The 57532-nt window shown below is 62.2% G+C and carries 51 protein-coding genes and 1 pseudogene (1 of these 52 cut by a window edge); 7 read left to right on the plus strand and 45 right to left on the minus strand.

Translation table 11 applies throughout. The annotated features are described in order from the left end of the window. Window positions 1-199: 199 nt before the first annotated feature. From CSE6_RS13240 to CSE6_RS13275, 8 genes and pseudogenes are all read right to left on the minus strand, one after another. A complete protein-coding gene (locus CSE6_RS13240; protein ID WP_152668579.1) occupies window positions 200-682 on the minus strand; it encodes a hypothetical protein in 483 nt (160 codons plus the stop codon). A gap of 26 nt (window positions 683-708) precedes the next feature. Further along, window positions 709-1230, minus strand: a complete 522-nt coding sequence (locus CSE6_RS13245) for a glycoside hydrolase family 108 protein (RefSeq protein WP_059440714.1) — start codon at window positions 1228-1230, stop codon at window positions 709-711. Then, window positions 1217-1567 carry a hypothetical protein gene (locus CSE6_RS13250; RefSeq protein WP_003063433.1) on the minus strand — a complete coding sequence of 117 codons (351 nt, stop codon included), beginning with the start codon at window positions 1565-1567 and terminating at the stop codon, window positions 1217-1219. The genes CSE6_RS13245 and CSE6_RS13250 overlap by 14 nt, the downstream gene beginning before the upstream one ends. Before the next feature lie 53 nt (window positions 1568-1620). Then, window positions 1621-1920, minus strand: coding sequence for a hypothetical protein (locus CSE6_RS13255; protein WP_059440715.1), 300 nt, complete (start codon window positions 1918-1920; stop codon window positions 1621-1623). Further along, window positions 1920-2225, minus strand: a complete 306-nt coding sequence (locus CSE6_RS13260; protein WP_059440716.1) for a hypothetical protein — start codon at window positions 2223-2225, stop codon at window positions 1920-1922. The genes CSE6_RS13255 and CSE6_RS13260 overlap by 1 nt, the downstream gene beginning before the upstream one ends. 53 nt (window positions 2226-2278) lie before the next feature. Further along, a complete protein-coding gene (locus tag CSE6_RS13265) occupies window positions 2279-2473 on the minus strand; it encodes a hypothetical protein (protein WP_059440717.1) in 195 nt (64 codons plus the stop codon). Between the two features lie 5 nt (window positions 2474-2478). Beyond that, window positions 2479-4707, minus strand: coding sequence for a DUF1983 domain-containing protein (locus CSE6_RS26695; protein WP_152668580.1), 2229 nt, complete (start codon window positions 4705-4707; stop codon window positions 2479-2481). A gap of 31 nt (window positions 4708-4738) precedes the next feature. Further along, a pseudogene (locus tag CSE6_RS13275) lies at window positions 4739-5650 on the minus strand (Bug family tripartite tricarboxylate transporter substrate binding protein); the annotation flags it as partial. Window positions 5651-5819: 169 nt separating this feature from the next. Here CSE6_RS13275 and CSE6_RS13280 point away from each other — a divergent pair. After that, window positions 5820-6710, plus strand: a complete 891-nt coding sequence (locus CSE6_RS13280; RefSeq protein ID WP_034396435.1) for a LysR family transcriptional regulator — start codon at window positions 5820-5822, stop codon at window positions 6708-6710. Window positions 6711-6859: 149 nt separating this feature from the next. Here CSE6_RS13280 and CSE6_RS13285 read toward each other — a convergent pair whose 3' ends face one another. The 9 genes from CSE6_RS13285 to arsC all read right to left on the minus strand — a co-directional run bounded on the left by CSE6_RS13285 (window position 6860) and on the right by arsC (window position 16713). Further along, window positions 6860-7165: an MliC family protein gene (locus tag CSE6_RS13285; protein ID WP_034396439.1), complete on the minus strand. Its 306-nt coding sequence runs from the start codon at window positions 7163-7165 to the stop codon at window positions 6860-6862. A gap of 188 nt (window positions 7166-7353) precedes the next feature. After that, window positions 7354-8823, minus strand: coding sequence for a GGDEF domain-containing protein (locus CSE6_RS13290; RefSeq protein WP_059440754.1), 1470 nt, complete (start codon window positions 8821-8823; stop codon window positions 7354-7356). A gap of 120 nt (window positions 8824-8943) precedes the next feature. After that, window positions 8944-9966 (minus strand): sensor domain-containing diguanylate cyclase, encoded by a 1023-nt coding sequence (locus CSE6_RS13295; RefSeq protein WP_059440719.1) that lies wholly within the window; start codon window positions 9964-9966, stop codon window positions 8944-8946. A gap of 156 nt (window positions 9967-10122) precedes the next feature. Next, on the minus strand, window positions 10123-11490 hold the full coding sequence (locus tag CSE6_RS13300; protein WP_003071194.1) for an ATP-binding protein: 1368 nt from the start codon (window positions 11488-11490) through the stop codon (window positions 10123-10125). Next, on the minus strand, window positions 11487-12146 hold the full coding sequence (locus CSE6_RS13305) for a response regulator transcription factor (RefSeq protein WP_059440720.1): 660 nt from the start codon (window positions 12144-12146) through the stop codon (window positions 11487-11489). The genes CSE6_RS13300 and CSE6_RS13305 overlap by 4 nt, the downstream gene beginning before the upstream one ends. Before the next feature lie 146 nt (window positions 12147-12292). Beyond that, the gene (locus tag CSE6_RS13310; protein ID WP_012839717.1) at window positions 12293-12697 is read right to left on the minus strand and encodes a hypothetical protein; all 405 of its coding nucleotides are present in this window, start codon (window positions 12695-12697) and stop codon (window positions 12293-12295) included. A gap of 85 nt (window positions 12698-12782) precedes the next feature. After that, the gene (locus CSE6_RS13315; RefSeq protein ID WP_059440721.1) at window positions 12783-14336 is read right to left on the minus strand and encodes an ATP-binding cassette domain-containing protein; all 1554 of its coding nucleotides are present in this window, start codon (window positions 14334-14336) and stop codon (window positions 12783-12785) included. Between the two features lie 283 nt (window positions 14337-14619). Then, entirely contained in the window at window positions 14620-16161 is a 1542-nt protein-coding gene (locus CSE6_RS13320) for a Do family serine endopeptidase (protein WP_059440755.1), read from the minus strand. A gap of 171 nt (window positions 16162-16332) precedes the next feature. Further along, window positions 16333-16713, minus strand: a complete 381-nt coding sequence (gene arsC / locus CSE6_RS13325) for an arsenate reductase (glutaredoxin) (protein WP_046461788.1) — start codon at window positions 16711-16713, stop codon at window positions 16333-16335. Between the two features lie 133 nt (window positions 16714-16846). Here arsC and CSE6_RS13330 point away from each other — a divergent pair, with 133 nt between their 5' ends. Further along, window positions 16847-17857, plus strand: a complete 1011-nt coding sequence (locus tag CSE6_RS13330) for a tripartite tricarboxylate transporter substrate binding protein (RefSeq protein WP_003071183.1) — start codon at window positions 16847-16849, stop codon at window positions 17855-17857. Window positions 17858-17875: 18 nt separating this feature from the next. Here CSE6_RS13330 and CSE6_RS13335 read toward each other — a convergent pair whose 3' ends face one another. The 9 genes from CSE6_RS13335 to CSE6_RS13380 all read right to left on the minus strand — a co-directional run bounded on the left by CSE6_RS13335 (window position 17876) and on the right by CSE6_RS13380 (window position 27022). Further along, window positions 17876-19231: a uracil-xanthine permease family protein gene (locus CSE6_RS13335; RefSeq protein WP_003071182.1), complete on the minus strand. Its 1356-nt coding sequence runs from the start codon at window positions 19229-19231 to the stop codon at window positions 17876-17878. A 286-nt stretch (window positions 19232-19517) separates the two neighbouring features. Next, the gene (locus CSE6_RS13340) at window positions 19518-20906 is read right to left on the minus strand and encodes an 8-oxoguanine deaminase (RefSeq protein ID WP_003071180.1); all 1389 of its coding nucleotides are present in this window, start codon (window positions 20904-20906) and stop codon (window positions 19518-19520) included. 103 nt (window positions 20907-21009) lie between these two features. Continuing rightward, window positions 21010-21918 (minus strand): LysR family transcriptional regulator, encoded by a 909-nt coding sequence (locus CSE6_RS13345; protein ID WP_034396450.1) that lies wholly within the window; start codon window positions 21916-21918, stop codon window positions 21010-21012. Window positions 21919-21968: 50 nt separating this feature from the next. Next, a complete protein-coding gene (locus tag CSE6_RS13350; RefSeq protein WP_003071175.1) occupies window positions 21969-22730 on the minus strand; it encodes a 1-acyl-sn-glycerol-3-phosphate acyltransferase in 762 nt (253 codons plus the stop codon). A 187-nt stretch (window positions 22731-22917) separates the two neighbouring features. Next, window positions 22918-24210: a dihydroorotase gene (locus CSE6_RS13355; RefSeq protein ID WP_034404864.1), complete on the minus strand. Its 1293-nt coding sequence runs from the start codon at window positions 24208-24210 to the stop codon at window positions 22918-22920. 223 nt (window positions 24211-24433) lie between these two features. Beyond that, entirely contained in the window at window positions 24434-25396 is a 963-nt protein-coding gene (locus CSE6_RS13365) for an aspartate carbamoyltransferase catalytic subunit (RefSeq protein WP_003051536.1), read from the minus strand. Between the two features lie 2 nt (window positions 25397-25398). Next, window positions 25399-25917, minus strand: a complete 519-nt coding sequence (gene pyrR, locus CSE6_RS13370) for a bifunctional pyr operon transcriptional regulator/uracil phosphoribosyltransferase PyrR (RefSeq protein WP_034366447.1) — start codon at window positions 25915-25917, stop codon at window positions 25399-25401. Continuing rightward, the gene (ruvX, locus tag CSE6_RS13375) at window positions 25914-26426 is read right to left on the minus strand and encodes a Holliday junction resolvase RuvX (protein WP_034396455.1); all 513 of its coding nucleotides are present in this window, start codon (window positions 26424-26426) and stop codon (window positions 25914-25916) included. The genes pyrR and ruvX overlap by 4 nt, the downstream gene beginning before the upstream one ends. Further along, window positions 26423-27022 (minus strand): YqgE/AlgH family protein, encoded by a 600-nt coding sequence (locus CSE6_RS13380; RefSeq protein ID WP_003071169.1) that lies wholly within the window; start codon window positions 27020-27022, stop codon window positions 26423-26425. The genes ruvX and CSE6_RS13380 overlap by 4 nt, the downstream gene beginning before the upstream one ends. Before the next feature lie 22 nt (window positions 27023-27044). On the opposite strand from CSE6_RS13380, the gene CSE6_RS13385 reads away from it, so the two are divergent. Beyond that, the gene (locus CSE6_RS13385) at window positions 27045-28535 is read left to right on the plus strand and encodes a deoxyribodipyrimidine photo-lyase (RefSeq protein ID WP_059440756.1); all 1491 of its coding nucleotides are present in this window, start codon (window positions 27045-27047) and stop codon (window positions 28533-28535) included. A gap of 181 nt (window positions 28536-28716) precedes the next feature. On the opposite strand, the gene CSE6_RS13390 is transcribed toward CSE6_RS13385, so the two are convergent. From CSE6_RS13390 to CSE6_RS13415, 6 genes are read right to left on the minus strand one after another with little or no spacing between them, the layout of a single operon-like run. Next, the gene (locus CSE6_RS13390) at window positions 28717-35226 is read right to left on the minus strand and encodes an Hpt domain-containing protein (RefSeq protein ID WP_059440722.1); all 6510 of its coding nucleotides are present in this window, start codon (window positions 35224-35226) and stop codon (window positions 28717-28719) included. A 59-nt stretch (window positions 35227-35285) separates the two neighbouring features. Continuing rightward, window positions 35286-37529, minus strand: a complete 2244-nt coding sequence (locus tag CSE6_RS13395) for a methyl-accepting chemotaxis protein (RefSeq protein WP_059440723.1) — start codon at window positions 37527-37529, stop codon at window positions 35286-35288. 19 nt (window positions 37530-37548) lie between these two features. After that, entirely contained in the window at window positions 37549-38076 is a 528-nt protein-coding gene (locus tag CSE6_RS13400) for a chemotaxis protein CheW (protein ID WP_003071161.1), read from the minus strand. A 15-nt stretch (window positions 38077-38091) separates the two neighbouring features. After that, complete coding sequence (locus CSE6_RS13405) at window positions 38092-38454, minus strand: PleD family two-component system response regulator (RefSeq protein WP_003071159.1); 363 nt, start codon at window positions 38452-38454, stop codon at window positions 38092-38094. After that, window positions 38454-38858: a PleD family two-component system response regulator gene (locus tag CSE6_RS13410; protein WP_003071158.1), complete on the minus strand. Its 405-nt coding sequence runs from the start codon at window positions 38856-38858 to the stop codon at window positions 38454-38456. Before CSE6_RS13410 ends, CSE6_RS13405 begins: the two co-directional genes overlap by 1 nt. Before the next feature lie 50 nt (window positions 38859-38908). Beyond that, complete coding sequence (locus tag CSE6_RS13415) at window positions 38909-39061, minus strand: rubredoxin (RefSeq protein ID WP_034399566.1); 153 nt, start codon at window positions 39059-39061, stop codon at window positions 38909-38911. 115 nt (window positions 39062-39176) lie between these two features. Between CSE6_RS13415 and CSE6_RS13420 the strand changes: the two genes are divergently transcribed. The 3 genes from CSE6_RS13420 to CSE6_RS13430 all read left to right on the plus strand — a co-directional run bounded on the left by CSE6_RS13420 (window position 39177) and on the right by CSE6_RS13430 (window position 43368). Continuing rightward, window positions 39177-40145 carry a bifunctional hydroxymethylpyrimidine kinase/phosphomethylpyrimidine kinase gene (locus tag CSE6_RS13420; protein WP_059440724.1) on the plus strand — a complete coding sequence of 323 codons (969 nt, stop codon included), beginning with the start codon at window positions 39177-39179 and terminating at the stop codon, window positions 40143-40145. Further along, the gene (gene hemL / locus CSE6_RS13425; RefSeq protein ID WP_059440725.1) at window positions 40129-41433 is read left to right on the plus strand and encodes a glutamate-1-semialdehyde 2,1-aminomutase; all 1305 of its coding nucleotides are present in this window, start codon (window positions 40129-40131) and stop codon (window positions 41431-41433) included. The genes CSE6_RS13420 and hemL overlap by 17 nt, the downstream gene beginning before the upstream one ends. 162 nt (window positions 41434-41595) lie before the next feature. Next, a complete protein-coding gene (locus CSE6_RS13430) occupies window positions 41596-43368 on the plus strand; it encodes an alkaline phosphatase (RefSeq protein ID WP_059440757.1) in 1773 nt (590 codons plus the stop codon). 33 nt (window positions 43369-43401) lie between these two features. Here CSE6_RS13430 and CSE6_RS13435 read toward each other — a convergent pair whose 3' ends face one another. From CSE6_RS13435 to CSE6_RS13470, 8 genes are all read right to left on the minus strand, one after another. Continuing rightward, window positions 43402-44037, minus strand: coding sequence for a DNA-3-methyladenine glycosylase I (locus CSE6_RS13435; protein ID WP_059440758.1), 636 nt, complete (start codon window positions 44035-44037; stop codon window positions 43402-43404). Between the two features lie 137 nt (window positions 44038-44174). After that, complete coding sequence (locus CSE6_RS13440) at window positions 44175-45659, minus strand: amino acid permease (RefSeq protein WP_059440726.1); 1485 nt, start codon at window positions 45657-45659, stop codon at window positions 44175-44177. 560 nt (window positions 45660-46219) lie between these two features. Then, window positions 46220-46915 (minus strand): hypothetical protein, encoded by a 696-nt coding sequence (locus CSE6_RS13445; protein WP_229227578.1) that lies wholly within the window; start codon window positions 46913-46915, stop codon window positions 46220-46222. Between the two features lie 113 nt (window positions 46916-47028). Continuing rightward, a complete protein-coding gene (locus CSE6_RS13450) occupies window positions 47029-47481 on the minus strand; it encodes a c-type cytochrome (RefSeq protein WP_041744657.1) in 453 nt (150 codons plus the stop codon). Between the two features lie 183 nt (window positions 47482-47664). Continuing rightward, window positions 47665-49263: a bifunctional phosphoribosylaminoimidazolecarboxamide formyltransferase/IMP cyclohydrolase gene (gene purH / locus CSE6_RS13455; RefSeq protein ID WP_003071138.1), complete on the minus strand. Its 1599-nt coding sequence runs from the start codon at window positions 49261-49263 to the stop codon at window positions 47665-47667. A gap of 87 nt (window positions 49264-49350) precedes the next feature. Beyond that, the gene (locus tag CSE6_RS13460; protein ID WP_003071135.1) at window positions 49351-49584 is read right to left on the minus strand and encodes a Fis family transcriptional regulator; all 234 of its coding nucleotides are present in this window, start codon (window positions 49582-49584) and stop codon (window positions 49351-49353) included. Beyond that, window positions 49581-50645, minus strand: a complete 1065-nt coding sequence (gene dusB / locus CSE6_RS13465; RefSeq protein ID WP_059440728.1) for a tRNA dihydrouridine synthase DusB — start codon at window positions 50643-50645, stop codon at window positions 49581-49583. Before dusB ends, CSE6_RS13460 begins: the two co-directional genes overlap by 4 nt. Before the next feature lie 154 nt (window positions 50646-50799). Beyond that, window positions 50800-51453, minus strand: a complete 654-nt coding sequence (locus CSE6_RS13470) for a M15 family metallopeptidase (RefSeq protein ID WP_003071132.1) — start codon at window positions 51451-51453, stop codon at window positions 50800-50802. 290 nt (window positions 51454-51743) lie between these two features. On the opposite strand from CSE6_RS13470, the gene CSE6_RS13475 reads away from it, so the two are divergent. Next, window positions 51744-52265, plus strand: a complete 522-nt coding sequence (locus CSE6_RS13475; RefSeq protein ID WP_012839739.1) for a YqaA family protein — start codon at window positions 51744-51746, stop codon at window positions 52263-52265. 1 nt (window position 52266) lies between these two features. Here CSE6_RS13475 and CSE6_RS13480 read toward each other — a convergent pair whose 3' ends face one another. The 5 genes from CSE6_RS13480 to CSE6_RS13500 form a co-directional block, all read right to left on the minus strand. Further along, window positions 52267-53634 carry a carbohydrate porin gene (locus CSE6_RS13480; protein ID WP_238585696.1) on the minus strand — a complete coding sequence of 456 codons (1368 nt, stop codon included), beginning with the start codon at window positions 53632-53634 and terminating at the stop codon, window positions 52267-52269. Between the two features lie 243 nt (window positions 53635-53877). After that, complete coding sequence (locus tag CSE6_RS13485; RefSeq protein ID WP_059440730.1) at window positions 53878-54498, minus strand: response regulator transcription factor; 621 nt, start codon at window positions 54496-54498, stop codon at window positions 53878-53880. Then, on the minus strand, window positions 54491-55591 hold the full coding sequence (locus CSE6_RS13490; RefSeq protein WP_059440759.1) for a sensor histidine kinase: 1101 nt from the start codon (window positions 55589-55591) through the stop codon (window positions 54491-54493). The genes CSE6_RS13485 and CSE6_RS13490 overlap by 8 nt, the downstream gene beginning before the upstream one ends. 89 nt (window positions 55592-55680) lie before the next feature. Further along, a complete protein-coding gene (locus CSE6_RS13495; protein ID WP_012839743.1) occupies window positions 55681-57006 on the minus strand; it encodes a TolC family protein in 1326 nt (441 codons plus the stop codon). 38 nt (window positions 57007-57044) lie between these two features. Continuing rightward, window positions 57045-57532 carry the 3' end of an efflux RND transporter permease subunit gene (locus CSE6_RS13500; RefSeq protein WP_012839744.1) on the minus strand. Its footprint extends 2683 nt past the window's final position, so only the last 488 of its 3171 coding nucleotides appear in the window; its start codon lies off the right edge, out of view; the stop codon is at window positions 57045-57047.

Consider the following 57532-nt stretch of genomic DNA (forward strand, 5'->3'; position numbering starts at 1 on the left):
ATATGAGGTAAGCCAGGTGAAAAAAGCTCTCAACGCACCGCGAAAAAGGCAGCGCTCCCGACTTGTTGCGGATCCTAACACAAACTGAAATGGCATACAACAAGCTCTTTAACTTATTGCCGTTGATCGGCCACGACAGAGGCAAAAGTCGCATGCAAACGAGCCTTGGCTGCGCTCAATGAAAACTATGGAGGTTCTTCTAGTTGTCGGGGTTTGGTGGCCAAGCCTCTTGTATCAGTCCAGCATCAGCTGCGTGGCTTTCAGCTTTGCGCGCGAGCTCTCCACCAGCTTCTGCCAGTCGCTGACCTCCTGTTGCCATTGCCTCGAATACGGCTGTGCAGGTTGAGGCGTACTCGGTGAGGGCGGCTCGGTTCGCGCGCGCGATCCGAGTTGGCAGTCCGGAGAAGTCACCGCGCAGCCCGGCAGTAGTGCTGCGCAGATCCAGCAGCAGGCGGCCCAAGTCATGCTGTGCCTGGGCGTTGCTTTGCTGGGTGCGCTGGAAGTTTGCGAGTGCATCATTGAATCCCTTCTGAAATCCGACCATATCGACCACGGCCTGCTGCGTTTTCTGAAGCTCTGCGGAGGCCTGGGCCAGCTCGAGCTTGGCGATCTTCACGTCAGCTCTCCAGCCGTTGACGAACCAGCCGGCGCCAAAAGAAAAGGCCAGCGTGAGGCTGGCCAAGATGGATTTAAGTCTGGGGTCCATCGTCAGTTGTCCTCAGCTGCAAAAATCAGGTTCTCAGCGCCACGATTCGTCCAGCCACGCCCGAATGTGTCGAACTTGGCCAAGCTGGCCCAGAACTTGAATCGATAGCCCAAAAATCGCAGCAGCACATCGTTGTGCCCGCGCAGATCCTGCATGCTGTTCAGCGCCGCCTGAGAGCGCGGCCCCCATGCGCCATCGTCGGCCACCAGAACTGCACGCTGCAGGATGCGGATAGCGTTTCCGCGCCCATGATTGACCGCTGCATCGAACAACTGAAACTTGATGGCAGGGTGTGCTTTGCCGATTACGTCCCAGAAGTCCTCACGGTAGATAGCCTTGGCCTGCTCCACTGTGAGGTTCTTGATGTCCACATGCGGATAGGTATTGGCAGCGATGCCGAACTTGGTGCCCTTGAGCTCGCCACGCCCCTGCTTGCCGCCAGTCCAGTTGCCATCGTCTCGAGGATCTGCAGTGAATTTGCCCTCATGACCGATCAACCGGTCGAATGCTTTATCGAAGTCCATCGCGCACCTCCTGTGCAATTTCATCAATCCCCTTCCCGTCGCGCTTGCGGATTGCATTGAAGGTCCAGCGCACAACTGCCCAGCCAGGCAGGCCGCAGGTAAAGCACAACCCCAGCAAGGCAATCAACCCAAAGTGGCTGTTTGCCCAATGCTGGATGCCCATGTACTGCACAACGGCAGAGCCTCCCGCAACGCTGGCCATCACCGTGCTGATAAGCCCCACGGCCCATTCCTTGGGGTCGCGAGGCGTGGTGATGCACATCACGACAACGGCGGCCAGGCCTGCGCCAATGGCACCCAGCCCCGCCAGCCCGCCGATCAATTTCCAGCCGGCCATGCCAGCAGCTCCAGTGCTTGTTGTTGGCTCCATAAATCCCTCCCGTTCAGAAATTAAAAAACCGCCTTGGAGGCGGTTAGGTAGAAGACGAGGCAGGCAACTGCTGGCGCTGCCGCATCAAGTAGGCTGGGCCAATCCCAGACCTTCCAGTAGAAGCCGCCCCACCATGGCATGCCATCACGATGGCCACCGGTGAATGCGGCGATGTAGCGGTATTCCGCCTGGGTGTGCTCGCGCGCCAGCCACCAGCTGCAGGCCAGCGCGCCACCCAGCCACCAATTGCCCAGCACCAGGCCGACCAGGGCCTGGGTCAGCATGGCGATCAGCGCGTGAATCAGCGGCGTCCAGTCCATCAGACGCTCGCAGTCACAGGCACCGAGCCATAGAGGTCGGTCCCTTCGACCGTGGGCGTCAGCTCATACAACCACTGCACCACATCACCACCGGGCGGCACCAGGGGCACGTCGATCACACGGCTGGTCAGCGGGCGCTTGCCGGCCTGAAACGCCGACTGGCTCACATAGCCCTGCAGCACGGCTTGGCTGCCGGGCGAGTTGAGCGTGCGAATCGTGTACTGGGCAATCACAAAGTGCGTGATGGGCGCGCCCGAGTCGTCGTCGAACAGGGAAGCGTGGAGGCCAATAATGTTTTCAGTCATGTTGTTTATCCTTCGGAATAAATAGAGAAGCGTTTTGAGGGAGCGAGGATGGTTCAGCTGGCTGGTGCGTCCACCTCCGTTTTCAGAACGGGCACGCCATCAACAATCAGGTGAGTGGCGTCTGTGACATCGAGGCCGACAGGCACACAGACCACGCCAGGCGGCGTGATCTCTGCGACGATGGATGCAGGGCATTCCAGCATCTGAAAGATGGCGGTTTCGCCAGAACGGTGCATTGCGTAGCGCATGTGAATTACCTCTTGGAAACGATTACTGAAATGGAACGGGCACTGACCGATGACACAGGTGCCGTGTTGTTGCCGGCCACATAGAGGCGCACATAACGAGCTAACCCGTTACCCGAGAACGTGAAGCCGAAAGACTTCATGCCGCCTTCGCTCAACGAAAACTCGAATTGCGTGAAACCATCCACCTGTATTTGCAAAACCCCTCTGGAGCCGGCCCCCACGGCTGCGTGAAAACTGACGATGTACGTCGCACTCCAGTCAGCAGCTGGCGCCGTCACGCCGAGAATTTCTCCATTGATAGGCGAGACTTGATCCCCTGCCGTAACCCCTACTGCAACCGTCGCGATGTTGTAGTCAAGGTTCTCCATGGAAATGACACGCTGCGCAGTCAAGATGCCGCTGAAGCTGCCTGATGCGCCGGAAAGGTTGCCGGAGAAGGTGGCATTACCGTTCTCGATGCGCAGCCCAGGCGCATAGATGTTGCCGCTGGCCTGAATCTCGACATACCTGCCGTTATTGGCGTTGCCCAGCAAGATGCCGTTAGGCCCGATGTGTAAGCCACTCTGCCCCGCCGGTGGCCACACGTAGCCCCAGAAGCCGCCAACATTCAAGCCGTTGCCATTGATGGTGATGCCGCCAATGGTTCCAGCGCTCGAGTAGATGGTCCCGCGCACGGTCACACCCGAGAACTCGGCTTGACCGTTGGAGTTGATGCTCCAGCCCGTCGAACCCGACACGTAGTTCGAGGAGTTGATCCAAGCTCCCACAGACAGATTGCCGCCCGTGAGCTTGGTCACGCTGATGCTGGTGGCTTGGATCGTGTCCGCCACCAGGTTGCCAAAGCGGGCCCAGAGCGCCGTCACGTTGTTGATGTAGACCGCATCCATATAGACGCCAGCCGGGATGACCTGGCCGTTGACGGTCTGCGAAGTGGTTTGCACCGAGAACGGCTTGACGTTGCTCACCCCGCCCGGCGATCCGCTGGGGGCAGCGATCCAGAAAGAATTGGCCATCACCCCAAAATCGATCTGTGGCCCAGCCGTGCCGCTGGTCGTGCCCGAGATGCCGAAGCCGCCCACCACCTGCTGACCGCCCTGCGACAGTTGCATGCGCACGGAATATTGCGCGCCCAGGTAGCCATCGGTCGTGGCGCGGGTCGAGGCCTCGGTGGCAATGGCTGCCAGCGCTTGCTCGTCAGCCGTCACATCCTCCAGGGTGATGTAGTCCAGATCGAAGAATCCGACCTGCCCCTGGTAGTTGCCAACGATCATCAGCGCCAGATGCGCAACCTTGTTTGCAAAGACGCGAGGCGAGGCCTTGGTACCCGATCCAGTCGCAGCCCCCGCAGCGCGGCCCTTGAAGTAGTACTCAACGACCTGCCAGGTGCCCAATGCTGGCTTCGCGTTGTTGGTCGCGTAGTGCTGCGAGCTGATAGCGGAAGTCTCGACATTGCTGGTATTCACATAAAGCGTCTTTGCCGCGTTCAGACCCGCAATGCCCAGGTAGATACCGCCATCGCCTGCCGTGCGCCGGAAGCGCGCAGACAGCTTGTATAGCTTGTTTTCATCCATGGGGATCGTGGCCACATGGCGCAGCCAGCGCTCGCCATTGGTCGTGGCATTACCCACAGTGAGAACCGCTCCACCACGGGCGTCAGACTCAGCTGCCGTCACAAAGGTGGCCGATGCAGGCCCGCTGACGGCACTCCATTCAGACTCTCCACCCAAGGGGTTCAGCGCCTGGAGAACCGCTGCAGCAGACCCCACAGCCGCCTGCACCTGGTCAAGGCGCGTGGACTCGCTGGTCACGCGGCCGTCAATGTTTGTGACCTTGGTGTCTACCGCCGTCAGCGCTGCAGCCGTCGCCAGTTGGCCGGTGCCCGAGGGCATGCGGCTTTCCAGCGCTGTCGCGCGGGATGCCAGAGCCGTATCGGCGTTCGCGCGGGCCGTAGCCTCTGTGGTCACTGCGGCGTTAACTGCCTCACTCGAAGCCGGAGCGCCGCGCTTTCCGATTGCAACCCAGTCCACCTGCACGACACTGGCAACCCCAGCATTCGTAATCTCCAGTTCGATTGTGGTGGTAGTTCCATCTGTCCAGTCGGTGCCGCCTACGGCGAGATTCGCCATATCCCACTCAACCTCTACCCATCCCGCGCCGGTCTTGAACTCTTCGGGAGTAGCCACCGAGCCAATGAAGCTGTTGGAAAGCCCGTGGGCGGCGTTAACGTAGAACAAGCGCAGATTAGCGAGCGTGATCGTGCCGGATATTGGCCACGGCACTCATCCCTTGATCCTGCAGCCCCTTGCGGAACTCGGGTGTATTGACCACCTTGCGGATGTCTTCACTGAGCTTGTGCACGAGGGCCTGAGGCACCTTGGAGGACACGGCAACCGTGGTCCATGATGTGGCTACATAGTCCTTCATTCCTGCCTCACCGGTCGTCTGCACATCCGGCAGCGCCGCCAGGCGCTCATTGCCGGTCACCGCCAGCGCCTTGAGCTTGCCGCCCTTGACATGAGCCAGCACTGTCGGAGGGTTCTCGAACATCAACTGGATCTGGCCACCGAGCAAATCATTGAGCGCTGCCGAGCTTCCACGATAGGGAACATGAACAATGGGAGCGCCGGACTGGAGCTTGTACAGCTCTCCCATCATGTGAACCGACGAGCCCACGCCAGCAGAGCCAAAATTGATGCTGCCTGGATCCTTCTTGGCCAGCTCGGTCAGCTCCTGCAGATTCTTGACCGGCAGGTTGGGGGTTGCAACCACGACATGAGGCATCTCCGCCAGCACGGTGACAACGCGCAACTCCTTGGCAGGGTCGTAAGGCAGTTTCTTGTAAACCCCGTAAGCAGCATGCAATCCGATGGATCCCACCATCAGCGTGTAGCCGTCCGCCGGCTGATCGGACACGTATTTCCCACCCAGATGGCCGCCTGCACCTGGCTTGTTCTCAACCACCACGGCTTGATTCCACATACGGCCGAGCCTGTCGGCAAGCATACGGGCCTGCACGTCCGAGCTGCCACCCGCAGTGAACGGCACGATGATGCGAATTTGACGAGCAGGATTGGGATATGCGGAGCTGCCTTCAGCCCAGGCCGAGCCGACGCTCGCCAACGTTGCGGCAGCCAGCACTCCCAGACACAGAGAGCGACGAGCGCTAATGCAAACCATCTAATGACTCCTTGGATTGATTGATGCGCCCTCAACTCCTGAAAACGCATGCACTTATTCGTATGGAAGTCAGTGTAGAAAGCCTAACCTACTCGGAAAAATTCATTTTTCAAACTCATCTATACGTGGTTGGTATACCCTTCATCCTCAGCATCAAACCGATTGCGCCATGCCACGCCCTTTGAGTTTTAAAGAAATTGAAGCATTTCGTGCCGTGATGCAAACCGGCACCACGACCGCCGCTGCGCAGCTGCTGCACACCACGCAGCCGTCCATCAGCCGTCTGCTGGCTCAGATGCAGACCGGCGCGGACCTGAAGCTGTTTGATATGCATAAAGGGCGGCTGCGCCCGACTGCAGAGGCACGGGAGCTCTTTTCGACGGTGCAGCAACATTTCGTAGGTCTGGAGCGCATTGAGCGCGACCTTCAGGGGCTGCGGCAGTTCGGTGCAGGCACTCTGCGCATAGGCTGCACCCCGGCACTGGGACTGTCCATCGTTCCCGCGGCCCTGCACAATTTTCTGCTGCACTACCCGGGTACACACATCAGCCTGCAGACGCTAGGTACTACACATCTTCGGGAAGGACTGCTGCACGGCCAGTTTGACCTGGTCGTCAGTACCATGGCCATTGGCTCCCCTGAACTCAACGCAAGCGTTCTGCATCAGACCCAGGCCGTCTGCGTCATGCATCCAGGCCATCCTCTGGCATCGCACAGCAGCCTGCATGTCCAGGACCTGGAAAACCAGCTGCTGCTGACCTTGAATTCCGACGACAACATCTACCTGCAGCTGCAGCGAACCATGCTCAAGCATGATGTCCGCCCCAGCTCAACTGTCGAAACCACCTACTCCTCCACCATCTGCTGCCTTGCCGCGCAAGGTACAGGCTTGGGCGTAGTGAACCCCTACGTGGCGGCAACATTTGCGTCAAGCCTCTGCATCAAACCGTTCCTGCCCGAGTGCTCAGTAGAGGTGGTGCTGGCACTGCCCAGTCATTCGGCACCTTCGGAACGCACGCAATGCTTTGTCGAAGAGCTGCAAAAACAGCTGGCAACATAAGCAACCCAGCCCTGCAGCAAAAGCCAACCACTCAAGAAAACTCCACTGTCAGATGACAGCGAACGCCAAATGCGCCTCAAAGGTCTGCGCCGGCAACCGAGTACATGCGCATGGATGCGGTGGAATTCCGGCGATAGTCAGAGGGCCTCTTACCGGGCCTTGCATTGGATCGGCACCATGCGGCCGACCTCGACCGTCAGGTCCTGGCCTTTTCCTCGGATGGTATTGGGCCCGTTGCTGTAAACAAATCCGGAACCGCTTGGCTGCTGTGGAAGCTCTATGCCTTGACCACCGCGTATCAAGACTGCTTTGCTGTTGGCAGGCGAGAAACGCACCGAAATGGATTCTCCGTTTGCACAGGTGAATGCAACTTCACGGTCTGCATCTTGAGACGGCACAGAACTGCAGGCACTGACGGCGATTGCGGCGAACATGGCAAGCCCGATGACTTTCATAGACTTCTCCCGTGATATTTCATGGCAAGACTCAAGCAGTCATGAAGAACTCTTGTGTCTGGTGGCACTTCCAACACTTGGCAGATCACCTTTGTCTCGACAGGCTGGGAGGTCCCAACCTGCCACAAGCTCCTGCCAGCGAGTCAGACCGCAACGCGAAGTGGAACTTGATTGACGCATATCTGAGCTCAGGCTGAACTCACACGCCTGTCGCGTTCCTTGTCCCGGTAAAGGCGTGCTTTTTCAGCATACATGGCCTTGTCCGCCCCTTGAACAATGCTTTCTATCGGCGTGCCTTCCAGGCCACAGGCATGGCCCATGGAGACCTGGATGCTGTGACCCGGATAGAACTGATTGTTCAACTCCAGCAAGGACAGGATGCGCTCCTGCAATGCCACGGCACCGCGTTCATCGGTTCCTGGCAATAGCACGACAAACTCATCGCCACCAATGCGGGCGGCGCAGGCCGGCGCATCCACTGCCTTGGAGAAAACTTCGCCCATACGCCTGAGCATGGCATCGCCTGCAGTATGCCCATGCTCGTCGTTGACGACCTTGAGTCCATTCATATCTATGGCAAGCATGGACAAGGGCCAGGGCCCTTTGCGGGACAGCCTGTTGAGCTCTTCGGTATAGAAAGCGCGGTTGCGCAACTGGGTCAACACATCATGCTTGCCCAGATATTCAAGATAAGCCTCAGCCTTCTTGCGAGCGGTGATATCCACGAGTGACAGCAGAACCAAACCCCACTTCTCCGCGTGGCTGCTCATGATGGCGAACTCCATATGAATATGGAGCACATCGCCAGCCAGCCCGTAGTTCACCACTTCCCGCTGCTGCACCAGCTTCCCCTCCCAAAGGTCTATCAGCTGCTCGGCAAACGAATCGTACATTTCGCCCCTGAAAACCTTGGACAGATTCTGCAGCAGTTGCTGCTTGCTCTCGGCACCGAACATTTGCAGCGTCTGGCGATTGACATCGAGCACCTGGATTTCCTGCATGCAGCGGGTCACGAATTCCGGATGCACTTTCAGAAAAGTCCGGAAATCGGTGATTCCGCGCGCTCGCACATCGTCCATCAGGCGCTTGACCACGCTGAAGTCCTCAACCCACAGCGACACCGGGGAGTACTCGAACAGGTCTCTGGCGTATTGCTCGCTGCGCTGCAGCTTCACCGTGCTCTGCACCTCCGCCGTCACATCCTCCAGAGAGACCAGCACCCGGCTCCAGCTTTGCTCGTAGCCCGGCAGTACACGCGCCCTCACCTGCACATCGAGCCGCCGTCCATCCAGGGCATAGTTGACCGAACGGGTCTCGAAACTGAGCACCCCCTCCCAGAGAGCGACCAGTTCATTCATGATGCTGTCGAGCATGTCGCCGCGAAAGACCTCGCTAAGCCGGCTCTTCAGGGTTTCCTCATCTTCGGCCTTGAACAGGTCCAGCGTGTACTGATTGACCCGCAGCACCTTGTAGGACTGACTGCAAAGCCTGAGCCGTTCCGGATCCTCTTTGAGAAAGCTGAGCAGATCGCTCACCCCCTGCGCCCGCCATTGATCGAAAATCTGTTTCAGGCCGCTGTAATCCTCCATCCAGAGCGATACCGGTGCCAGGTTGAACATATCCTCGAAGTCCAGACCTTCTGCGAGCGAATTTTTCACAAACGATACCTCCGCCAACGATTATTACCGAGACTTCAAGCCTGCACTCAGCCCTCTTTTGCAAGAGTCGAGCAACTATCTCGCCGCAATGAAAAAGACTCCCTGCGGAGTCTTTTCAGGTCAGATCACCTCAGGCAGTCTCTGCCTTGCGGCTTTCACCTTGTACATTGCGGCATCGGCTTTCTGCAAAGCATCATCCACATCGGTGTCATCGGGCATCAAGCAGACCATTCCCACGCTGGCTCCTGCGTACTCGATCTCACGCCCGTCGGCCAATTGCAAACGGGCAACAGAGGCTTTGCTCAATCGCAGCTGCATCTCCCTGATCACGGCCTCAGCGTCTTCATCCAGCAAAGGCCCGGCACCGACCATGACGAATTCATCGCCACCGAAACGAGCCAGCATGTCACTGCTGCGCAGTCCTGATCGCAGTTGTTCGGCCATGGCACGCAGCAATGCATCCCCTGCCTCATGACCGAACTGGTCATTGATCTGCTTGAAGCGGTCAAGATCCACAAAGCCCACCAGCACCCATTCACGGGTGCGGCGGCAATGAGCAATGAGTCGGTTGAGTTCCTCGGTCACGCAGCGGCGATTGGGCAATCCAGTCAGGGAATCGAGCATGGCCAACGAGGCCAGCTCCTCGTTGGCATGCTGCAGCGATCTCACCAGTTGCTCGCGCTCGGCAAAGCCTGCAATGATCTTGGCAAACAGGCGCAGCAGATCCTCGGCCTCCGCTGCCAGCGCGACTGAATGGTCGCTGGCTGCACACAAAGTGCCGAACAGCGCACCATTGGAAAAACGCACGGGCGTGCTCACATAAGTCTGGATACCCAGCTGACGCGCTGCATCCGAGTCGCCCCAGCACTCGCCAACATTGTCAGTAAAGGTACGCCCTTCGTCGAGCGACCGCTTGCACAAGGTGTCGTGCCAGGGCACCTCCAGCCCTTCGGGGATCTTCATTCCTCCCGTATTGAGGGAGTACAGGACATTCTGAATACCGCGTGCCTCATCCACGGTGGTGAGATAGGCCGACTCCAGATCAGTCACTTCCACCATGATTTCCAGAAGAGGTCGCGTGAAGCTGGGCAGATTCTGAGATGCGAAGACGGTCTGGGAAAGGCGTTGAATAATTGATGGCATGGTGCAATTTGGGGGTACGGTCGCACGACGAGTGCGGCAGCTCAAGCAAAGCCTAAAGCCTAGGCATCATCACTTTCATTCGGCTGAGACTATCGTTCAATCATGCAATGAAAGCCAGATCCCAACGCCTGTATTTTCAAGCAATCGATTGTCAGACTAGGACTGAGGCCACAGGACCCTGACACGCAGACCGCCCAGTTGCGGCGACTCGTCAAGCCACAGCTGGGCGCCGCTGCTTTGCGCAATGCTTTGCGCAATGGCCAGCCCCAGGCCACTGCCGCCAGCCATGCCACCAGCCCCCTGACCGCGAACAAAGCGCTGCAGGACGCGTTGGCGCTCGGCCGGTGCAATGCCTGGACCCGAATCTTCCACCACCAGTGCATGTCCGTGCTCGTCCTGCAACCAGCCCACATCAACCCGCCCCCCGGCGGGCACGTATTTGATGGCGTTGTCCAGCAGATTGCGCAGCAGCACCGCCAGTGCCTCGGCGTCTGCGGCCACGCTGAATGCGGACTGCTGCTGCGGGTCTTCACTAAGACCCATGTCCAACCCCTTGGCCTGGGCAGCCGGCGCGGCATCAGCCAGAGCCTGCTCGACCAGCACGCGCAAGTCAGCCAGCGGTGCATCTTCAGTCTGCGGCCTGGCTTCCTGCCTGGCCAATGCAAGCAACTGCTCCACCAGGCGCCTGGCGCGCTCGATTCCTTGCGCCAGACGGGCCTGCGCCGACTCGCGCTCGGAGCTGTCCGTTGCTTTGCGCAGCAGCTGCAATTGCAGCTGCAACGCGGCCAGCGGCGAGCGCAGCTCATGCGCAGCATCTGCCACGAAATTCTGCTGTGCCTCAAAAGCCTGCCGTACGCGCTGCAGCAGGCTGTTGAGCTCCTCTACCAGCGGGCGCATCTCATCCGGCAGATCATGCTCCGCCACGGGTGCCAGATCCTGAGGCTGACGCAAGGCCAACTCCCTGCGCACCCGCTGCACGGGAGTCAGTGAAAGGCGAATCACCCACCACACGGCCAGCGCCAGCAGCGGCAACAGCAGCACCACAGGCAACAAGCTGCGCCAGGCGGCTTCACGCGCGAGGATCTGACGCACGCGCATGTCCTGTGCAATCTGAATCACCTGAGAGCGTGTCTGCAGTGAAAACACACGATAGGTCGTGCCACGCGCAGGCACATCGGCAAAGCCCAGCACTGCCATCTGGGGCAAGGCATCCCCCAGAGCCGACTCGAAAATTCTCAGTCCCTCATTGGTCCAGACCTGGACGATGAACTCGTTGTTTTCATCTTCGGGAGGCGTTCCCTGCGGTCTGCCTTTGGCATCGACCGGCAGACCCGCCCGCAGTGCAAACGCCGTCTGCTGCATCTGGTAGTCGAACAGGGTATCGGTCTGCGCCAGTGCATTGCGATAGGCAAACACCCCTTGCAGCACGGCCACCAGCAAAATCGCCATGCCAATGAAAAGCAACAGACGCCCGCCCAGCGAGCCGGGCAGCTTCAACCGCTGCAATGCTTGGTTTTCGCTCATGGCCTGGGCACCATATAGCCAAGACCGCGCACATTGAGCACTGCGGCAGCGCCGAGCTTTTTACGCAACCCGTGGATATAGACCTCCACCGCATTGCTGCTGACCTCATCGCCCCAGCCATAGAGTTTGTCTTCGATTTGCTGACGTGACAGCGTGGCCCCCGGCCTTGCCAGCAACGCCCGCAGCACTGCCCATTCACGACCAGACAGAGTGACCGGCTGGCCATTCACGCTGGCCTCGCGAGTATTGGGGTTCAGCATGACGCCGCCATGTTCGTACACCGCATCCAGATGCCCTGCCGCACGCCGCGTTAGCGCGCGAATGCGGGCCAGCAGCTCATCCATGTCATAGGGTTTGATGACATAGTCATCGGCCCCGGCGTCCAGCCCCGCAATGCGGTCATGCACGGCATCCCTAGCGGTCGCCACCAGCACCGGCGTGGCATCCTTGCGCGCACGCAACTGGCGCAGCACCTGCAAGCCATCAAGCTTGGGCAAGCCCAAGTCGAGCAGCACCAGATCGTACTGGTGGCCATGCAAGGCTGTATCGGCCTGGGCGCCATCCTGAACCCAGTCCACCACATAGCCTTCACGGCGCAGCAGCGCCAGCACGGCCTGGCCGATCATGGTGTCATCTTCAACGAGCAGTAAACGCATGGAGCAAGGATAGCGCCGCTACAGCGGGAATGCCCAGCACCAGAAACAAAGGATGCATCGCACGCAGACTGCATGCCCGCAAGGCGGCAAGCGAGGCAGCTCCACCCCAAGCGGGCAAGCCGCCACCTCACATGAAGGGCCTCCGGTTACACCGCAGCTTCGATGCCCGGCATCGCCATACGTGCCTTGGTCAATGCCATGCCCAGGTTGGCGGTACGGCGGCAGACAAAGACTGCCACATAGTCGGGCACTGCCTTGCTACGCAGAAAGACGTGAATCAGGTTGTCACTGTTGACGATGATTTCCTGAAAATAGTGGTGACCATCATCGCTGAGGCCGCGCGAACGCTTGAACATGGTCTCGATCATGGAGACATTGGGGCCGTTGAACAGGTCGGCCGTAGCAGCCGCCACCAGATCAATCACCTCACGCGGATGGGAATCCACGGTACGGATCGACAGCAACATGCCCGAAGCAGCATCCACATAACCAGCGGCCAAGCACTCGGGGACCGAAGCCACGGCCTGCGTCAACACAGTATCCAAACTCATTACGCTCTCACTTTCCTATTGCTAATCTTTTGCGTCATGGCCGTTTGCAGTCCGCAGCGCCCATGCTTTGGTGGTCTTGAAAACATCACGCCATCTTTTGCAGCAATGCGTTTTCGAATTCATAAAGAAGCGCTTCCTGTGCCTCGGATTGCACATACTGAGCGTCAATCAATCGCACACGGCGCAGCGCCTCTTCGGCAGTCAGGCCCTCGCGCACCAGCCAGGCGGCAAGCACGGTTCCGGTACGGCCCAATCCTGCAAGACAGTGCACGGCAAGCACCTCTCCACGGCGCAGGGCGACCGACATGCGTGCCAGCAGCATCTGCATCTGTGCCACTGTCGGTGGCTCGTGGTCATAGACCGGCAGGTGAAAGTTCTTGAGCCCATTGCGGGCCAAGGCATCCTGCGGGAAGTCCTTTTCCGTCAGAGTGATCAGCATGGTGACGCCGCAGCGGCTCAAGGCCTTGAGATCGGCGTCCATGTCGTGCACCACGCCCGGCCAGGGCGTACCTGCCAGCCTTCCTGGCACCAGCCAGGAAAATCCGTTCGGGCCGCGGCTGGCTGGCATGGCATTTTCAGCAGCCAGCAGTGGCTGCATTTCCATCAGCACAGCCGCATTCACGATGCGAGGCTGGTGGCGGGTTGCAGAGGACAGGCCAGATGCCGCGACCGCTGCCGCTTGCGGCAGTGCAGGCGCAGAGACCGACGTTGGCACAGGCAGCACGGGTTCCAATTTGAAGGGAGCAACGGCCTCACTCACTGCTGCCGAAGATGCCGGCAGGTCGGAAAATTCGGCAATGGCCGCCAAGGCTGCGACAGGCAAGGGAGGTGGCGGCAATACATCGTCGGCCAGCTCATTCAAAGGGGTACCCGGCATGGGGACAGCGCAGCTGCCGGTACGCAGGAATTGCTGACCGGCGGCACTGAGCGGCCGCAGAGTGAACACCGCCATTGCTGCAGCTTCCTGAATATGACCACCTGCGAGCAACATCATCTGCTGGGCAGCAGCCTGGGCATGCTGCTGATGGTGCGTGACGAGCAGCACACTGCACTGCTGGCCGATCTGCTTGATCAAGTCCAGCAACAAAAATGCCTCATAGCCTTCCAGGTCGGCCGTGGGCTCATCCACCATCAACACCGCAGGCCGGGCCCAGGCCTCGCGCAGAATGGCTACGGCGCGTTGCTGCACCGCGCTCAACAGCATGGTGGACTTGTCCAGAGCCTGGGCCAGCTCGGCAAAGCCATAGTGCTGCAGCTGTTCAGTCACCCACCGACGCCACTCCAGTGGCGCACGGTGCTCGGTCCGACGTGCTTTCTCGATCAGAGCATCCAGGGTACTGGCGCGCATAAGCCGGGCATGCTGCTGTACCAGGCGCGGCAAGGCCTGCACGCCGTCGGCGCTCAAAGGCATGTGCAATGGCTGAGCGGCATAGACCACCTGCCCCCAGCTGCGAAAACGCGGATTGACCGCGTTCAGTCCGGCCAGCGTGCGCAGCAGCGTGGATTTTCCTGTACCCGCAGGACCCAGCAATGCGGTTACGCCTGATTGCGGAAGTGTGAAATCCACTTCGGCCAAAACCACGCGTGGACCATATGAAGCGCCCAGGCCTTGCACCTGCAGACTGTGTTGCTGATCCAAAAAATCCTCCCCTCGCAGCGCCTGCTCCGAGGGCCGTCACGATGTATTTGCGGTCACGCCGAATCGCCACCACACGGCGTCAAAAAGACGAATGAATGCTTTGGCCCGGCAGTCTATGGCATTACATCTCTAGAAACTCGTTACCTCTGGAAACATGACAACATCATGTGGAAATCCATCAAATATTCATTTATTCAGATATTTTTTGTTTTAAATCAATAAAAGCAGGGAAGAAAAAACCGCCCCCCTAAGGATGCGGTCTTTCATACGGCAAGGGATCAACTCAACCCAGGCGCACCGGCACAAAGATTTTGTTGCCATCGCGCCAGATCAGCACGGCCACGGTCTTGTCCGCTTTGGCGACTGCGGCCCGCACCTCATCGATATTTCCGGCAGGTGCGCCATTGATGGACAGCAGCACGTCTCCCTGGCTGATACCTGCTGCTGCTGCCGGACCGCTGGCCTGAGCCACCAGCAGGCCGGAGTCCACACCAATCTGCTTTTTTTCCTCAGGCTGCAGGGGGCGCAAAGCCAGCCCCAGCTTTCCCTTGTCAGCGTCCGGAGAGGACTTGGCCACCTTCGCAGCCTTGTCACTGGCATCGCCAAGGGTCGCACTCAGAGTCTGGGATTCACCCTTGCGCCAGACTTCCAGCGTTACCTTCTGCCCCGGCAAGGCCTGGCCGATAAAGGCCGGCAGATCGCCCGAACCAACAACGGGTTTGCCATCCACCTTGCGCACCACATCGCCTGGTTCCAGTCCGGCCTTGGCAGCAGGGCCATTCTTTTCGACACTGGCCACCAATGCACCTTCGGGCCTATCCAGCTTGAAGGAATCGGCAAAGGCCTGATTGACCTCCTGCACACTCACACCCAGCTTGGCATGCTGGGCCTTGCCCGTTGCCTGAATCTGCTGTTGCACACGGGTTGCCAGTTCGATGGGAATCGCAAACGACACCCCTTGATACCCGCCCGAGCGGGTGTAGATCTGGCTGTTGATGCCCACGACCTCGCCCTGTGCGTTGAACAGCGGGCCACCAGAGTTTCCGGGGTTGATCGCCACATCCGTCTGCAGGAAGGGAACAAAGGAATCATCGGGCAGAGAACGTCCCTTGGCACTCACCACGCCAGCCGTCACGCTGTTCTCAAAGCCGAAGGGCGAGCCGATCGCCAACACCCAGTCGCCCACACGCAGCTGGCTGGTCTGGCCCAGCTTGACCGTGGGCAGCCCGGCAGCGTCAATCTTGAGTACCGCCACATCGGTCTTGGGGTCGGCTCCCAGCACCTTGGCCCTGAACTCGCGACGGTCGTTGAGCTTGACCGTCACTTCCTTGGCGCCATGCACCACATGGGCATTGGTCAGAATCACGCCGTCGCTGGAGACGATAAAGCCCGAGCCTTGGCCGCGCATGGGTGTATCAGGCTGCTGCGCACGTGGTCCCATGCCCTGCCCGCCCGGCATTCCAGGAAAGCCGAACTGGCGGAAGAATTCAAGGAAGGGGTCATCGGGGCTGATGCCCTGACCCTGTGGCTGACGTTCGCTGGTCTGGTCGCCTTCATCGTCGCTCATGGCGCGAGAGGAGCCCACCACGCTGATATTGACCACGGCCGCGCCGTTGCGCGCCGTGATATCTGCAAAATTGGGAGCATTTACCGCAGGCAGGTTAAGGGCTGCGGGTTGCGCAACCGCCGCAGATTGCGTCACCTGCGCCTGGGCAGCGCTGCGGGTTCCCACCAGGCTGGCGCCGGTGGCGCCCAGTGCGCCGATCGCACCAGCGGCCACCAGGGCCATGACCAATCGGCGGGGTGTGGAGAGAATTGTGTTCATGGTCATCCTTTCAAAAAAGCACCGGATCGGTGTCGTTGAAGGGAAGTTTGAACGTCCACACTTAGGCGAGACTTAGACGCTTGCGGTATTCACCAATGCGCCTGAACCAGAATCTGCTTGCATCGGCAGCTCAAGGAGTTCAGGCCATTTTCAATCTGCAACCCACCTCGCTCAGATCAGCTCCAGCACCAGCTCCGGCGGGCGACAAAGCTTGGCCCCCTTGGGAGTGACCACAATGGGTCGATTGAGCAGCACCGGATGCGCAGCCACGGCCTGAATCAGCTGGACATCACTGACCGCTGCGTTGTCCAGACCCAGTTCCTTGAACTGAGCTTCCTTGGTACGCAGCAAGTCACGCACCGAAACGCCCAGGTGTGCCACCAGCTCTGCCAACTCTGGCGCCGTCAGCGGCGTGGCGATGTAATCGACGATATTGGGCTCGATACCATGCTCGCGCAGCAGCGCCAGCGCGCCGCGCGAATTGCTGCAGCGGCTGTTGTGAAAAATGGTGATGTCAGGGCGATTCACGGGGGTGTCTGTACTTGTAGTCATGACTGCAGTGTAGCGAGCCTGTACCTGTCCAAGGCTTGGCAGGCAGTCACTGCATAGCAGCTATGCCGGCTGCGCCAGAGCCAGGCAGAGCGCCATCTCATAGACTGTCTGCAAAACATCATGAGGAGACAATATGCCCGCTTTCACCGCACGTGAACCCTTCACTCTGAACCGTCGCCAATGGAGCCAATGGGCTGCGGCTACCACCTTGGGCAGTCTGACCGGTACTGCTCTGGCACAGGACTCGAAGTACCCCAGCAAGGCCATACGCATGGTCATTCCGTTCACGCCCGGCGGCTCCGCCGACATTCTGGGTCGCGCCATAGGTCATGAGCTGACGACTGCCTGGGGCCAGAGCGTGGTGCCGGAAAACGTCGCCGGCGCAGGCGGCAGCATTGGCGCGGACCGCGTGGCAAAGGCCAGTGCCGATGGCTACACACTGCTCATGGGTCATGTCGGCACGCTGGCCGTTACACCCACGCTCTACCCCAAGCTGCCTTACGACCCTATCAAGAGCTTTACGCCTCTGGCCTGGGTGGCGCGTGTGCCCAACGTGCTGGTCGTGCATCCATCGCTGCCGGTCAATGATCTGGCATCGTTCATCAGCTACGCCAAGGCCAACCCGGGCGCAGTGAATTTCAGCTCGGGGGGCAACGGCAGTGCCGCGCATATGACCATGGCCTATCTGAGCCTGCAAGCCGGGCTGAAGATGCAGCATGTGCCCTACAAGGGCACGGCACCGGCCGTCAATGACCTGGTGGCAGGTCAGGTTCAGGCCTTGTTCACCGGCATCCCTGCCGTGCTGGCCCAAATTCGCTCCGGCCAGATCAAGGCCATTGCCGTTTCATCACCTCAGCGCATCCCTGCACTACCCAATGTGCCTACCGTGGCCGAAGCAGGCTTGCCCGGCTTTGAGGCCGACCAATGGTATGGCGTGGTCGGTCCTGCCAATATGCCCGCCGACGTGGTCGCCAGGATCAATCAGCAGATCAATGCCTCGCTCCGAAGCCCCGCCATCCTCGAGCGTCTGCAAAGCGAAGGCGCCCAGCCCATGCCCAGCACGCCCAAGGTCTTTGCCGACCTCATCGTCAAGGACCTCGCGCGCTGGCGCAAGGTCATCATCGACAGCAAGATGACGCTTTAAGCGCCCAGGGCCTGCGCTTCAGGCTGCGGCGGAACTGGTTGCAACCGGGGCTGCCGTTGCGGACTCCAGCTCTTCCTCGTGGGCATCAAACTCACGCCCCGGCAGCAGCAGATTCAGGCCCACGGCCACCAGCGCCCCCACGGTAATACCCGAGCCGAACACCTCGCGCACAAAGGCAGGCATCTTGGAGAGCAGATCGGGGCGCACCGTCACGGCCAGACCGCAGCCCAGCGAGACTGCAATGATCAGGCCGCTGCGACGCGTCTGCTCTGCGCCGCTGAGCATGCGGATGCCCGCCAGGATGATCATGGCAAACATCATCAGGCCCGCACCGCCGAGCACTGGCTGGGGAATCGTCACGACCAGCGCTCCCAGCACCGGAAACAGACCGGCCAGCAACAGCATCACGCCGGTCAGCATCACCACATGGCGGCTGGCCACGCCGGTGAGCGAAACCACGCCCACGTTCTGCGCGAAAGTGGAGACCGGAGGACTCGACATCAAGGCGGCAAAGGCCGAACCCACGCCGTCGCAGAGCATGCCGCTGGACAGGCGCTTGCCACGGATCGGCGTCTGTGTTGCCGCCCCCAGGGCCATGAAAGTACCCGTGGTCTCGACAATGGTCACGAGAAAGGCAATGGACATGGCAACGATGCCCGATACCGGAAAGCTCATGCCGAAATGCAGCGGCTGGGGAATCGCGAAGATCGGCGCCTCACGCACCTGGGTGAAATCGATCAAGCCCAGGGCCAGGCACAGCAGATAGCCGCAGGCAATGCCCAGAACCACGGCCGATGCCGAGATCACGCCCTTGCCCCATTGCACAAAGCCGATCACCAGCGCCAGCACAAAGCCCGCAATCGCCAGATTACCCACGGCGCCATAGCTGCCGCTGCCCACACCGCCTGCGGCCCAGTCCACGGCGACGGGCGTGAGCGACAGCCCGATCATGGTCACAACCACGCTGGTCACGGTATGCGGAAAGAAGCGACGGATCACAGGCATGAAGAAGCTGCCGACGATCATCACCAGCGAGCCCACGAGCGAAGAGCCCAGGATGCCGGGCACACCATGCTCCAGTCCCACGCTGATGCCCGCGCCGACAAAGGCAAAACTGGTACCCATCACGCAGGGCAGGCGTATGCCGACAGGTCCTACGCCACGGCACTGGATGATGGTGACGATGCCCGAGCCCAGCAGCGCCGCATTGACCAGGGCCACGATCTGGTCGGCCGGCAGCTTGAGCGCACCGCCGAACACCAGCGGCACGGCGATGATGCCGCCCAGCGCGGCGAGCAGATGCTGCAGCGAAAGCAGCGTGGTGGTGATGAGGCTGGGCGGACGGTCTTCCACCCCGTAAAGCAGCTTTTCCATGGTCTTGTCTCCTGTTTTTTAGGTATGCAATCGCCGGGGAATAGGCTTCCCCGCGAAGGCCACAAGACTAAGCACGCAACCGGGAGCTCTCATATGCCGTTGCCGATACAGCCCATGCGCGGCGCCGTATAGCTTGTCCAGCATCGAGAAAGAATTTCTGGCACTCCAAGTCACCTGACACCAGTCCCGAGCCCACTTTCCTTCCAGTGCCACAAAGGCTTGGAATCTCTCTCACACCGATGTCCGGCCATCGCAATGGACCCACGATGGCCGTCACCGAAAAGTCTCAATGTCCTGCTGCGGCTCGCTCGAACAGGCTGCGCGCAAGATGGCGGTGCTGGCCCAGCACCACGGGCAGGTCGGCGGTCAGCAGACGCCCGTCCTCGACCACCACACGCCCGTTGATGACGCTGCTGGACACATTGGCCGGCGTGCAGAACACCAGCGCTGCCACGGGGTCGTGGCCGGCACCCGCATAGCCGACGTCTTCCATGTCGAAGGCCACGAAGTCGGCAGACATGCCCGGAGCCAGTGCGCCGATGTCATCGCGGTTGAGTACGCGCGCACCGCCCAGCGTGGCGATCTCCAGCGCCTCTCGGGCACTCATGGCCGCCGGGCCGTAGCCCACGCGCTGCAGCAGCATGGCCTGGCGCGCCTCGCCCAGCATGTGGGCACCGTCGTTCGATGCGCTGCCGTCCACCCCCAGGGCCACGGACACGCCGGCATCGCGCATGCTGCGGATGGGTGCGATGCCCGATGCCAGGCGCATGTTGGAGCATGGACAGTGCGCCACACCGGTGCCGGTGCGCGCAAACAGCGCAATGCCTTCGGGATCGAGCTTGACGCAATGCGCATGCCAGACGTCGCGCCCCACCCAGCCCAGGTCCTCGGCGTATTGCGCCGGGGTCAGGCCGAACTTCTCGCGCGAGAAGGCCACGTCGTTGTCGTTCTCGGCCAGATGGGTGTGCAGCGAGACGCCGTGCGCACGCGCAAGCACCGCCGATTCGCGCATCAGATCACGCGTCACCGAGAACGGCGAACATGGGGCCAGAACCACGCGCAGCATGGAGTGGCGCGAGCCGTCGTGGTATTGCTGGATCAGGCGCAGGCTGTCGCGCAAGATGGCCTCTTCCTCCTCCACCACCACATCGGGTGGCAGGCCGCCCTTGCTGCGGCCCAGGCTCATGGAGCCGCGCGCGGCGTGAAAGCGCATGCCCATCTGCTGCGCAGCCGCAATGGAATCGTCCAGGCGCGAGCCATTGGGAAACAGGTACAGGTGGTCGCTGGTGGTGGTGCAACCCGACAGCATGAGCTCGGCCATGGCGGTCTGGGTCGAGACATGGATCATCTCGGGCGTCAGATGCGACCACAGCATGTAGAGGTTCTGCAGCCACGAGAACAGCTCGGCATCCTGGGCGGCCGGCACGGCACGCGTCAGGCTCTGGTACATGTGGTGGTGGGTGTTGACCAGGCCCGGCGTCACGACCTTGCCGCGCATGTCCAGCACGCGCGCCTGGCCCTCGTCGGCCATGCGGCGGTATTGCGCCGGCAGCTCGGCCGTTGCCCCCACCCACAGCAGGGCCGGGCCGTCCGCCACCAGCGCACCGTCCTTGATCTCGCGGCGTTGCGCATCCATGGTGACCAGTACGTCGGCATTCAGGGCAATCAGGGTCATGGGTTTCTTCCTCTCTAAACAAGAAGCGCAAGTCTAGAGAGGCACCCCAGCGCGCGATAGCGCTGAATTCAGCCAAGCATGTCCACAAAATGTGGACAGTGAATCAGTGTTTTCTGGCGTAGAGCCGCGCCAGCGCGGATTCGATGCTTGCCGCCATGAGCTCGGCAGCGGCACTCAGCTCCGCGCCCTTGCGCACGAACAGCATCAGGGTCTGGCGCTGCAGATGCGCATCGCGCAGAGGCACGAAGCTCAGCGAGCCGCGATCCAGCTCCTCCAGTACATCCAGAGCGTTGAGCAAGGCAATGCCCTCGCCCAGCATGACCAGGCGCTGTATCAAGGCCATGGAGGTGGACTCGGCCACCGGCGTCACCTCGATGGCACTGCGCGCGAAGGCTTCGTTGAGCAGACTGCGTATGGTCAGGGCCGGTGCCGGCAGAATCAGCGGATGACCCACGCATTCGCTGAGCAGCAGCGACGAATGCTGGGCCAGCGGGTGCTTGACCGGCAGGACGGCTCCGATCTGCCATTCGCTGGCCGCCAGCATGCGCAAACCGGGTCTGGGCGTGAGATCGTAGGCAAGGCCCAGGTCCACCTCTCCGGCCTCCACGGCAGACACAATGGCCTGCGTTGGCAGGTCGATGACACGCACGACCATCCCCGGATGGCTGCTGCGAAAGTCATGCACCAGCGATGGCAGCAAGGAGCCCGCCAGGCCCGATGTCGCCGCCACAGTGATCTCGCCACGCCGCATGCCCTTGAAGTCGGCAATGCGCTCGCGCAGCGCTGCATGTTCGCGCAAGGTGCTTCGCACATGGGTCAGCACCATCTCACCCAGGGGCGTCAGACGCAGGCGATTGTGGATGCGGTCGAACAGCGGCGCTCCCAGCTCGGCCTCCAGATCGAGAATCTGCCGGTTCACGGCCGTGGGAGCCACATGCAGGTGCTCGGCCGCCTTGCGGATGGAGCCGCGGCGAACCACTTCATCGAGATAGCGCAAAACTCTGGCGTGCATGCGCGCAGCCTACAGGGTTTGACTGGACGCGCAAAGCGCCGGCACAGCGCCTAGTTCTGGCGCAGCCTGTCCACCTCGGTGTGCAAGTCCTTGGCCCAGGCACGGCGGTCGCGCCCTTGTGCGCTCTGCGCCTCGCCATAGTGCACCACGGCAATCAGCTGCTCCGAACAAAGCACGCGCCAGATGGAGCCCAGCAAGGTCTCATCCCCGACATAGGTTGCGGCATAGCTGGTGCTGCCTGTCTTGCCATCGACAAAGCGCAGCCCCACGGGCTGTACCGGCGCATCGCATTGCACGGCGGCTTCGAGCAGATTTGAGTGAAACGAGAGCAGGCTGCGTCCATCGCCCGTCGTTCCTTCGGGAAAGACGGCAAGGATTTCGCCGCGCTTGAAGGCCTCTTCCATGGCACCTACCATGCGCACCGCATCGCGGCGCGAGCTGCGCTGGATGTAGAGCGTGCCCGCTGCCGTCGCCAGCGTGCCGATGATGGGCCAGCCCTTGACGTCGGATTTGGAGATGAAGCGGCAATGGCGCGCCGCGTGCAGCAGCGGAATATCGAGCCAGGAGATATGGTTGCTGACCATCAGCACCGGTCCTTTGGCTGGCGGCAGGCCCTTGACCTGCAGTTGCACCCCGGCGCGCAGCAGCAGCGTTGCAGCCCAGGCCTGCACATGCTCGTGCTGCTGCAGGTAGTGCAGCTGCGGAAAGCGAAACGCCACGATCCAGGCGCCCTTGGCCACATGGGCCAGCAGACGCAGTCCGCGCCATACCGCACGCGAGCCGGTTTTGATTTTGTGCAAGCCGTTTGCCATGATTCTCAAACAGTGTAGCGGCTCGTTGTGACTCAGTTGCTGCAACTTGAAACCGGCAAGCGCCTAAGACTGGCGCAATGCAAAGTCAGAGGCACCGAGGAAGCGCCGCCGCGCACCGAGGGTGTCGTCCCCCTCCCGATGCAACGCATCGAGAGAGGGGGAAGCGGCAAAGCCGCTCAGGGGGAGCCTATCGTTGATAAGCGACAGCGCCGTCAACGATAGTCGTTACCACGCGCGCAGGCAGTTCATAGCCGTTGAATGGCGTGCTCTTGCCCTGGCTTTGCAGCGCCTTGGGATCGACCGTCCACTCCGCCTCGGGGTCGACGATGCACAGATCTGCCACGCCGCCCACCTTGAGCTGCCCCAGCAGGGACTGCTGCTCGCCCAGGGCGCTACCCAACACGGCCACGGGAGCCGAAGTCACGACAGCCAGTGCGCGGTTCAGCGGCACCTTGTAGTCGCGGCTCCACTTCACGGCAATGGACAGCAGCAGCTCCACGCCGGTCGCACCGGGTTCGGCTTCGGCAAAAGGCAGCACCTTGGCGTCTTCGTCCACCGGGCAGTGATCGGAAACCAGCGCATCGATGGTGCCGTCCGCCAGTGCAGCAGATAGCGCATCGCGGTCGCGCTGCTGGCGCAGCACGGGCACCACACGGGCGCTGCTGTCGAAGTAGCCGATGTCGTTCTCGGTCAGCAGCAGCGAGTTGATGGACACGTCGGCGGTCACGTTCAGGCCTTCGGCCTTGGCTCGGCGCACCAGCTCCACGCCGGCGGCGCTGGAGATGCGGCACAGGTGAACCCGGGTCTGCGAACCACGGATCAGCTCGAAGATGGTGTGCAGCGCAATCGTCTCTGCCGCCACGGACACCCCGGCCAGACCCATGCGGGTGGCCAGCGCGCCGCTGGCGGCCACGCCCCTGCCCAGATCCTTGTCCTGCGGGCGCAGCCACACGGCATAGCCAAAGGTGTTGGCATAGCTCAGTGCACGGCTCAGCGTGGTGATGCTGGACAGCGGCACATCCGCCTGGCCGAAGGCCACGCAGCCGGACTCGGTCAGCTCGGCCATCTCGGTCAGCGTTTCACCCTTGAGTCCCACGGTCAGCGCGCCCATGGGGAACAAACGCGACTTGTGCTGCTTCTCGGCACGGAACTTGAGCATTTCCACCAGACCCTGCTCGTCGAGCACGGGTTCGGTATCGGGCGGGCAGACCAGGCTGGTCACGCCACCGGCCACGGCAGCCGCCATCTCGGACTGCAGCATGCCTTCATGCTCGTGACCGGGCTCGCGCAGGCGCACGGCCAGGTCCACCAGACCGGGCAGCACCCACTGGCCGGAGGCGTCGATTTCACGCTCGGCCACAAAACCTTCGGGCACCGTGCCAATGGCGGCGATCATGCTGCCATCGATGGCGATATCGGCCTGCTGGTCGAAACCTCGTGCCGGGTCCATCACCCGGCCATTGCGAATCAGAATCTTCATGGTTTGGCACCAAATTGGCTGCTAGCCCTTGCCACACAAGCGCTAGAAGCTACAAAAAACATATTGAACCCAATGCCACCCTGCCCTGTGTACCGGCCCGCTGTCGCATGAGACGCCAAGCAAGAGCCGCCTCGCGGCGAGGGCGTCGTCCCCCTTCCCGCAGCAGCGCTGCGAGAGAAGGGGGAAGCGGCCCAGCCGCTCAGGGGGATGGCCTGATGTTCCATCAGGCTTCGTTACCCGCGACGATCGACATGACCGCCATGCGCACGGCGATACCGAAGGTCACCTGCGACAGGATCACGGCCTGCGGGCCATCCACCACGGCGGAGTCGATCTCCACGCCGCGGTTGATGGGGCCGGGGTGCATGACGATGGCATCGGGCTTGGCCAGCTCCAGGCGCTTTTCGGTCAGGCCGAAGCTCTTGAAGTATTCCTGGCTCGAAGGCAGCAGCGCGCCACTCATGCGCTCGTTCTGCAGACGCAGCATGATGATGACGTCGCAGTCCTTGATGCCTTCCTCCAGATTGTGGAAGACGCGCACACCCATGCTGGCCATGTCCGAGGGCACCAGGGTACGCGGGCCGACCACGCGCACCTCGGCAGCGCCGAGTGTGGTCAGGGCGTGGATGTCCGAGCGCGCCACGCGCGAGTGCAGCACGTCGCCCACGATGGCCACGCGCAGATTGGAGAAATCCTGCTTGTAGTGGCGGATGGTGTACATGTCCAGCAGACCCTGGGTGGGGTGGGCATGGCGGCCGTCGCCGGCATTGACCACATGCACATGGGGCGCCACATGTTTGGCGATCAGATAGGGAGCGCCCGACTCGCTGTGGCGCACGACAAAGATGTCGGCCGCCATGGCCGAGAGGTTGTCGATGGTGTCCAGCAGGGTCTCGCCCTTGCTGGCCGAGCTGCGCGCGATGTCCAGGTTGAAGACGTCGGCCGACAGGCGCTTGGCCGCAATCTCGAAGGTGGTGCGGGTACGCGTGCTGTTCTCGAAGAACAGATTGAACACGCTCTTGCCACGCAGCAGAGGCACCTTCTTGACTTCACGGTCGTTGACGCTGACGAAGTTGCTGGCCGTGTCGAGAATCTGGGTCAGGATGTCCTTGGACAGGCCTTCGGTGGAGAGCAGGTGGATCAGCTCGCCGTTCTTGTTGAGTTGGGGGTTGCGCTTGTACAGCACGATCAGGCCTCTTGAATGCGGAAGTGGAAAACACCGCTCTCGTCGCGCGCCAGCGCCAGGGAACGGTCGGCCGGCAGCGCCACGCGCGCTGCGGCAAAGTCGGCCTGGATGGGCAGCTCGCGCCCTCCCCGGTCCACCAGGACGGCCAGTCGCACGCTGGCGGGACGGCCGTAGTCATAGAGTTCGTTGAGCACGGCGCGCACGGTGCGGCCGGTGTAGAGCACATCGTCGAGCACCAGCACATCGGCGCCGTTCACATCGAAGGCGATCTGGGTCTGGGCGCTGGAAGCCATGCCGCGCTGGGCAAAATCGTCGCGGTGCAGCGAGGAAGACAGCACGCTGGGCTTGCCCTTGAGGTTCAGATCCTTGTGCAGGCGCTCGACCAGCCAGGCACCGCCCGAGGTGATGCCCGCCAGACGGGTATTGGGGCCCATGATGCGCTGCACGCCGCGCAGCAGCTCGCTATACAGGGCTTCGGCGTCCAGGATCAGGCTGCCCTGACCTGCAATGGTTTCACTCATGGGAGACTCCTCAAAAACTGTTCAAGAATGATGCAGGCCGAAGCCGCGTCGGCGTCGCGTGCGCCACCCGCCAGGGCTTCGGTCGTGCTGTAGCGTTCGTCCACCTCGTACACCGGCAGCTTGAAGCGACTTCTGAGCTGGCGGCCGAATTTCAGGGCCCGGGCCGTGTTCTCGTGCGCCGCGCCATCGGGGTGGTAGGGCACGCCTATCACCAGGGCATTGGGCTGCCACTCGCGGATCAGCTTTTCCACCGCGGCCAGGCGTGCATCCGCCGCTTCGGCCTTGATGGTGGGCAGCGGGTTGGCGCCGCCCAGCACGCGGTTGCCCGAGGCGCAACCCGTGCGCTTGATGCCGAAGTCAAAGCCCAGGAACTGCTGGAAATGGGCCGGAACCTCCGGCTTTTGCGGTGCGGGCGCTGCTGCAGGCCTGGCAGCCGCATTTTCGGCCGAGGAAAAAGTCGAGGAAAAGGCCGCATCGGCGGCCTTGTTGGAAGAGGAAATATCGTTCATGCGCGACCCGACTCTGGGGACAACATCCAGCGCTGCAGACCCAGCAGGCCCAGAGCGCGGTCATAGCGCTCGTCCACCGGGGTGCTGAAGATCACCTCGGGGTCGGCTTCCACGGTCAGCCAGGCGTTTTCGCCGATCTCGGATTCGAGCTGGCCTTCATCCCAGGAGGAATAGCCCAGCGTGACCAGCACGCGCCTGGGGCCGGCACCGTCCGACAGGGCTTCGAGCACATCCTTGGACGTGGTCATCTCCAGACCGCCTGGAATGGTCATGGTCGAGGCATAGGCCGATTCGTTCTCGGGTGCGCCTTCGATGACCATGGGCTCATGCAGCACAAAGCCGCGATCGGTCTGCACCGGGCCACCGGTAAAGACCTGCTGGTCGCGCAAATCATCGCGCTTGAGACCCAAATCCACTTTTTGCAGCAGGCCTTGCAGGCTGAGCTTGGAGGGCTTGTTGATAATCAGACCGAGCGCGCCACGCTCGCTATGCTCGCACAGGTAGACAACGCTGCGCGAAAACGACTCATCTTCCAGGCCGGGCATGGCAATCAGGAAGTGGTGCGTCAAGTTGATAGGCGCAGATTCTGCAGACATGCAGCGATTTTACTGGCGATCCATGACTCCTTCTTACCCTGTGGGCTTGATCTGGCTGCGGCGCGACCTGCGTCTGGCCGATAACGCGGCCCTTTATCATGCATTGCAGCAATGTGAAAAGCTGTATTGCGTCTTTGTCTTCGACGACAGCATTCTTGCCGCCCTGCCCCGCGCCGACCGCCGCGTGGAGTTCATCTGCCAGAGTCTGACCGAGCTGGATGCCGCCCTGCGCGAGGCCGCAGGACGCCCGCAGACAGGGCTGATCACGCGGCGCGGCCTGCCCCAGGACATCATCCCGGCCCTGGCCCGGCAGCTGGGCGCGGGCGCAGTCTTCTGCAACGACGACGACGAGCCTGCGGCCATCGCCCGCGACGCCCAGGTGGCGCGCAGCCTCAAGAGCCAGGGGCAGTTGCTGCTGCGCTTCAAGGACCACCGCATCTTTGCGTGCGACGAGTTACTGACCCAGAGCCTGTCGCCATTTTCGGTCTTCACGCCCTACAAGAACGCCTGGCTGCGGAAAATCACACCGTTCTATCTCTCGGCCTACCCCAGCGAGCGCGATCTGGTGAGCAAGCTGGCCGATCTGCCGGACAGCGAGCGCCGCCCGATTCCCACGGCTGCGGATCTGGGCTTTGCCCCGGACACGCTGGCCGGCCTGCGCCTGCCCACCGGCGTCAGCGGCGCGCGCCAGCTGCTGGCCGATTTTCTGCCGCGCCTGCCGCAGTACAAGACGGCACGCGACTTTCCGGCCCTCAAGGGGCCCAGCTATCTCAGCGTCCATCTGCGCTTCGGCACCGTGTCGATACGCGAGCTGGCCCGCCTCGCCCATGAGGCGGCCCACAACGAGGACTGGTCTGCCGCGGCACGCGAAGGGGCGGCCACCTGGCTCAGCGAGCTGATCTGGCGCGACTTCTACTTCCAGATCCTGGCCCACCAGCCTTATGTGGTGGAGCGCAGCTTCAAGCCGGCGTATGACGCCATCGAATGGGAGACGGGAGCCGAGGCCGACCCCCTCTTTGCCGCCTGGTGCGAAGGCCGCACCGGCTACCCGCTGGTCGATGCCGCCATGCGCCAGCTCAATTCCAGCGGCTATATGCACAACCGGCTGCGCATGGTCACGGCCAGCTTTCTGGTCAAGGACCTGGGTCTGGACTGGCGCCGGGGCGAAGCCTATTTCGCCGAAAAGCTCAATGACTTCGATCTGGCGGCCAATAACGGCGGCTGGCAATGGGCGGCCTCCACGGGCTGCGATGCCCAGCCCTGGTTCCGCATCTTCAACCCGGTGACCCAGAGCGAGAAGTTCGATCCGGACGGCAAGTTCATCGTGCGCTACGTCCCCGAGCTGACGCCCTTGCCGGCCAAGCTGCGGCATGCCCCCTGGCTGGCCAAGCCGCTGGAACTGGCCGAAGCAGGCATCGCACTGGGGCGCGACTATCCCTTGCCCGTCGTGGATCATGCGGCGGCGCGGGAGAAAACCCTGGCGCGCTACGGAATCCTCCAGAAAGAAGCTTGAGCTTTCCTGGCTCCTGGCCCTGCGGAGCCCCACATCCGGGTGTACTCGGCTGCCAGCCGTCCAATAGGCTGTCACTCAAAAAAAGAAGCGGCTTGCGCACGTCCTTCATGTATTTCAGATCAATATCAATCTGAAATGCAATTCGGATCAGCGCAAGCCGCTCTGTTATGAGGAGCAAACCTTATTCGACAGCCACTCCTGACTCCTCGGCCGCAAACCCGCCGAGCGGGCTGCGCTCAGGCGCGGGGCCGCTGCGCTGCAAGGCGTAATGCTGGATCAGCCCCAGCAGTTCCTCATCGGAATAAGGCTTGCCCAGGTAGTGATTGGCTCCCAGGTCGCGGGCCATTTCGCGATGCTTCTGGGCAATGCGCGAAGTGATCATGACCACCGGCATGCCTTCGAGCGTCTGATCGGCGCGGATATTGCGCAACAGATCGAAGCCGTCCATGCGCGGCATTTCGATGTCCGACAGCACCAGGGTCGGGCGCTCGTCCTGCAGACGCTCCATGGCTTGCAGGCCGTCAGCGGCCAGCGTGACACGGTAGCCTTCGCGCTGCAGCAGACGCTGGGTGACGCGGCGCACGGTGATGGAGTCATCCACCACCAGCACCAGTGGCACCGTGGTCTGCGCAGCCTCGGCGCCCAGCAGATCGGCACCGCCTGAGTGAGCCTGCAGTTCGCCATCGGCTGCGGCCTGCTCGGCCCTGGCCAGCATGGCTCGCACCTGCTCGCCATGGACGTTGGCCAGCGCCACCGGGTTGTAGATCTGCACCACGGCCCCCGAGGGCAGCACGGACATGCCGGTAAGACCGGGCAGACGCGACAGCTGCGGCCCCAGGTTCTTGATCACCACTTCCTGGTTGCCCAGCACTTCGTCCACATGCAGCGCCACACGCTGCGAGGCACTGCGAGCTATCACCACGGGGCGCGTGCGACCGAGGTTTTCTTCGCTGCGCAGCGAGGTTTGCCACAGCGCGCCGGCCCAATAGAAAGGCATGACTTCGCTGCCGTCCTGGAACTCCTGCTTGCGGTAGCTCTCCTCCAGCACATCGACGGGCACGCGACGCACGATTTCCACCAGGTTGGCGGGCACGCCCATGGACACGGCGCCCATGCGCAGCATCACCACCTGGGTCACGGCCGTGGTCAACGGCACAACCAGCCGGAAGGCGCTGCCACGGCCTGGCTCGGTATGGGTTTCGATACGACCGCCCAGAGCATTCACTTCGGAACGCACCACATCCATGCCGATGCCGCGGCCGGCAACACCCGTCACCTCGGCGGCCGTGCTGAAGCCCGGCTCGAAAATCAGGCGCCCCGCGTCTTCCAGCGTCATGGGACGCTCGTCGGTCCACAGCTTGAGGCTGATGGCCTTGGCGCGAATCCGCTCCAGGTCCAGACCGGCCCCGTCGTCTTCCACGGACAGCGCCACGTCGTTGCGCTCCTGACTCAGCACGATCTCGATGGTGCCGACAGCCGGCTTGCCCAGCTCCTGGCGCCGCTCGGGCGATTCGATGCCATGAGCCACGCAGTTGCGCAGCAGATGCTCGAAGGCCGGCATCATGCGCTCCAGCATGCCGCGGTCCATTTCGATGGTGCCGCCCAGGATGTTCAGGCGCACCTGCTTGCCCATTTCCTTGGACGTCTGGCGCACCACGGCGTACAGACGCTCGGCAAAGGAGTCGAACTCCACCATGCGCGTGCGCAGCAGATCTCGCTGCAGATCACGTGCCTGCCGGCCCTGGGCCACCAGATCGTCTTCGGCAGCGGCCAGATCCCGCTGCAGATTGCGCTGCACGGTGGCCACGTCGTTGACCGATTCGGCCATCATGCGCGTGAGTTCCTGCACGCGGGTGAAACGGTCGAACTCCAGCGGATCGAAACCGGCTGCCGTGTCCTTGGACAGGGCCAGGCGCGACTGCATCTGACTTTCGGCCTGCACCTCGATGTCGCGCAGCTGCGTGCGCAGGCGCTCCAGGTTGCCCGTCAAGTCATTGAGCGCCGAACGCGCCTGCGACAGCCGCGCATCGACACGCGAACGGGCAATCAGCACTTCACCGGTCTGGGAAATCAAACGGTCCAGCAGCTGCGCCCGCACACGCACGGTCTGCTGCGACGCAGGACGCGGCACCACCGGAGCCGGCAGCTCAATGGCCTGCTCAAAATCTGCGGCAGTCTTTTCTCCGGCTTGAGCTTCCGCTGCTTGCTCTACAGCAGACTCCGCCGCGCTCAGATGCAGAGGCGCCTGAGCAAGAAGATCGTCCAGTTGAGCCAGTGGCTGCTCGGACTCCTGCTCACCGGCCATGCGCAGCACATCGAAGCTGGCTTGCAAAGCGTCAAAGCTGCTCAGCAGCGGCTCGATCGCTTCGGCTGCGGGATGCTCCTGGTCAATACGCTCCACCGCCGACTCCAGGCGGTGGGCCATCTCACCCATGCGCATGGCACCCGCCAGGCGGGCACTGCCCTTGATGGTGTGCAAAGCGCGCAGGGCTTCGTTGCGAGCCTCATCCAGCGTCGGTCGCCCATGCCAGCGGCGCAGTGCAGCACCGAGCTTGGGCAGCAGGTCGATGGCCTCTTCCTCGAAAATGGGAAATAGGTCGGCATCGACCTGATCGAGCACATCGATATCGTCTTCGTCGTCACCGGCATGCACCGCCAAAGCAATGGCTTCATCGATGCGGCGCTGCAGCTCGGCCTCATGCTCCACGCTGCCCGCGGCAGGCACCATGGAATACGGTGCCTGATCCGCGGCTTTCACCACGGCATCCAGCAACGGGTCGGCTGCCGATGCTCCCACGTCTTCCTCGGCCACATCCTTGGGTCCATCACCCGCAAGCTCGGGCAAGGCCCCGTCCTGCGAAAGCTCGGCAGCAAAGTCCAGCGGCAAGTCCTTGGGATCTGCAGGCGGCAGCAGCGCCTGCACCTCGGGCCACTCTGCCTCATCCAGCTCGGCCAGATCGGACAGCTCGAGATCGGCAGTTTCAGCTGCTGCACCGGCATCGATCGGAGTATTCAGGATTTCACGCAGCGCGTCTTCGACAGCGGGTAAAGCGTCCTTGAGGAAGCCTGCCGCAAACTGATGCAGCAAGCGGCGCACTTCATCGGATGCGGTCACGCATTGCTGAATCTGCAGCGCGCCGGCATAGCCCTGAGGCTGCAGATGCAGCAGTGCATGCTCGAGCAAACGCGCCAGCTCCGACAAGGCCTTGAAGCCCACGGTGCCGGAGCTGCCTGCCAGGGAATGCGCCAGCGCGATTGCGTCGTCGGGAATGACGGCAGCCGGCTCTTGCGACCACTGCTGCAACACCTCACCCAGTCGCTCTGACCACTCGTCTGCTTCGTTGAGATAGACGTTGTACAGCGCTGCACTGATGCGCAGCCCGTCTATATTGCGATAGCCGCCGTCGTCCGGCTCACCTGTCTGTTCGGTCTGTTCGAGCACCGGCTCAACCGCCGAGACTTCGGGCTCCGGCAGCTGAGCGGGTTCTTCGGCCATGACTGGCTCGGGCACGCCATCCAGCAAGGCTTCAATGGCCTCCAGCTCGATCGCAGCCTCTGCAGACGGCAGCTCGAGCGCCATCTCCACAGCGGCCGGCACCCCGGTAGCTGCGTCCATGGCGGGGGGCTCCACGGCAGTCTGCATGTCTATGGCAGCCTGCTCGCTTTCACGCATGGCCGCTTCGAAGGCGGCAAAATCCAGCTCCTGCACCTCTTCTGCCGCAGTGATTTCCTGCAGCGAAGGCTGAACCTCCCCTGCGTCCTCCATCCGCTCCGGCTCAGACCCTGCCGCCGACTCCAGAGCAGGCAATGCGGACGCTTCAAGCGCATCAGGTGCCTGAAGCTGATGCAGCAGGTCGTCTGGAATATCCAGTTCCGGCATCGCAAATACGGGCTCTGCGGCCACGGTCTGTGGCTCCAGTGGCCAGTGCAGCTCGGCGATCGGCTCGGGCGCTACAGGCAGCTCCAGCACGGATGCATCCGCAGCGGCGGCCGCCTCGGCCGACTCCAGGCGCTGGGCCCGCTCGCCGCGACGCGGAACCAGGGCCACCTCGGCACGCTCGCCCTGCAGACGCATGGCGTCTGCAGCGGCACGGAAGGCCGTGGCCGACCAGTTCTGCGCCTGCTGGTTTTCGATATCCTGTGCCCAGACGGCAAAGGCCTTCAGGGCGTCCTGAGCCAGCTGCTGCATGGCCTGCGGCATGGGTCGCTGCTCTGCCAGCCATGCATTGAGCATCTGCTCCATGGCCCAGCCGGCTTCACCAAACTCATCCAGCCCCACCATGCGCGAGCTGCCTTTGAGCGTGTGGAATGCACGGCGCAGCGTGGTCTGCTCGCTCAGATTGCCGGGTTCGTCCTCCAAAACCTTGAGGGCCTGCAAGCCGTTATCCACGACTTCGCGGGCTTCCTCCAGGAAGATGGACAGAAGCTCATCGTCGCCGTCCAGATCTACAGTGCTCAGTTCGGCTGCCGGCACCGTAGCAGCCGCAGGCACGCCCGCAGGAGCTGCGACTGCCGCTGCCAGATCCCGAGCGACATTCGCCTCGTCAGTTGCCTGCTTGCCCGACTGCATGCCCGCAAACACCTGAGCCATGGCATCGGCCAGGGCATCGGAGCCCACGCCGGCCGACTCTGCCACGGCTGGTGCGGGTACTGCCTCAAACTCGGGCAAGGCACCTGGCTCGGTCACTGCCCACGGCGGGGTGTCCTCGTCCTCGATGTGCCTGACTTGCAGCTGCTCTGGCTTCGCCACAGCAGCGGGAACTGGCCTCACTTCGACAGGCGGTGGCGGTGCGGCGACCGAGGGCTCCACTACCGGATCAGCAATCACGGCAGCCGAAGCGACCGGAGTCTGTCCAGAAGACGGTACGCCATCCATGGGAATATCCACGGTGGGACGGAAGGCTTCGGGGCCACGACTGCGGCTATGACCCATGACGATGCGCAGTTCGTCCTTTTCCTCGTCATAGACGAACAGCTTGCGCGCCATATTGCGCTGGTAGCTGAGCATGTCGATGAGAAAGCCCATGGCACCGAGACTGCTGCCCAGCTTCTCGAAGATGCGAGGCTGGTTCTCGACCGTCACCTCGCCGAGCATCAGATGCTCGACGGTGTCACGCATGCGCTGCATGGCGGTCGCGGCCTGCTCGAATCCCAGCACCGACAGCACACCACGCATTTGCGCCATCTGGCCCGGTACCGAGGCCAGCACCGAGGTGTCCGCGGGATTGCGAAAGAACAGATCCAGCTGCTTCTCAGCCTCGCCAAGGGTGATGCGCAGCTCTCCAACCACCGACCCCATGGTCTGCTGGTCGCTGGCCTGACGGTAGAGCTCCTCCATCCAGATTTCCAGCGGCTCGGACTGCGCGCCATGCAAAGCCGCATCCAGACGCTGGACCAGCACGCTGGACTGGGCGGCCTGTATTTCGTCGTCATGCCCGGCAGTCATGAAGCTGGCCTGCAGATACAGCACCGCGGTCGCCACCTCCATGGCCAGCTCGGCTGGTGGCGGCTCGCCAATGCGTTCCACCGTCTCCGCCACACGAATCAGCGCGCGCGCCAGCCCGTGACTGACAGGCTGCAGCTTGACCAGCGACTCGGACACCAGTCCGAACTGCTCGGCCATGGATCTGATCTTGCTGCGGTCGCCACCCGCTACGGCAGACCAGGTCTCGGCGGCGGCCGCAATGCGCTTGCGCGCCTGCACCAGCACCGAGGGATCGAAGCGGCCATAGCGCGCCACGTGGTAGTCCACCACCGGCATCTGCTCCATGGCATAGGCCTCGTGTACGGCCTTCAGACTCTCACCGGCCTGCTCGCGGGGCTTGGCCTGCGCGCAAAAGAACATCAGGTCCTGCAGCAGGCGCGCGGGCGGCAGGCTGTCGCCCTTGGCCATGCTGGCGTACTGCATGAGCACGCGCGAAGCCATGCGCTTGACGTAGATATCGGCAGTGATGAGTCCACGTGCCAGGCCGTCGAAGAAGGCCGCAGCGATTTTCCAGAAACTGCGCGCCGCCACATCTTCGGACTGAGCTGCCGCAAAGCGCCGGCAAAGCTCGCACATCTGGGCTGCCGCCTCGCGGTCGTCGCTCTTGACCATGCGCAGCACCACACCGTCCAGCATGGCACGTGCATGTGGGCCATAGGCCAGCGGCTCCGGCATGGTCCCGGTCCAGCGGGGCTCGCGTGCACGGCGCTCGGCAGGCCATAGGTCAGCCGGGTGGGCCTTGTCATTGCCGGCCAGCACCTGGGTCTCACGGTACTGAGGGAACAGGGCTACGGCCGAGACCTGCTGACCGGCCAGAACGGCCTCCAGGAATTCCATCAGCGCAAAGTGCGTGCGCTCCAGCGTGGTCGCGGCTTCCTGCGTGCAGTATTCGGGACGCTGTACAAAGCGGTTGACCGCAGCTTCCATGCTGCGCAGCACCTGAGCCGGGGCGGTGACCCCCACCATCTCCAGAGCACCACAGGCCTGATGCAGCTGCTGGCGTGCAATGCGCAGTGCCGATGTATCCAACTCCTCTAGATCAGACAAACGGGCCGCATCCGCATCGCGCATGAAACGGCTCACAGCCTTGGTCGCTGCCTCCAGCGACTTGCGCACTTCATCGAGCACCCAGGCCAGCGGGCCCAGATCCTGCTCTGCAGTTGCAGACATGGCTGTACGTATTGGCGAGTCGTCAACCACTGACATGCTCTAGTTCCTTAACCCTCAAGGGTCGTGCATTTTTATGAGAGAAAGAGCCAGTCAAATCAGGCAATCTTGAATCGGGAAACAGACTGACGCAGCTCTTCAGCCATGTGGGAGAGCTCTCGCACCTGCTGCGCAGTGGTGCGGGTTCCCTCACCGGTTTGCTCGGTCACGGCAAAAATGTGCTGAATGTTTTCCGCCACGCCGTTGGCCATATTGGCTTCACGTGATGTGGAGTTGGAAATCTGCTCGATCAGCTCGGCCAGTCGGCGCGACACGCTGTCGATTTCAGACAGTGCAGTACCTGCAGAGTCGGACAGACGAGCTCCTTCCACCACGCCCTGGGTAGAGCGCTCCATGGCGGCCACCGCATCCTGGGTGTCGGTCTGAATGGCCTTCACCAGCGCGGCAATCTGTCGCGTGGCGTCTGCGGAACGTTCAGCAAGGCGCTGCACTTCTTCCGCCACCACCGAGAAGCCGCGACCTGCTTCACCTGCAGACGCAGCCTGAATGGCGGCGTTCAATGCGAGCACGTTGGTCTGCTCGGTAATGTCCGAAATCAGTTCGGTAATTTCACCGATCTCCTGGGACGACTCACCGAGACGCTTGATTCGCTTGGAGGTATCCTGAATCTGATCGCGGATGGAGTTCATGCCGCCGATGGCGTTCTGCACCGCCTTGAGACCCGAGTCCGCAGCCTGCAGCGATTGACGGGCCACCTGGGCCGATTCCTGCGCCTGAGCCGAGACATTGTTGATACGGCCGGCCATGTCCAGAATCGACTTGCCGGTTTCGCGAATTTCATGCAGCTGCTCGTTCGATGCAGCCAGCAGCTCGGTCGAGGTGACGTCCACCTGCTCGGTGGTCTGGGCCACGCGGGTCACGGTGTTCTGCACCGATCCCACCAGAGCACGCAGCTCTTCCACCGTGTAGTTCACCGAGTCGGCAATCGCGCCCGTGATGTCCTCGGTCACGGTGGCTTCCTGCGTCAGATCGCCCTCGGCCACCGATTGCAACTCGTTCATCAAACGCAAAATAGCCGCCTGGTTGGCGTCGTTGATGCGCTTGGCTTCCTGCTCCTGCAAACGAGCATCGACCTGGTGACGCTCGGCTTCCTGCTGGCGCGCCCGGCTGTCCAGCAGTTGCACGCGCGAGATGCCGATACCGCTCAGAACCGCGGTCAAAATGGCGATGGCCAGCAGCGCCAGCTGCAGCATGCTGGCCCCGCCCAACCCCTGCAGCGCCGTCTGCAACTGCTCCAGCTGCTGACGCAGCGGTTCGCTGTCATTGTTGATGCTGGTCTGCGCTTCCCGGGCCGACACCAGCCCTTGCAGATTGCCCAGAATGGCACTGGCCTGGGTACGCGTATCGTCGTACTGCTTGATCAACGTCTCCAGCTGTTCACGCACCTGAGGATCGCGTGCCGCCGACAGCCGCATTTCAGCGCTGCCGTTGAGCAGACCTTCGGAGATTTCCTTGAAGGAATTCAAGTCCTTGCCCAGCAGGAAAACAGCCTCGGGACTCACGCCCTCCAGGGTCTGGAATTCGTTGGCAGACTTGGCAATACGCTGAGTCAACATCACCAGCTGACCGGCAGCAGAGATCTCGGCCGCGCCAGCGCCTTGCTGCAGCTTCAGCGAAGAAATGGTTTCCGCGGTTTCCAGCAGATCGGAGGACTGGCGGTTGATGGTGCGCAGCGCGTCGCCCACTTGAGTCAGAGTCTTTTGCTGTCCGAGAATCAGCCCGGCGCTCTTTTCCGCTCGCTCCATCAGGGTGCTGATGGAGCTGAGCTCGTCCTGCAAACCGCCACCCAGCGCGTTCACGCCCAGATCGGAATCGCCGGCAGCCAGCGCTCGCACGTTGCGCGCCAAAACACCGGCGCTGTCCTTGACGTCGGCAAACGCAGGAGCGGCTCCCGTCATGGCGATGGAGACCGACTTGGCCAGACGTTGCGACTGCATCAATGCCTGGCCGGTCGCCGCCAGTTGCTGGTTGGAGTTGCCTGCTTCGCGCAGCATCCATGCCGACAGAACCACCAGCACCAGCACCGATCCACCCAGCAAGGTAAACAAGGTGCGCTGATGCTTGGCAGTCGTGGCCGTACCAAGAATAGGCAGGCTCACCAGTTCGTCCGCGCGGCTGGCCTCCTCGACGCCGAAGACGGAAGGTGCCCCCTGCACGCTATTGAGCGATCCGTCGTACATATCCTGTACGACCGTGTCTCCCATCATGCTGCTATCACCACTGACGGCAGCCGCGATGGGCTTGCGTCGGAACCACTGATTTATTTTCTGTGCAAAGGACATAGCGCTGTATCCAGGAACCTCAAGCACGAATGCTCAAAAATTTGGCGGTTTGAGACAGGGACTGCAATTTCAGCTCCTGCCAGCGGCGGCCGCTCGCATCGATATGGACGGCTCCGAAGAAACTCGGGGAACGCTCAGGCGCAGGCTCGGCCTTGGAAAACGCGTCTGCGGCACGCAGGCCCAGCAGACGATCGGCCAGCAGGGCCGCGTTGACCTCCAATGCAGGGTTGAAGGCCAGCAGGCTGCAGTCCATCAGTTCCTGCTCATTGCGGACACTTCCATGACCCAGCAATTGAGCCAGATCCACCACCCCCATCAAAGCACCGCGCAGATTGGCGATGCCCAGAAACCAGGCCTGTGTGTATGGGACGGGCTGAACGCCGGTCCAGGGAAAGATTTCTCCTGCCTGATTCAGCGGCAGCAAATAATCCCGTCCACCAGCCTGCACTGCCAGCCAGGCAGCAACGCTGACGCCTTCGCTGCGTGCTGCCTGCAGGCGCCCGGCCAGACGGGATTGGAGATCTCGGAGGGCTTCACGGTTCGCCATAAGCAGCGCGGCTCGTTATAGCGCTGCGATCTTGGCTTGGAGCTCGGCGGCATCCACGGGCTTGGTGATATAGCCACGTGCGCCCTGACGCATGCCCCAGACCCGGTCGGTTTCCTGATTCTTGCTGGTGCACATGATGATGGGCACATCGGCATACAGGGGATCGCGAGAAATGGCGCGGGTCAGCTGAAAGCCGTTCTGTCCAGGCATGACCACATCCATCAGGATCAGGTCGGGTTTGTCTTCGGCCAGGCGCTTCATGGCTTCCTCGCCATTTTCCGCGGTACGCACCTGCATGCCCTGCTTTTGCAAGATATCGCTCAGAGCCATCAGCTCCGTCTTGGAATCGTCAACGACCAGAACTTTTTGAATTGTCATCATGCAGCTCCCACATCTGCAGCTTGCAGCGCGAATTGTTGTACGGCTTGCAGCAATTGATCTTTGGTAAACGGTTTGGTCAGATAGTCCTGGCAGCCCACCATGCGACCGCGAGCCTTGTCGAATACGCCGTCCTTGGATGACAGCATCACGACGGGCGTATTGGCAAAGCGAGCATTGCGCTTGATGATGGCGCAGGTCTGATAGCCATCGAGTTTGGGCATCAGAATGTCGCAGAAGATGAGCTGGGGCTGGTAGTCATTGACCTTGGACAGGGCATCGAAGCCATCGTCGGCAAGAAGAACTTCGTGACCACCTTGCTTGAGGAAAATTTCAGCGCTGCGGCGGATGGTGTTGCTGTCATCCACGACCAGAACGCGCAAAGGCGCACCAGATGCTGTCACGGTGAAATTCCTCCCAATTCGGTCGTTGATGGAGTGAGCGACTCTTGCACTCAGATTTCCACCATTTCAAAATCTTCTTTGCGTGCACCGCATTCCGGGCATGTCCAGTTCATGGGCACATCTTCCCAGCGGGTGTTTGGAGCAATTCCATGTTCGGGGCAGCCTTGGGCTTCGTCATAAAGCCAGCCACAGGTCAAACACATCCAGGTTTTAGGGTCAGTCACAGCTTAAAGGGGCTTCACATAGAATGCAACGATTGTATCTAGTCACAACCCCGGCTCCCACCCTTGCATTCCCGGGTGCAAACTGGGGTGCGCCATGGCATTGAACCCCATCTCCTCCACTCCCCCTCGCCGCACCCGCCAGGAAGAAGCGACAGAATCAGCACCCGTCTGCGTGCTGTCTTTCAACAGCAGTGACCCCAGCGGAGCCAGCGGGCTCTCGGCCGACATCGCCACCATCTCCTCCATCGGCGGTCATGCACTGCCCGTGGCCTGCGGCGCCTACGCCAGAGACACGGCCCGCATCTACGAGCACTTTGCACTCGACGATGACGCGGTAACCGAGCAGGCGCGCATGGTGCTGGAGGACATTGCCGTCACCGCCATCAAGGTCGGCTTTGTAGGCAGCCCTGCCAACCTGGCCGCCATTGCCACTATCTCATCGGACTACCCCGACATTCCCATCATCAGCTACATGCCGGACCTGTCCTGGTGGGAGGACGACAAGCAGGATCAGTACCTGGATGCGTTCAAGGAGCTTGTCCTGCCTCAAACCTCGGTGTTGGTTGGAAACCACAACACGCTGTGGCGCTGGCTGCTGCCTGAATGGGAAAACAGCCGTGCGCCCACGGCGCGCGACATTGCCATGGCCGCCGAGGCACTGGAAGTGCCTTATGTGCTTGTGACCGGCATCCCCCTGCCCGACCAGTTCGTGGACAACGTGCTGACCACGGCCCAGTCCGTATTGGGCAACAGCAAGTACGAGATGTTTGACGCCACGTTCACAGGTGCCGGTGATACGCTGTCCGCTGCGATTACGGCCCTGCTGGCCACCGGCAACGATCTGGGCGCCGCGACGCTGGAGGCACTGGAATACCTGGACCACAGCCTGGATGCAGGTTTTCGCCCCGGCATGGGCCACTATCTGCCCGATCGCCTGTTCTGGGCCCAGCCCACCGAGGACGAGCAGGCCGAAGACGAGCAGGCCGAAGACGCCACCGATGACGAACCCGACTCCAAGCCGATTGAAGGCTTTGTGATTCCCTCTCATGACACAAAACACTGATCTGAATATTGCATTGTTCGAGCGCGCCAAGGGCGTGATCCCCGGCGGCGTGAACTCGCCCGTGCGCGCTTTCGCCGCCGTGGGCGGCACGCCGCGCTTCGTGAAGCGCGCCCAGGGCGCTTATTTCTGGGACCAGAACGATCAGCAGTTCACCGACTACATCGGCAGCTGGGGCCCCATGATCCTGGGCCACGGTCACCCCGAAGTAGTCGAGGCCGTGCAGGCCGCCGTGCTCGAAGGCTTCAGCTTTGGTGCCCCCACCGAGCGCGAAGTCGTGCTGGCCGAGAAGATCCGCGCCCTCATGCCCAGCATGGACATGGTGCGCCTGGTCAGCTCCGGCACCGAAGCCGGCATGAGCGCGCTGCGCCTGGCGCGCGGCTACACGGGCCGCAACAAGATCATCAAGTTCAACGGCTGCTACCACGGCCATGCGGATGCGCTGCTGGTCAAGGCCGGCTCGGGTCTGGCCACCTTCGGCGCCTCTTCCTCGGCCGGTGTGCCTGCCGATGTGGCCAAAGACACCATCGTGCTGGAGTACAACGACGTTGCTCAGCTCGAAGAGGCCTTTGCCAAGATGGGCAGCGACATTGCCTGCGTCATCATGGAGCCGATTGCCGGCAATATGAACTTTGTGCGCGCCTCGGTGGACTTCACCCGCCGCATCTCCGAGCTGACCCGCGAGCATGGTGCGCTGCTGATCTATGACGAAGTCATGACGGGCTTTCGCGTCGCCCTGGGCAGCGCACAAAGCCTGTATGCCAAGGAGATCGAAGGCTTTGCGCCCGACATCACCGTGATGGGCAAGGTCATCGGCGGCGGCATGCCCATGGCGGCCTTCGGTGCCCGCCGCGAGATCATGGAAAAGCTCTCGCCGCTGGGCCCCGTCTACCAGGCCGGCACGCTGTCGGGCAACCCGATTGCCACGGCCTGCGGTCTGAAGACGCTGGAGCTGATCAGCCGCCCCGGCTTCCACGCCGAGCTGCACCTCAAGACCGGCCACCTGATGCAGGGCATGAAGGCCGAAGCCAATGCCGCCGGCATTCCCTTCAGCGTGGACTGGCAAGGCGGACTGTTCGGCTTCTATTTCCTGCCCGAGCTGCCCACGCACTACGCCCAGGTCATGAAGACCGACGGCAAGGTCTTCAACAAGTTCTACCACGGCATGCTGGAGCGCGGTCATTACTTTGCCCCGGCGCTGTATGAGGCAGGCTTTGTCAGCGCGGCGCACAGCGACGAAGATATCGACCGCACCATCGAAGCGGCCCGCGAAGTGTTCAAGATGCTGTAAATCCCTGCCCGCCCAACAGGCCCTGCAGACCATGTCTGCAGGGCTTTTTCATTGTTGGCGGCGGACTGCGCCTGCGCCGGCTTCAGCCGCAGCGGCTCGGCGTTTCACAGCCACGTCATGGACGCTTGCCACGCTCGCGTTTTTGTCAGCAATGAAAGCACCATGACCGACGAATCCAGCAAGCCGCCGCTGCACAACCTGCTCAAGGGCACCACCGACCAAGCCAGTGAACTGAACCGCCGCCGCTTTGTGCGCCAGATGGCCTGGAGCGCCGGCGCAATGTCCGTGCTGCCGCTCGCGGCCTGCGGCGGCGGCGATGGCAGCCAGACAGAGGTCAAGCCGGCCGACCCCGAAGTCCGCTTCGTCCATGGCCTGGCCAGCGGCGACCCGCTGTCCGACCGCGTGATGCTCTGGACCCGCGTCACCCCGCCCGCCGGCCACCAGGCAGACATTCCCGTGCAATGGGAGCTGGCCAGCGACGCGGCGTTCGCCTCCATCGTGGCGCGCGGCGAGAGCAGCGCCACCGCCGCCAGGGACTTCACGGTCAAGGTCGATGCAGCCGGCCTCAAGCCGGCCACGGTCTATCACTTCCGCTTCCGCGCCCATGGCGTGACTTCGGCGGCAGCACGCACGCGTACCCTGCCCACCGGCTCGGTGGCCCAGGTCAGACTGGCTGTCTTCTCCTGCGCCAACTACCCGGCCGGCTACTTCAATGTATACGCCGATGCCGCCAGGCGCAGCGACCTGGACGCCACGGTACACCTGGGCGACTACATCTATGAATACGCGCGCGGCGGCTATGCCTCGGCCCAGGCCGAGGCCATGGGTCGTCTGGTCAATCCTGCCGGCGAAATTCTCTCGCTGGCCGACTACCGCGAGCGCCATGCCCAGTACAAGAGCGATGCCGACCTGCAGGCCCTGCATGCCGCCGCGCCCATGATTGCCATCTGGGACGACCACGAATTTGCCAACGACACCTGGAGTGCGGGAGCCGAGAATCACCAGCCCGGCGAGGGCGACTTCGCCATGCGCAAGGCGGCTGCCATGCAGGCCTACCACGAATGGATGCCCACGCGCACCGCGAGCGCCGAGCGGATCTACCGCAGCTTCGACTTTGGCGATCTGGTCTCGCTGCACATGCTGGACACCCGCGTGATAGGCCGCGACAAGCAGCTGGACTATGCCGATTTCATGACCTCTGCCGGCATCGACTCGGCGGGCTTCACCACGGCCATGGCCAATCCGTCGCGTCAGTTGCTGGGGCAGACCCAGACACAGTGGCTGCAGCAGCAGATGGCGGCCTCCCGTGCCACCTGGCAGGTACTGGGCCAGCAGGTGCTGATGGGGCGCATGAACATTCCCGCTCCCATACTCATGGAGACCATCCAAGCCGGCGCGGGCGTATCGGTCTCGCAGTACGCAGCGCTGGTTGCCAAGGCGCAGGCCGCGCCGGCCACACTCACGCCTCAGGAGCAGGCCATCCTGGCCCAGCCTTCGATCCCCTACAACCTGGACGCCTGGGATGGCTACCAGGCCGCGCGCGAGACCGTTCTGGGCTCCGCGCGTCAGCTCGGCAAGAAGCTGGTGGTGCTGGCCGGCGACACGCACAACGCCTGGGCCAGCGAGCTGCAGGACATGAACGGCAAGGCCGTGGGCGTGGAGTTTGCGACCTCCTCGGTCAGCTCGCCAGGCTTCGAGGAATACCTGCCGGGCGAAGACCCCGCCACGCTGGCCGCTGCGCTGCAGCAGCTCATCAAGCCGCTCAAATACTGCGACACCTCGCGCCGCGGCTATATGCTGGTGACGGCCACGACAGATGCCTGCCGCGCCGACTGGGTATATGTGAACACCATCAGCAGCCGCCAGTTCACCGCCAGCACCGAAGCCTCCATGAAAGTTCTGGCCAGCGCGCCGGGGCTGCTGGTCAAGGCTTGACCCCCGGGCCGGCAAGGCGGAACAAGCCCGCCCTCAGGGCCTCTGAAAAGCGGCTCTGGCGCGTTCCACTTCTGCTCTGGTGATGCAGCCCGGCGCATGGTCGTTGACCATGCCCATGGCCTGCATCAGCGCATACATGGTGGTCGGCCCGACAAACTTCCAGCCGCGCTTCTTGAGCTCCTTGGACAGGGTTTGCGACTCCGGCGTCTGGGCCTGAATGGTCGTGCCTGTCGATGGCACAGCAGGCTGATAGCGCCAGAAGAACGCGGCCAGAGAGCCTTCGGCCTGGACCATTTCGATGGCCCGCTGGGCGTTGTTGATCACGGCTTCAATCTTGCCGCGGTGGCGCACGATACCCGCGTCCTGCAACAGGCGCTGCACATCGGCCTCGCCGAACTGCGCCACGCGATGAAAATCGAAACCCACAAAGGCCGCGCGAAAGTTCTCGCGCTTGTTGAGAATGGTCAGCCAGCTCAGGCCGGACTGAAAGCCTTCCAGACAGAGTTTCTCGAACAGGCGCTGATCGCTGCCCACCGGAAATCCCCATTCGCGGTCGTGATAGTGCACATAGCCCGGCGTGGCCAGACACCAGCGGCAGCGCTGCTGGCCGTCTTCGGCGGACTGGGTGGGGGAGCGGGTCGGCGTGGTCTCGGTGGGTTCGGTACTCATGCCCAGCACTCTAACCAATGCAAAAGCCCTGCAGAGCGTTCCCTGCAGGGCTTTTTTTTGATAGCTTCTTGCGCTTGATATCAAACGATTTCAGATATTAAACATATTGAAATCAATGAATATCAAGCGCTAACAGCTCACTTTTTATCCGTCTGAGCCAGGCGCGAATGGCGCATGCCATAGGCCATATAGATCACAGCACCCAGCGCCATCCAGCCCAGAAAGCGCAGCCAGGTCAGCGTGGTCAGATTCAGCATCAGATAAAAGCACAGCAGGGCCGAGAGCACTGGCAGCACAGGCACAAAAGGCACGCGGTAGCCGGCTCCGGCGTCGGGACGCTTTTTGCGCAGCACCAGCACGCCGATGCTGACCAGCACAAAGGCCGACAGCGTGCCGATGTTGATCATCTCCTCCAGCAGCTCCACCTTGGTAAAGCCTGCCAGCAGCGCCACGATCACGCCCACAGCCAGTTGCAGGCGAACCGGCGTCTTGCGCCTGGCCGATGTCATGCCCCAGCTGCGCGGCAGCAGGCCGTCGCGGCACAAGGCCAGCAACACGCGCGAGCTGCCCATCAGCAGCACCATGACCACGGTGGTCATGCCGATCAACACGCCCACCGAGATGACCTGCGCCGCCCAGCCGGCGCCCACGGCAATGAATGCAGTGGCCAGCGACGGGTTCTCGGCCCTGGCCAGTGCCGTATAGGGCACCATGCCGGTCAGCGCCAGCGTGACCAGGATGTAGAGCACCGTCACCAGCACCAGCCCGCCGAGAATGCCGCGTGGCAGCGTGCGCTGCGGGTCCTTGACCTCTTCGGCCGAGGTTGCCACCACATCAAAGCCCAGGAAGGCGAAGAACACCAGCGATGCGCCCGAGATCACGCCCAGCCAGCCATACTGGCTGGGCTCGGCACCGAACAACCAGGCCAGCATGGGCTGCCCCCACAGGTCACCGCTTACGCCATGAGCCACCACGGGCGGCTGTGCACTGGGTACAAAAGGCCTGAAGTTGTCGGTGTTCATGTAGGTGAAGCCGACGACGATCACAAACACGGTGATCGCCAGCTTGATGACGGTGAACAGGTTGTTGACCTTGGCTGAGACCTGGGTGCCTGCAATCAGCAAGGCCGTGAACACGGCCACGATGAAGAACGGCCCCCAGTTCAGCGAGAAGCCGCCGATCTCGATGCTTTGCGCGATCTCCAGCCCTGCCGTGGAGAACACGGCCGACAGATAGATACCCCAGTACTTGGCCAGCACGGCAGCGGCCGAGATCATCTCCAGCAGCAGATTCCAGCCAATGATCCAGGCCAGGCCCTCGCCCAGCGTCAGATAGGTATAGGTATAGGCGCTGCCCGTGACGGGCACGGTGGAGGCGAACTCCGCATAGCACATGATGGCCAGCGCGCAGGTCGCGGCCGCCAGAATGAAGGAGAAAATCACGGCCGGCCCGGCAAAGCTGCCGGCTGCGCGAGCCCCCACCGAGAAAATCCCTGCGCCCACGGCCACGGCCAGGCCCAGAATCATCAGATCGAAAACACCCAGCGTGCGCTGGAGCTGCCGGCCCGGCTCGTCGGAATCGGCCAGCGCCTGTTCAATGGTTTTGGTTTTCAGCCACTGCATGCATATCCCCGGGCTTTGAGAACGTGTTTACGATCTCTACGCAGCCGCGTTGGAGCGCAATCGGGATGAGTTCGAAGCGATGGCTCGCCGCTTGCACCGGGGTGCAAGCAAGAGACAGCGCACAGAAATCGCCCGATTTCGCTCCACCCCTTCGGGACAGTGTCTTTGCGGGCGGTCTGCGGCGTTGCGAATCCTCGCAATAGCACGGCTATTGCTGCGGTATCGCGCCTGGCATCCCATCCCGCAAAGCCACTGTCGCGGCGCGAGGAGACCGTAAACACGTTCTTAACCACGCTTTTGGCGCGGCGCTTTCGGCCCGGTCCTTTTTGTCAAAAAGGCATCCTAGGGATTTCACCAGTGGTGCGCAGATTCCCTGCAGCATCACCAGTCCATCTGCATGTTTTGTGCAGGCCCGGCTGCACACCCATCTCAAAACAGACTAGTCAGGCCCGCGTTTCACGAAGCCTGCACCGCGCTCAAAAATCGCGCTGTAGTCCTGCATGCAAGCGAGCACTGACGCAGGATTCAAAAAGACCCGAGGCAGAGCGATCCTGCCCGGCTCAGATACGCGGAGGCTGTGGCGGCACATCGGCCGGGCGAATCAGCAGGCAAAGCACTGGCACCAGCATCAGCGCAGTGACCACATCCAGCACATGGTGCTGATGCACCAGCATGGTTGAGGCGCAGATGGCCACGCTCCATAGCCCAATCAGCAGACACAGCCCCCAGCGACCACGCTGCCATTGCGCCTGGCAGATGGCCAGACAGGTCAGCGCCGTGTAGACGATGTGCAAAGAGGGCAGCAGATTGTGCGGCTTGTCCACCAAGAACATGGTCGCAAAAATGCTGCGATAGGGCTCGAATTCGGGAATCGCGCGCTCGAAGGCCAAATTTGCCGGGAACAGCACGAAGATCAGACCGCAGATCAGCGTACCCAACACCTGGCGCTTGCCCAGCGCCGCCGTGCCGGGCTGCCCCACCAGCCAGAACGGCAGGGCCAGAAACGGGAAAAACGAGAAATAGACAAAGATGAATTCCGGCACCAGCGGAATCATGGCATCCCAGCGCGTGATGAAGTCATAGCGCTGGTCGCGCAGGCTGGCCAGCCAGTTGGCCGTAGGATAGATCGCGTAGGTGGCGATGTTCACCCATATGGCCCAGAAGACAAAGCCACGCTGGCGAGCCGGACCAGCCCCGGATCCGTGGACTGCCTGATCGGCGGGGCGAAGAGCGGGAGCACGCGCGGGTTTTGCCATGAGCGGATTATGAAAGCAAGGCCTGCCACCCTGCGCAGGCTGCAAAGCAAAAAAGGCTAGCAGCGCAAAGCGCTGGCAGCCTTGGAATTCACGCAGGATCTCGGCAACCAGGCCTATTGAGCCGCGGCCGATGGCGCCTGAGCCGACAGCACCCAACGGGCCATCTGCAGAGAATCGGCCTCGCTGATCTGCGGGTGGCGCGGCATGATCACATTGCCCCAGACACCCACGCTGCCGCTGCGAATCTTGTCTGCCAGATAGCTCTGGGCATCGGCTTGCGAGCCGTACTTCTGTGCGATCTCCGTAAAGCCCGGGCCCACAAATTTGCGGTCCAGACCATGGCAGCGCATGCAATCTGCGCCCTCCACCAGCTTTCGGGCCGCCGCCAGCTCGGGCTTGGCAGCCACCAGCGCATCCGCCGCCTTCTCGGCCGTGCTGACCCGCATGATGCGCCAGCCGATATTGGCCACGCCCAGTGCCGACGCCAGCATGACCAGCCCGATCAGCCAGCCAATCCAGCGCGGCCTGGGCGGATAGTTTTCTTCGTCGTCGATGGGATCTGTCATACCAAGCACCAGATTCAAAAAAGAATGGCCAGCAAATGCCGGCCACAGAGCACAAAGCACAAAACTGGCGCGCCCTAAAACCAGAGACACCAAGGAAGCGCCGTCGCGCACCGAGGGTGTCGTCCCCCTCCGGCGCTCAGCGCCAGAGAGGGGGAAGGCGCGATAGCGCCTCAGGGGGAGCAATTAGTGCCTGAAATGGCGCACGCCGGTGAACACCATGGCCACGCCACGCTCGTTGGCCGCATCGATCACTTCCTGATCGCGCATGGAGCCGCCAGGCTGGGCCACGCAGGTGGCACCGGCATCGACCACCACGTCCAGGCCGTCGCGGAAGGGGAAGAAGGCATCCGACGCCACGACGGTGTTCTGCAGCGACAGCTTGGCGGCTTCGGCCTTGATGGAGGCGATGCGGGCCGAATCCAGGCGCGACATCTGACCTGCGCCCACGCCCATGGTCATGCCGTTCTTGCAGAAGACGATGGCATTGGACTTGACGAACTTGGCCACGTTCCAGGCGAACAGCAGGTCCTGAAGCTCTTCGGGGGTAGGCTGCTTGACGGTCACGACCTTGAGGTCGGCCAGCTTGAGCTCATGGTTGTCCGAGGTCTGCAGCAGCAGGCCCGAGCCGATGCGCTTGGACTCGATGGCGTTGCGGCCGTTGTCCCAGTCGGTTGCGCCGCCGGCGGGCAGAGCGATCTTCATCAGGCGCACATTGACCTTGGCCTTGAAGATTTCCAGGGCTTCGGCGCTGAACTCGGGAGCCATCAGCACTTCGACGAACTGCTTGGACACGGCTTCGGCAGCGGCCTTGTCCACAGCGCGGTTGAAGGCGATGATGCCGCCGAAGGCGCTGGTGGGGTCGGTCTGGAAGGCCTTGGAATAGGCTTCGAAGGCATTCGCGCCCACGGCCACGCCGCAGGGGTTGGCGTGCTTGACGATCACGCAGGCAGGGGTGTCAAAGCTCTTGACGCATTCCCAGGCCGCATCGGCGTCGGCGATATTGTTGTAGCTCAGCTCCTTGCCCTGCAGCTGCACGCCCGTGGCCAGCGAGCCGGGAGCGGGGTACAGATCGCGGTACCAGGCGGCTTGCTGGTGGCTGTTTTCACCGTAGCGCAGATCCTGCACCTTGATGAAATGGCCGTTGGACTGGCCGCCGAACAGGGCGCGCTCGGGCACATATTCTTCGCTGAGCTTTTCGTCTTCGAACTTGACGCTAGACAGATAGTCGCTGATCGCTCCGTCGTACTGGGCAATGCGGTTGAAGGCCGCCACGGACAACGCAAAACGCAGCTTGTCGGACAGCTTGCCATTCGCCTTGAGTTCGGCCAGCACTGCTTCGTACTGGTCGGCAGCGGTCAGAACGCCCACATCCTTCCAGTTCTTGGCAGCGGAACGCACCATGGCGGGGCCGCCGATATCGATGTTCTCGATGGCGTCGGCCAGCGTGCAGCCGGCCTTGGCCACGGTGGCTTCAAAGGGGTAGAGGTTCACGACCAGCAGATCGATGGTCTCGATGCCATGTTCCTTCAAAGCAGCCATGTGCTCGGGCAGTTCGCGGCGAGCCAGCAGACCACCGTGCACCATGGGGTGCAAGGTCTTGACGCGGCCATCCAGCATCTCGGGGAATCGGGTGACTTCGGCGACTTCGGTCACGGGCAGGCCCACGCCTGCCAGCAGCTTGGCGGTGCCACCGGTGGACAGCAGTTGCACGCCAAGAGCGTGCAGGGCTTGCGCAAATTCGACGATACCGGTCTTGTCAGAGACGGAGATCAGAGCTTTCATGGGCGTCAATTCAAAGTTTGGATAAAAACAAGCTGCAAGTGCAGATATATCAAGCGCTTGCAGCTATGGATTTGGTAGCTTCGTCGTTCAGAGCAATTCGTGATCGACCAGCTTTTTGCGCAGGGTGTTGCGATTCAGGCCCAGCCATTCGGCGGCGCGCGACTGGTTGTTGTCGGCCTGGCCCATCACCACTTCCAGCAGCGGTTTTTCGACAAGACGAATCACCATGTCGTAGACATTGGCCGGTGTTTCGCCCTCGAGATCGCGGAAATAGCCCTCCAGGCTATCGCGAACGACTTGTTCTAAATTCTGATTGCTCATGCAGCCATTTCTGCCGGTTCGTCCAGCTCGCTGCTTGCTTCAGCAGCGGCCATGGCCGCCGGGATCCGCTCCATCTGCTGCCCCAGGGCATCCAGATAGTCGGCCACGGCCTGCCATTGCACCGCACAGTCCTCAATAGTGTTGATGTGTTTTCTGATCTCTTCCCCGCCCGGCAGAGCTCGCAGATACCACGCAATATGCTTGCGGGCGCTGCGCACGCCGACTCCCTCGCCATACAGGCTGTAGTGATCTTGCAAATGTTCGAGCAGCAGACGACGCAGCTCGGCCACCAGGGGAGGAGCCAGATGCTCGCCCGTGGCCAGAAAGTGCGCGATCTCGCGAAAGATCCACGGCCTGCCCTGAGCTGCACGGCCGACCATGATGGCGTCCGCCCCCGTATAGGCCAGCACATCGCGGGCCTTTTCAGGGCTGTTGACATCGCCATTGGCCACCACGGGCACTTTGACGGCCTGCTTAACGGCCGCAATCGTGTCGTACTCGGCAAAGCCCTTGTAGCCCTGCTCGCGCGTGCGGCCGTGCACGGTCAGCATCTGGATGCCGACATCTTCAAACTGGCGCGCCAGCAGAACTGCGTTCTTGTGCGTATCGCACCAGCCTGTGCGCATCTTCAGGGTGACGGGCACGTTGTAGGGACGTGCGGCCTCCACCACGGCCTGGGCAATTTCCACGGCCAGCGGCTCGTTCTGCATCAGGGCGGAACCTGCCCATTTGTTGCAGACCTTCTTGGCCGGGCAGCCCATGTTGATGTCGATGATCTGCGCGCCGCGCTCGATGTTGTAGATGGCAGCCTCGGCCATCATGGGCGCTTCGGTGCCGGCAATCTGGACCGAGATCGGCCCAGGCTCGCCTTCATGGTTGGCACGGCGACTGGTCTTGAGACTGTTCCACAAGTCCTTGCGGCTGGTCACCATCTCGCTGACCGCGTAACCGGCCCCCAGTGCCTTGCACAGCTGACGAAACGGCCGGTCCGTCACACCCGCCATGGGAGCGACAAACAGACGATTTGCCAATGGAATATGACCAATGTGCAGGGCGGGCATGGAGAGAATTTGGTTTCTGCGGCAGACAATGTCTGGCACAGACCGGGCGCTGGAAAAGAGGGGGCAATTATACCTGCTCAAATTTTCAGCAAAACCAAACTCCATGCATCACCCTCCGAGGCGAGTCACTATCGGGCAATGCAGCACCGGCGTCTCAGTTTTTACGCACCGGCATATCAAAGTACTGCTCGGGATAGGGCTCGCTGACCAACGTGTAATGCCACCACTCCTCTGGCAGGTTCTTCCATCCGTTGCGCTGCATCAGGCTGCGCAGCCAGCGGCGGTTGTGCTGCACATCGGGCGATTGCTGGGCATTGTCGGTATGCGACTGCTCGTCAAAGAGATCGAAGGGCGTTCCCATGTCCACTTCGATACCGTCGGCCAGCGGGCCACGCACCAGCTTTCTGGCGCGCTTGGCATCCACCACCAGCAGCGTCATGTCCACGGTGCTGGCACGGCTGTGACCCGATTTCTCGGCGATATAGCCACGCTTGAAGAGCTCGCTCTTGGGCACGCGCGGGTAATACATGTCCTTGTTTTTCTGATCGGCCATATCGCGCCCCCAGCGCACAAAGTCGTCGACGGCCGCCTGGGGCCGGTAACAGTCATAGACCTTCAGAGCCAGCCCCTGTCCAGCCAGTTCCTTTTGAACAGCTGCCAGAGATTCGGCAGCCACGCGGCTGAGCCAGCAAACCCCGGCTTCGTAGCCAGCCACGGGGCGGCCCATGAAGTTGTGCTTGGAGACATAGCGCATGTCCTGCTTGATGCCGGGCGCCAGCGTCGCCAGCGGCACCAGATCGGCAGCCACCGTGACCGCTGATCTGGCATCGGACGGCGCGATGGTCTTTATGTTCGATGCGCAACCAGCTATCAAAAGCAAAACGACCGCCAGGCCTGTGGCCTGACTCGATCGCATCATTTTTTTTAGAGGGCTGAAAGCCATTCCTACTCCCATTGATCTGGCGTTACCGGATAACACCTGTGTACGCATTTGGATAAGAAACCATATATCAACAGCCTGCAACTATGGCCGATGACCGAGAAATGACAGGATGCAAAGTTCAGGGAATTGAGCGACCCGCCTAAACTAGCCGCCCTATGGAAGCGTGGATACATCAGTTGCTGCAATGGCTGGCCCTGCCGGAGCTGGGCCTTAGCACCGTGTTTGTCGTGGCCCTGGTCTCGGCCACCCTGCTGCCGCTGGGATCTGAGCCCGTGGTGGCCGCACTGGTCTCAGCCAACCCCGATCTGTTCTGGCCCGCCATTGTGGTCGCCACGGCGGGCAACACGCTGGGTGGGGCCATCAGCTGGTGGATGGGGCTGGCCGCCAACCAGGCCTGGAACAAGGCCAAAAAGCTGCGCCGACATGGAGAGCCGCCGCCCCAGAACATGCACCACAAGTCACGCTGGAACCGCATCGCCCGTTACTGGCTGCGCAAATACGGCGCCAAGGCCTGCCTGCTGAGCTGGCTGCCCGTCGTCGGCGACCCGCTATGCGCGGTCGCCGGCTGGGTGCGCCTGCCTTTCTGGCCCTGCGTCGCCTATATGGCAGTTGGAAAATTCCTGCGCTATACCTTGATGACGGCAGGCCTGCACCAGATCATCCTGCGGTTTTTCTAGATCAGAACTCGGTGTGCAAACGCACAGCCAGTGCGTTGACGGGCCCACGGTCCGCGTTGTATGCAGGGTTGCGGATATGCTGCCAGTCAAAGCTGATGCTGGATTGTTTGCTGATCCCCACGCTGTAGAACATCTCGAGAATATTCTCGGGCTTGTAGTTCAGACGCCCGTCACCAATGAACGCCCCCACCCCGCCCTCTGCCAGATACCGACGGTGTGTGGACGAGAGGAAATTGCGCGCCACGCCTATGCCCAGCGTATCGTTCGCCCGTCCCCATTTGCGCCCCTGGATCAGCAGACCCGCAGAAAGAGAGCGGTCGATTTCCGTGAAGGCATAGATTTCCGTCTTGCCATCGGCCCAGCTGCCACGGGCAAAAAGACCCACGTCATCACTCAGCGCCTGCTCCAGGTTGATGCCGAAGCCTTGCTTGCTTCTGGCACCGTAGCGCGCAACATTCAGATCCGGCACCGCCCCGGTCTGCGCCGCCAGGTTGAGTGCATCGTCATAGCGCGTCATCACGGCGTGGTTGCGAAAGACCAAAGCACGCAACTTGCCCGGCTGGCCCGCCAGCGTGTGTGCGTGGGCTACTTCCAGCTGATCGCCGTAGTGTTTGAAAATTCGATAGTCCAGCGGCTGGCCGTTGGGCTCCTTGGGCTGGATGAAGCGACCGAAGCGCACCTCCCAGTCGTCGTGAAACCACTCCAGCACCGCCCCCCAGCTGTAATCTCTGGCATCTGCGGCATAGTCAAACGCGCCTTGAGTCATCAGCGACCAGTTCATGAACTGCGTGCGCGGATCATGGCTGTAGCGGTTGTCGTCAAAGATATCGATGACCGCCAGATTGCCCACCGTGAGCACAGTACGACGCTTGTCCACCATGCCCGCCAACTGCCTTGCCTCCGACTCCACCGCCTCTTGCTCGCCGCCATGACTCCAGGTCTGGCGCAAGAATGCACGGGCGCGATAGAGCTTCAATCTTGCTCCCGAAGTTTTGGCCAATTCCCCATTGGTAAAGCCACCCAGGCCTGCCAGTCCCGACAGAGGAATGCCCTGCGCGCCTTCCAGATCAAGATAGACCTCCCCCCCAGCCCATGGACGGTATCCAAGAGATGCAGTGGTCGTGAAGGAGTAGCTGCGTTCGCGCCCCGGCAACAGGCTTTTCTCTCCGGTATAGGGTGCAGAAAAGGACGGCTTGCGCTGCCAGACATAGGTGGCCTGGAACTTGGCATTCCACCTCTCAGGCTCTGTGTTTACCCCACCCGCATCAGCTGCTGACGCTGCTGCAGAGGCCTCTTCACTGCCTGCATGGACTGGCTCTGCACTCTGCTGCGCATGAGCAGGCAGCCCCCATATCATGCACAAGGACATCAAACTGCCCGTGCAAAGCTTGGCGAAACCAATTTTGTTATTGAATGTTCTTTGCTGACGCATTGACCGCTCCTGGCGAACCCGCCATTGTGAACTGGCAAACCCGCACATGCTCCAGAAAATTCATGCGCAATCTGCACATGGAAACCGACACGAACAATTCTTACGTTCGCCGTACCGGCACCCGCGACGCCTGCTGCGCCCGCGAAGTGACAGTCCGGCAGGCCAACCATGTGGCTACCATCAGCGGATGCACAGCTTCTCCAGCATGCGCACCAGCTCGGCAACCGAGCCAGCCTCCATCTTGCGCATGGCTTGAGATCGCCTGACTTTGATGGTGATTTCGCTGACATCCAGCTCTCCCGCGATCTGCTTGTTGAGCATGCCTCGCACCACGCCAATCAACACCGACTGCTCCCCACTGGACAGCGAATTCCAACGCGAACGCAACTCCAGCAACTGCCCATCCTGCGCGCGACGCTGGCGATCAAGGGCAATACCTTGCTGTATGGCATCCAGCAAGTCCTGATCGCGAAACGGCTTGGTCAGAAACTCTATGGCCCCGGTCTTCATGGCCTCCACGCTCATGGGAATATCGCCATGGCCGGTGATGAAGATGGTAGGGAAACGCAGCCCCTGCTCCAGCATCTGGCGCCTGAACTCCATACCGCTCTGGCCCGGCATGCGGATGTCCAGCACCAGGCAGGCCGGCCCCTCGGGCGGGCTCAGCTCCAGATGGGCGAGAAAGTCGCGCGTCGCGCCGAAGGCGGACACGACCAGTCCCACGGAGAGAAGCAAATCCTCGATGGCCGCGCGCACCGAGGCGTCGTCATCGATCACATACACGGTTTCGAGCTCAGCCAAGCTTGTGTCCTCCTGATGCGGGATCACCCGAGGCGACGAGAGCCGCGATGGTCACATGAAACACGGCGCCGCTGTGCCCGTCCTCTCGCTCTGTGGCCCAGATGCGGCCACCATTGGCCTCGGCCATGTGGCGACTGATGTTCAACCCCAGACCCATGCCCTCACGCTTGGTGCTCCAGAAGGCATCGAACAAATGGCTTTTGGCCAGCGGCGATAGCCCCTCTCCCGCATCGGTGACTGTCAGCACCAGCTGCTGGCCCAAGGCCTGGGTAGCCACGGCAATGCGCCGCTGCACGGCCGGCGTTTCCTGCATGGCGTCCATGGCGTTGAGCAGCAGATTGCCCAGCACCTGCAAAAACTGCACTCGGTCGCACCAGGCCGGCGCCAGACCCGGCGCCAGTTGCAGGTCCATGGCAATGGCGCGCTGGTTCAGGTCCGCGCCCGACAGATTCACCATTTCGCGCACTGCCTCGTTGAGATCGAACTTCTGCTTGCTCGGTGCCTCGCCGCGCGCCATGGAGCGGATACGCGCAATGACCTCGCTGGCGCGCCGCGCATCACCCAGGATGCGCTCCAGCGCCTGACCGGCTTTTTCGAGATTCGGTGGCTGCTGAGCCAGCCAGCGCTGGCTGGCATTGCCGCTGGTGACGATGGCGGCCAGCGGCTGGTTGACCTCATGGGCGATCGAGGCCGTCACCTGTCCCAGGCTGGTGGCCTGAGTGATGCGCAGCAACTGGGTCTGTGCTGCGTGGGCCGCATTCTGGGCGGCCACCATCTTCAGGCCCAGATAGGCCGTGATAACGATGGCCAGGATGCTGATGCCCGTATTGATGAGTCCGGTTCGGTAGGCGCCAGCCGGCGTCAGCGCAAAGCTGGCCAGGGTGAGCGCTATGCACAGCGCCGTGGTGCCTATCACCAGGCGCGGGCTGAACCAGCGCACCGCCACGAGGATGACGGCCGTGTGGAACACGGCCGCGGCCACCGCATACTCGGTCAGCGTATCCAGCGCGAAGATGGCTGCCATGGTCGCTGCCATGCCAGCCAGGATCAGGGCCCGGCGCAGATGCAGGAAGCGTTGCGGTTTGGCTGTCATGGCATGCAGGGCGGAGCTCAGAGCGTGAAAGACCCGTTGATTGTGGCGCAAGATGCGCGCACGCCAGCCCTGCCCGCCTACTCCACTCATCACAGCGCAGGTCGCTGGCCTATGCTCAGTTGCAGATCGACCGTAGCCTTGGCCAGATCAGCATTGGCCTGCAGATAGCCGAGGTAGGCATCATCGGCCGAGCGCTGGGCCGACAGCAGCTCCAGCAATGAAGCCTGGCCGTGACGGTAGGACAGTCGGATGCTCTCGAGCACGCGCTGCGCATCCGCCAGCACATTGCTGCGATAGCGCTCCACATTCTCCTGCGCCGCCGCGAAACGGAAGTAGGCGGAGCGCACATCAGCCTCGGCCTTGTGCTGCGACTGCTGCAGCCCCAGCATGGCCTGGGTCACGATGGCCTCGGCCTGCAGCACCTCACCGCGGTTCAGGCGCGAGAACGGGATGGGCACGCTCACCGAGACCGACAACATGCGCGAGCGGTTGTTCGCATCGAAGACATTGCCTTTGGCGTCCACACCCGCAGACGTGGCTGGTATGGCGGTCAATCCCACGGCCAGCGTGGGATTGACCCAGCGGTTGGCCTGGGCCAGGCCGGCATTGTCGCGCGCATTGTCCAACGTGGCCTGGGCCACGCGCACATCGCTGCGCACATGCAGAGCCTGGGTCACCAGGACATCGATGCTCTTGTCGTTCGCAAAGGGCTGGAAATCGCATTGCAGCTCGTCGGAGCCGAAAATCTCCAGGATCCTGCGCCCCAGCGGCACGCTCAGGGCCAGACGTGAGGTCTGGGCATCGGCGCGGGCCTGCGTCACGTCGGCCTGGAACTGGTCGCGCTCCACGCGCGACTGCCGCCACTCAACGGTGCCGACGTCGCCGGCCTTGCGTCGCACCTCGTTGGCCTTGACCACATCGGACAGAGCATTGAGCGTCTGCTCCTTGCGCTCCAGCGCCTGGCGATCGCGGCAGGCCTGTGTGAAGTCCTGGGCCGCATCGGAGAACAGCTGGGTGCGGAATCCCTCGACCCCAGCCTCGGCCAGCCGTACCTGGCTGCGTGCGGCGCGAATGCGAGCCGAGCGCTTGCCGCCGGTCTCCAGCTCCATGCTGAGTTCATAGGTACGGTTCTGCGGGCGCGGCAGGCCGCTATTGACCTGCTCGCGCGCAGCGCCCAGCGAGAGCTGGGGATCGGGTCGTATGCCCGCGATGCCGACGCCAGCCCGGGCCGACACCACGTTCTGCTGCTGTGATTGCAGGTCCAGGCTGTGCTGCTCGACAGCGCTCAGATAGTCGCTGAAGCGCAGCCCGGCGGCGGCGGGCTGCGCCGCGGCCTGGGCCAATGCCGTGCCACCCAGGCCCAGCGTCGCCAGCAGCAGAGCCAGGCGCTTGAGGGAAAGAAAGGGAAATTGCATGGTGCTTCCAAGTTGGTAGGTATCGCGCGGGCCCGGACTCAGGGGGCCATGCGCTCCGCGGCGGCCGATGTCGTCACCGGAGCGGCATCCTCGTCGTCGAGTTCCCCGCGCTCGGCCGCTCGCCGGCGCTTGCGCTCAAGCGCACGCTGGGCACGCAGCTCGATCACGTAATAGAGATTGGGCAGCAGCAGCAGGGTAAGCAAGGTGGCGCTGGCCAGCCCGCAGACCACCACGGTGGCCAGCGGCCGCTGCACATCACTGCCCAGGCCCGTAGCAAGCATGGCCGGCATGAGACCGAAGGCTGCCACCGTAGCCGTCATCAGCACCGGACGCATGCGGCTCGATGCCCCCTCGAGCACGGCATCGCGCAACTCCAGACCGTCCTCGCGTCGCAACCGGTTGATCTGCGAAACCATGAGCACGCCCGACAGCACGGCCACACCGAACAGCGCGATGAAACCCACGGCACTCGAGACATTGAGCGTCATGCCGCGCAGATGCAGTCCGGCAAAGCCGCCGATCATGG

The organism is Comamonas sp. E6, from assembly GCF_001010305.1.
Lineage (GTDB): Bacteria > Pseudomonadota > Gammaproteobacteria > Burkholderiales > Burkholderiaceae_C > Comamonas > Comamonas thiooxydans.

What these genes read in the sequence shown, in the direction of transcription:
- CSE6_RS13245 (WP_059440714.1), bottom strand. Translation starts at nt 1,230, where the DNA reads ATGGACTTCGATAAAGCATTCGACCGGTTGATCGGTCATGAGGGCAAA.
- CSE6_RS13250 (WP_003063433.1), bottom strand. Translation starts at nt 1,567, where the DNA reads ATGGCCGGCTGGAAATTGATCGGCGGGCTGGCGGGGCTGGGTGCCATT.
- CSE6_RS13255 (WP_059440715.1), bottom strand. Translation starts at nt 1,920, where the DNA reads ATGGACTGGACGCCGCTGATTCACGCGCTGATCGCCATGCTGACCCAG.
- CSE6_RS13260 (WP_059440716.1), bottom strand. Translation starts at nt 2,225, where the DNA reads ATGACTGAAAACATTATTGGCCTCCACGCTTCCCTGTTCGACGACGAC.
- CSE6_RS13265 (WP_059440717.1), bottom strand. Translation starts at nt 2,473, where the DNA reads ATGCGCTACGCAATGCACCGTTCTGGCGAAACCGCCATCTTTCAGATG.
- CSE6_RS13280 (WP_034396435.1), top strand. Translation starts at nt 5,820, where the DNA reads ATGCCACGCCCTTTGAGTTTTAAAGAAATTGAAGCATTTCGTGCCGTG.
- CSE6_RS13285 (WP_034396439.1), bottom strand. Translation starts at nt 7,165, where the DNA reads ATGAAAGTCATCGGGCTTGCCATGTTCGCCGCAATCGCCGTCAGTGCC.
- CSE6_RS13295 (WP_059440719.1), bottom strand. Translation starts at nt 9,966, where the DNA reads ATGCCATCAATTATTCAACGCCTTTCCCAGACCGTCTTCGCATCTCAG.
- CSE6_RS13300 (WP_003071194.1), bottom strand. Translation starts at nt 11,490, where the DNA reads ATGAGCGAAAACCAAGCATTGCAGCGGTTGAAGCTGCCCGGCTCGCTG.
- CSE6_RS13305 (WP_059440720.1), bottom strand. Translation starts at nt 12,146, where the DNA reads ATGCGTTTACTGCTCGTTGAAGATGACACCATGATCGGCCAGGCCGTG.
- CSE6_RS13310 (WP_012839717.1), bottom strand. Translation starts at nt 12,697, where the DNA reads ATGAGTTTGGATACTGTGTTGACGCAGGCCGTGGCTTCGGTCCCCGAG.
- CSE6_RS13320 (WP_059440755.1), bottom strand. Translation starts at nt 16,161, where the DNA reads ATGAACACAATTCTCTCCACACCCCGCCGATTGGTCATGGCCCTGGTG.
- arsC (WP_046461788.1), bottom strand. Translation starts at nt 16,713, where the DNA reads ATGACTACAAGTACAGACACCCCCGTGAATCGCCCTGACATCACCATT.
- CSE6_RS13330 (WP_003071183.1), top strand. Translation starts at nt 16,847, where the DNA reads ATGCCCGCTTTCACCGCACGTGAACCCTTCACTCTGAACCGTCGCCAA.
- CSE6_RS13335 (WP_003071182.1), bottom strand. Translation starts at nt 19,231, where the DNA reads ATGGAAAAGCTGCTTTACGGGGTGGAAGACCGTCCGCCCAGCCTCATC.
- CSE6_RS13340 (WP_003071180.1), bottom strand. Translation starts at nt 20,906, where the DNA reads ATGACCCTGATTGCCCTGAATGCCGACGTACTGGTCACCATGGATGCG.
- CSE6_RS13345 (WP_034396450.1), bottom strand. Translation starts at nt 21,918, where the DNA reads ATGCACGCCAGAGTTTTGCGCTATCTCGATGAAGTGGTTCGCCGCGGC.
- CSE6_RS13350 (WP_003071175.1), bottom strand. Translation starts at nt 22,730, where the DNA reads ATGGCAAACGGCTTGCACAAAATCAAAACCGGCTCGCGTGCGGTATGG.
- CSE6_RS13355 (WP_034404864.1), bottom strand. Translation starts at nt 24,210, where the DNA reads ATGAAGATTCTGATTCGCAATGGCCGGGTGATGGACCCGGCACGAGGT.
- pyrR (WP_034366447.1), bottom strand. Translation starts at nt 25,917, where the DNA reads ATGAGTGAAACCATTGCAGGTCAGGGCAGCCTGATCCTGGACGCCGAA.
- ruvX (WP_034396455.1), bottom strand. Translation starts at nt 26,426, where the DNA reads ATGAACGATATTTCCTCTTCCAACAAGGCCGCCGATGCGGCCTTTTCC.
- CSE6_RS13380 (WP_003071169.1), bottom strand. Translation starts at nt 27,022, where the DNA reads ATGTCTGCAGAATCTGCGCCTATCAACTTGACGCACCACTTCCTGATT.
- CSE6_RS13385 (WP_059440756.1), top strand. Translation starts at nt 27,045, where the DNA reads ATGACTCCTTCTTACCCTGTGGGCTTGATCTGGCTGCGGCGCGACCTG.
- CSE6_RS13390 (WP_059440722.1), bottom strand. Translation starts at nt 35,226, where the DNA reads ATGTCAGTGGTTGACGACTCGCCAATACGTACAGCCATGTCTGCAACT.
- CSE6_RS13395 (WP_059440723.1), bottom strand. Translation starts at nt 37,529, where the DNA reads ATGTCCTTTGCACAGAAAATAAATCAGTGGTTCCGACGCAAGCCCATC.
- CSE6_RS13400 (WP_003071161.1), bottom strand. Translation starts at nt 38,076, where the DNA reads ATGGCGAACCGTGAAGCCCTCCGAGATCTCCAATCCCGTCTGGCCGGG.
- CSE6_RS13405 (WP_003071159.1), bottom strand. Translation starts at nt 38,454, where the DNA reads ATGACAATTCAAAAAGTTCTGGTCGTTGACGATTCCAAGACGGAGCTG.
- CSE6_RS13415 (WP_034399566.1), bottom strand. Translation starts at nt 39,061, where the DNA reads ATGTGTTTGACCTGTGGCTGGCTTTATGACGAAGCCCAAGGCTGCCCC.
- CSE6_RS13420 (WP_059440724.1), top strand. Translation starts at nt 39,177, where the DNA reads ATGGCATTGAACCCCATCTCCTCCACTCCCCCTCGCCGCACCCGCCAG.
- hemL (WP_059440725.1), top strand. Translation starts at nt 40,129, where the DNA reads ATGACACAAAACACTGATCTGAATATTGCATTGTTCGAGCGCGCCAAG.
- CSE6_RS13430 (WP_059440757.1), top strand. Translation starts at nt 41,596, where the DNA reads ATGACCGACGAATCCAGCAAGCCGCCGCTGCACAACCTGCTCAAGGGC.
- CSE6_RS13435 (WP_059440758.1), bottom strand. Translation starts at nt 44,037, where the DNA reads ATGAGTACCGAACCCACCGAGACCACGCCGACCCGCTCCCCCACCCAG.
- CSE6_RS13440 (WP_059440726.1), bottom strand. Translation starts at nt 45,659, where the DNA reads ATGCAGTGGCTGAAAACCAAAACCATTGAACAGGCGCTGGCCGATTCC.
- CSE6_RS13445 (WP_229227578.1), bottom strand. Translation starts at nt 46,915, where the DNA reads ATGGCAAAACCCGCGCGTGCTCCCGCTCTTCGCCCCGCCGATCAGGCA.
- CSE6_RS13450 (WP_041744657.1), bottom strand. Translation starts at nt 47,481, where the DNA reads ATGACAGATCCCATCGACGACGAAGAAAACTATCCGCCCAGGCCGCGC.
- purH (WP_003071138.1), bottom strand. Translation starts at nt 49,263, where the DNA reads ATGAAAGCTCTGATCTCCGTCTCTGACAAGACCGGTATCGTCGAATTT.
- CSE6_RS13460 (WP_003071135.1), bottom strand. Translation starts at nt 49,584, where the DNA reads ATGAGCAATCAGAATTTAGAACAAGTCGTTCGCGATAGCCTGGAGGGC.
- dusB (WP_059440728.1), bottom strand. Translation starts at nt 50,645, where the DNA reads ATGCCCGCCCTGCACATTGGTCATATTCCATTGGCAAATCGTCTGTTT.
- CSE6_RS13475 (WP_012839739.1), top strand. Translation starts at nt 51,744, where the DNA reads ATGGAAGCGTGGATACATCAGTTGCTGCAATGGCTGGCCCTGCCGGAG.
- CSE6_RS13480 (WP_238585696.1), bottom strand. Translation starts at nt 53,634, where the DNA reads ATGTCCTTGTGCATGATATGGGGGCTGCCTGCTCATGCGCAGCAGAGT.
- CSE6_RS13490 (WP_059440759.1), bottom strand. Translation starts at nt 55,591, where the DNA reads ATGACAGCCAAACCGCAACGCTTCCTGCATCTGCGCCGGGCCCTGATC.
- CSE6_RS13495 (WP_012839743.1), bottom strand. Translation starts at nt 57,006, where the DNA reads ATGCAATTTCCCTTTCTTTCCCTCAAGCGCCTGGCTCTGCTGCTGGCG.